Origin of the sequence: uncultured Acinetobacter sp. (assembly GCF_947624825.1) — a bacterium.
Lineage (GTDB): Bacteria > Pseudomonadota > Gammaproteobacteria > Pseudomonadales > Moraxellaceae > Acinetobacter.
The window spans coordinates 1-41,244 of sequence record NZ_CANQLZ010000023.1 but is presented as its reverse complement, the minus strand read 5'-3'; the positions used below and the strand labels follow the sequence as shown (position 1 = coordinate 41,244).

39 protein-coding genes, 1 tRNA gene and 1 other RNA gene are annotated in these 41,244 nt (G+C 42.4%); 20 read left to right on the top strand and 21 right to left on the bottom strand.

Translation table 11 applies throughout. The annotated features are described in order from the left end of the window. The first annotated feature begins 112 nt into the window (after positions 1-112). Positions 113-188, top strand: a tRNA-Glu gene (locus Q0017_RS07155). Between the two features lie 109 nt (positions 189-297). Here the strand turns inward: Q0017_RS07155 and Q0017_RS07150 are convergent. From Q0017_RS07150 to Q0017_RS07130, 5 genes are read right to left on the bottom strand one after another with little or no spacing between them, the layout of a single operon-like run. Beyond that, positions 298-1,875 carry an ABC transporter ATP-binding protein gene (locus Q0017_RS07150; protein ID WP_298144618.1) on the bottom strand — a complete coding sequence of 526 codons (1,578 nt, stop codon included), beginning with the start codon at positions 1,873-1,875 and terminating at the stop codon, positions 298-300. Beyond that, entirely contained in the window at positions 1,856-2,869 is a 1,014-nt protein-coding gene (locus tag Q0017_RS07145; protein ID WP_298144616.1) for an ABC transporter permease, read from the bottom strand. Before Q0017_RS07145 ends, Q0017_RS07150 begins: the two co-directional genes overlap by 20 nt. After that, a complete protein-coding gene (locus tag Q0017_RS07140) occupies positions 2,869-3,936 on the bottom strand; it encodes a microcin C ABC transporter permease YejB (protein WP_298144612.1) in 1,068 nt (355 codons plus the stop codon). The genes Q0017_RS07145 and Q0017_RS07140 overlap by 1 nt, the downstream gene beginning before the upstream one ends. 16 nt (positions 3,937-3,952) lie before the next feature. After that, positions 3,953-5,770, bottom strand: coding sequence for an extracellular solute-binding protein (locus Q0017_RS07135; protein ID WP_298144610.1), 1,818 nt, complete (start codon positions 5,768-5,770; stop codon positions 3,953-3,955). Positions 5,771-5,779: 9 nt separating this feature from the next. Next, positions 5,780-8,959: a LysM peptidoglycan-binding domain-containing protein gene (locus Q0017_RS07130; RefSeq protein ID WP_298144607.1), complete on the bottom strand. Its 3,180-nt coding sequence runs from the start codon at positions 8,957-8,959 to the stop codon at positions 5,780-5,782. 221 nt (positions 8,960-9,180) lie between these two features. Between Q0017_RS07130 and dnaQ the strand changes: the two genes are divergently transcribed. The 3 genes from dnaQ to nudC all read left to right on the top strand — a co-directional run bounded on the left by dnaQ (position 9,181) and on the right by nudC (position 13,065). Beyond that, positions 9,181-10,536 carry a DNA polymerase III subunit epsilon gene (dnaQ, locus tag Q0017_RS07125; protein WP_298144604.1) on the top strand — a complete coding sequence of 452 codons (1,356 nt, stop codon included), beginning with the start codon at positions 9,181-9,183 and terminating at the stop codon, positions 10,534-10,536. Positions 10,537-10,660: 124 nt separating this feature from the next. Beyond that, positions 10,661-12,301, top strand: coding sequence for a chemotaxis protein (locus Q0017_RS07120; RefSeq protein WP_298144601.1), 1,641 nt, complete (start codon positions 10,661-10,663; stop codon positions 12,299-12,301). Further along, positions 12,301-13,065 (top strand): NAD(+) diphosphatase, encoded by a 765-nt coding sequence (gene nudC / locus Q0017_RS07115; RefSeq protein ID WP_298144598.1) that lies wholly within the window; start codon positions 12,301-12,303, stop codon positions 13,063-13,065. The genes Q0017_RS07120 and nudC overlap by 1 nt, the downstream gene beginning before the upstream one ends. Here the strand turns inward: nudC and Q0017_RS07110 are convergent. Genes Q0017_RS07110 through Q0017_RS07100 form a run of 3 tightly spaced genes read right to left on the bottom strand, consistent with a single transcriptional unit; the run spans position 13,062 to position 15,060 of the window. Beyond that, a complete protein-coding gene (locus Q0017_RS07110) occupies positions 13,062-13,937 on the bottom strand; it encodes an alpha/beta hydrolase (protein WP_298144596.1) in 876 nt (291 codons plus the stop codon). The two genes, nudC and Q0017_RS07110, sit on opposite strands and share 4 nt — an antisense overlap. Further along, on the bottom strand, positions 13,927-14,601 hold the full coding sequence (locus Q0017_RS07105) for a BON domain-containing protein (RefSeq protein WP_298144594.1): 675 nt from the start codon (positions 14,599-14,601) through the stop codon (positions 13,927-13,929). Before Q0017_RS07105 ends, Q0017_RS07110 begins: the two co-directional genes overlap by 11 nt. A gap of 39 nt (positions 14,602-14,640) precedes the next feature. After that, positions 14,641-15,060: a YraN family protein gene (locus Q0017_RS07100; protein ID WP_298144592.1), complete on the bottom strand. Its 420-nt coding sequence runs from the start codon at positions 15,058-15,060 to the stop codon at positions 14,641-14,643. A 112-nt stretch (positions 15,061-15,172) separates the two neighbouring features. Between Q0017_RS07100 and rsmI the strand changes: the two genes are divergently transcribed. Beyond that, positions 15,173-16,012, top strand: a complete 840-nt coding sequence (gene rsmI, locus Q0017_RS07095) for a 16S rRNA (cytidine(1402)-2'-O)-methyltransferase (RefSeq protein WP_298144589.1) — start codon at positions 15,173-15,175, stop codon at positions 16,010-16,012. 30 nt (positions 16,013-16,042) lie between these two features. Here the strand turns inward: rsmI and Q0017_RS07090 are convergent, their stop codons facing one another. The 5 genes from Q0017_RS07090 to Q0017_RS07070 form a co-directional block, all read right to left on the bottom strand. After that, on the bottom strand, positions 16,043-16,291 hold the full coding sequence (locus tag Q0017_RS07090; RefSeq protein ID WP_298144586.1) for a hypothetical protein: 249 nt from the start codon (positions 16,289-16,291) through the stop codon (positions 16,043-16,045). A 152-nt stretch (positions 16,292-16,443) separates the two neighbouring features. Beyond that, positions 16,444-17,682: an FAD-dependent monooxygenase gene (locus Q0017_RS07085; RefSeq protein WP_298144583.1), complete on the bottom strand. Its 1,239-nt coding sequence runs from the start codon at positions 17,680-17,682 to the stop codon at positions 16,444-16,446. Beyond that, a complete protein-coding gene (locus Q0017_RS07080) occupies positions 17,679-18,887 on the bottom strand; it encodes an FAD-dependent oxidoreductase (RefSeq protein WP_298144614.1) in 1,209 nt (402 codons plus the stop codon). Before Q0017_RS07080 ends, Q0017_RS07085 begins: the two co-directional genes overlap by 4 nt. 32 nt (positions 18,888-18,919) lie before the next feature. After that, positions 18,920-20,245, bottom strand: a complete 1,326-nt coding sequence (pepP, locus tag Q0017_RS07075; protein WP_298144580.1) for a Xaa-Pro aminopeptidase — start codon at positions 20,243-20,245, stop codon at positions 18,920-18,922. Between the two features lie 32 nt (positions 20,246-20,277). Then, on the bottom strand, positions 20,278-20,916 hold the full coding sequence (locus Q0017_RS07070; RefSeq protein WP_298144577.1) for a UPF0149 family protein: 639 nt from the start codon (positions 20,914-20,916) through the stop codon (positions 20,278-20,280). A 64-nt stretch (positions 20,917-20,980) separates the two neighbouring features. Between Q0017_RS07070 and Q0017_RS07065 the strand changes: the two genes are divergently transcribed. From Q0017_RS07065 to ssrS, 3 genes are all read left to right on the top strand, one after another. After that, positions 20,981-21,526 carry a hypothetical protein gene (locus tag Q0017_RS07065; protein WP_298144574.1) on the top strand — a complete coding sequence of 182 codons (546 nt, stop codon included), beginning with the start codon at positions 20,981-20,983 and terminating at the stop codon, positions 21,524-21,526. Continuing rightward, positions 21,527-21,841 carry a cell division protein ZapA gene (locus Q0017_RS07060; RefSeq protein ID WP_298144571.1) on the top strand — a complete coding sequence of 105 codons (315 nt, stop codon included), beginning with the start codon at positions 21,527-21,529 and terminating at the stop codon, positions 21,839-21,841. It abuts the gene before it with no gap. Between the two features lie 88 nt (positions 21,842-21,929). Further along, a non-coding RNA gene (ssrS, locus tag Q0017_RS07055) (6S RNA) lies at positions 21,930-22,114 on the top strand. A 40-nt stretch (positions 22,115-22,154) separates the two neighbouring features. On the opposite strand, the gene Q0017_RS07050 is transcribed toward ssrS, so the two are convergent. Next, positions 22,155-22,277 (bottom strand): hypothetical protein, encoded by a 123-nt coding sequence (locus Q0017_RS07050; protein WP_298144568.1) that lies wholly within the window; start codon positions 22,275-22,277, stop codon positions 22,155-22,157. A 315-nt stretch (positions 22,278-22,592) separates the two neighbouring features. Here Q0017_RS07050 and Q0017_RS07045 point away from each other — a divergent pair, with 315 nt between their 5' ends. From Q0017_RS07045 to lon, 3 genes are all read left to right on the top strand, one after another. Continuing rightward, on the top strand, positions 22,593-23,111 hold the full coding sequence (locus Q0017_RS07045; RefSeq protein ID WP_298144565.1) for an OmpA family protein: 519 nt from the start codon (positions 22,593-22,595) through the stop codon (positions 23,109-23,111). A gap of 93 nt (positions 23,112-23,204) precedes the next feature. After that, positions 23,205-23,792, top strand: coding sequence for a 5-formyltetrahydrofolate cyclo-ligase (locus tag Q0017_RS07040; protein WP_298144562.1), 588 nt, complete (start codon positions 23,205-23,207; stop codon positions 23,790-23,792). A gap of 121 nt (positions 23,793-23,913) precedes the next feature. Then, entirely contained in the window at positions 23,914-26,340 is a 2,427-nt protein-coding gene (gene lon / locus Q0017_RS07035; protein WP_298144559.1) for an endopeptidase La, read from the top strand. 195 nt (positions 26,341-26,535) lie between these two features. Here lon and Q0017_RS07030 read toward each other — a convergent pair whose 3' ends face one another. Continuing rightward, complete coding sequence (locus Q0017_RS07030) at positions 26,536-27,462, bottom strand: M28 family peptidase (protein WP_298144556.1); 927 nt, start codon at positions 27,460-27,462, stop codon at positions 26,536-26,538. Positions 27,463-27,601: 139 nt separating this feature from the next. Between Q0017_RS07030 and rlmH the strand changes: the two genes are divergently transcribed. The 3 genes from rlmH to Q0017_RS07015 all read left to right on the top strand — a co-directional run bounded on the left by rlmH (position 27,602) and on the right by Q0017_RS07015 (position 29,821). After that, positions 27,602-28,084, top strand: a complete 483-nt coding sequence (rlmH, locus tag Q0017_RS07025; protein ID WP_297427069.1) for a 23S rRNA (pseudouridine(1915)-N(3))-methyltransferase RlmH — start codon at positions 27,602-27,604, stop codon at positions 28,082-28,084. 97 nt (positions 28,085-28,181) lie between these two features. Next, positions 28,182-28,958: a dioxygenase gene (locus tag Q0017_RS07020; RefSeq protein WP_298144551.1), complete on the top strand. Its 777-nt coding sequence runs from the start codon at positions 28,182-28,184 to the stop codon at positions 28,956-28,958. 104 nt (positions 28,959-29,062) lie between these two features. Beyond that, complete coding sequence (locus tag Q0017_RS07015) at positions 29,063-29,821, top strand: DUF4377 domain-containing protein (RefSeq protein WP_298144548.1); 759 nt, start codon at positions 29,063-29,065, stop codon at positions 29,819-29,821. 58 nt (positions 29,822-29,879) lie between these two features. Here the strand turns inward: Q0017_RS07015 and gdhA are convergent, their stop codons facing one another. Beyond that, positions 29,880-31,223, bottom strand: a complete 1,344-nt coding sequence (gdhA, locus tag Q0017_RS07010; RefSeq protein WP_298144545.1) for an NADP-specific glutamate dehydrogenase — start codon at positions 31,221-31,223, stop codon at positions 29,880-29,882. Positions 31,224-31,562: 339 nt separating this feature from the next. Here gdhA and Q0017_RS07005 point away from each other — a divergent pair, with 339 nt between their 5' ends. Both Q0017_RS07005 and nth read left to right on the top strand, forming a co-directional pair. Continuing rightward, the gene (locus Q0017_RS07005; RefSeq protein WP_298144541.1) at positions 31,563-32,354 is read left to right on the top strand and encodes an RnfABCDGE type electron transport complex subunit B; all 792 of its coding nucleotides are present in this window, start codon (positions 31,563-31,565) and stop codon (positions 32,352-32,354) included. Position 32,355: 1 nt separating this feature from the next. After that, positions 32,356-33,063, top strand: a complete 708-nt coding sequence (nth, locus tag Q0017_RS07000; protein WP_298144538.1) for an endonuclease III — start codon at positions 32,356-32,358, stop codon at positions 33,061-33,063. Positions 33,064-33,088: 25 nt separating this feature from the next. On the opposite strand, the gene Q0017_RS06995 is transcribed toward nth, so the two are convergent. The 3 genes from Q0017_RS06995 to Q0017_RS06985 form a co-directional block, all read right to left on the bottom strand. After that, positions 33,089-33,274: a hypothetical protein gene (locus Q0017_RS06995; protein ID WP_298144535.1), complete on the bottom strand. Its 186-nt coding sequence runs from the start codon at positions 33,272-33,274 to the stop codon at positions 33,089-33,091. 75 nt (positions 33,275-33,349) lie between these two features. After that, positions 33,350-34,009 (bottom strand): adenylate kinase, encoded by a 660-nt coding sequence (gene adk, locus Q0017_RS06990; RefSeq protein ID WP_297427084.1) that lies wholly within the window; start codon positions 34,007-34,009, stop codon positions 33,350-33,352. Positions 34,010-34,075: 66 nt separating this feature from the next. Continuing rightward, positions 34,076-35,392, bottom strand: coding sequence for a hypothetical protein (locus tag Q0017_RS06985; protein ID WP_298144532.1), 1,317 nt, complete (start codon positions 35,390-35,392; stop codon positions 34,076-34,078). Between the two features lie 283 nt (positions 35,393-35,675). Here Q0017_RS06985 and mrdA point away from each other — a divergent pair, with 283 nt between their 5' ends. The 3 genes from mrdA to Q0017_RS06970 all read left to right on the top strand — a co-directional run bounded on the left by mrdA (position 35,676) and on the right by Q0017_RS06970 (position 38,824). Further along, positions 35,676-37,655, top strand: a complete 1,980-nt coding sequence (gene mrdA / locus Q0017_RS06980; RefSeq protein ID WP_298144529.1) for a penicillin-binding protein 2 — start codon at positions 35,676-35,678, stop codon at positions 37,653-37,655. Positions 37,656-37,657: 2 nt separating this feature from the next. Continuing rightward, positions 37,658-38,215 (top strand): 16S rRNA (guanine(966)-N(2))-methyltransferase RsmD, encoded by a 558-nt coding sequence (gene rsmD, locus Q0017_RS06975; RefSeq protein WP_298144526.1) that lies wholly within the window; start codon positions 37,658-37,660, stop codon positions 38,213-38,215. Between the two features lie 330 nt (positions 38,216-38,545). After that, positions 38,546-38,824, top strand: coding sequence for a hypothetical protein (locus Q0017_RS06970; RefSeq protein WP_298144524.1), 279 nt, complete (start codon positions 38,546-38,548; stop codon positions 38,822-38,824). A gap of 27 nt (positions 38,825-38,851) precedes the next feature. Here the strand turns inward: Q0017_RS06970 and Q0017_RS06965 are convergent, their stop codons facing one another. Next, complete coding sequence (locus Q0017_RS06965) at positions 38,852-39,430, bottom strand: 1-acyl-sn-glycerol-3-phosphate acyltransferase (protein ID WP_298144521.1); 579 nt, start codon at positions 39,428-39,430, stop codon at positions 38,852-38,854. A 201-nt stretch (positions 39,431-39,631) separates the two neighbouring features. Between Q0017_RS06965 and Q0017_RS06960 the strand changes: the two genes are divergently transcribed. After that, positions 39,632-40,087: a copper resistance protein NlpE gene (locus Q0017_RS06960; RefSeq protein ID WP_298144518.1), complete on the top strand. Its 456-nt coding sequence runs from the start codon at positions 39,632-39,634 to the stop codon at positions 40,085-40,087. A gap of 59 nt (positions 40,088-40,146) precedes the next feature. Here the strand turns inward: Q0017_RS06960 and Q0017_RS06955 are convergent. Next, positions 40,147-41,244 (bottom strand): isocitrate lyase (locus tag Q0017_RS06955; protein WP_298144515.1); only part of this gene is annotated, 1,098 nt, incomplete at its 5' end.

The window sequence follows — 41,244 nt, the reverse complement described above, 5'->3', positions numbered from 1 at the left end:
TCCCTATCGTCTAGAGGCCTAGGACATCGCCCTTTCACGGCGGTAACCGGGGTTCGAATCCCCGTAGGGACGCCATAAAATTCTTGGTTTAAAATAGCTTACTTCACACGACGTCCCTATCGTCTAGAGGCCTAGGACATCGCCCTTTCACGGCGGTAACCGGGGTTCGAATCCCCGTAGGGACGCCATATTCGAGTGTTAAACTCTACAAAAAGCCCAAGCATTTAAGACTTGGGCTTTTTTATGTCTGTATGATTCAAACCTGAGATTTGAATCATCACATCACCCACTCATACTTTAATCTGCGTATTGACTCGCTTGAATCAAAGCTTGGGTATAGGCGGTTTTTGGCTTTAAAAATAAATCTTCTGTATCTTGCAGTTCCATCACTTTGGCATGCTGCAATACCAAGACCTGCTGACATAGCGCACGTACCACATGTAGATCATGACTAATAAACACATACGTCATGGCATATTCATGTTGTAAGCGTCTGAGCAATGCCACAATCGCGCGCTGCGTGCTTCGATCAAGTGCGGAGGTCGGTTCATCTAAAATGATCAGTTTTGGCTGTAGCACCAAAGCACGCGCCAAGGACACGCGCTGACGCTGTCCTCCTGAGAGTTCATGCGGATAGCGTTGTTTAAACTCAAGCGGCAATTCCACTTGTATTAAAGCCTGTTCAACGCGTTGTTTAATCTCGGTGGCGGCAAGTTTTTGTACCTGTAAACCTTCAGCAATAATTTGCTCAATGCTTAAACGTGGATTTAAGCTACTCAATGGATCTTGAAAGACAATTTGCAAATCACGACGTAAAGGGCGTAATTGTTTTTCGTCATAAGCGTTTAAATCTTGCCCCAACAAGACAATTTTACCTGCGCTTGGAATTAAGCGCGCGATGGCTAATGCAAGTGAGCTTTTACCTGAACCACTTTCCCCGACAATGCCAAGCGATCTGCCTTGTTGTAGCTGTACGTCTAAAGGTTCAACTGCCACCACATAATCTTTTACCCGATTGAGCAGCCCTTGTTTAATTGGGAACTTGACTGCCACTTGCCGCAAATCTAGCAACACCTGTTGTGCTGGCACATGTAAAGCTTGGCCAAAATCATGATTGAGTAAATTTTGGGTATAGGTATGTTTGGGCTGAGCAAAAACATCTTGCACCAAACCTTGCTCCACCACATGACCGTGTTGCATCACAATCACTTGATTGGCATAGCGCCTGACTAAATTTAAATCATGACTGATTAAAATCATGGCCATATTACGCTGCTGCTGTAGATTTTGAAGCAAATCTAAAATCTGCGCCTGTAAAGTGACATCTAACGCGGTGGTCGGTTCATCGGCAATTAAAATCTCGGGGTCTTGCGCTAAAGCCATGGCAATCATCACACGCTGCCTTTGTCCGCCTGAGAGCTCGTGTGGATAGCGTCTAAGCTTATCTTTGGGTTGTGGGATACCCACATCCTGTAATAAGGCAATCACGCGCTCACGGGTCTTAGGCTTGCTTAAACCTTGTAGCCTTAAACTCTCGCCAATCAGTTTTTCTACCCGATGCAGCGGGTTAAGTGCAGTCATGGGTTCTTGAAAAATCATGGCAATTTTTTGACCACGAATAAAACCTAATTGCGCGGGCGCTAATTGCAATAAATCTTGCTGTTGTAATATGGCTTGGCCGGACACCTGCAAGGTACTAGGCAACAAACCCAGTAAAGCCAAACTGCTGATGGATTTACCCGAACCACTTTCCCCCACAATGGCTAAAGTTTGCCCTTCTTTAAGCTCAAAACTTAAATCGTGCAGCAAGGTTTGGCTGTGGGTTTGAATGTTTAAGCCACGTACATCAAGTAATTTATTGACGTCTTGGGTCAAATGCGTCACGGGTCGCCTCGCCAATATAAATTAGTAGAGATAGCACAATCGCCAAAGTAAAAAAGCCGGATAACGCCAGCCACGGTGCATTCAGATTGTTTTTACCTTGTAATAATAATTCACCTAAAGAGGCTGCATCTGGTGGCAAACCATAACCTAAAAAGTCAAGTGCGGTTAGCGCAGTGATATTGGCGGTCAGCATAAACGGTAACTGCGACAAGCTTGAGCTCATGGCATTGGGTAAAATATGCCGAAGGATAATGTTATGATCAGCTACCCCTAAGCTCCGTGCAGCACGTACATAATCGAGATGACGGGCACGTAAAAATTCAGCACGCACCAAACCCACTAACGTTGGCCAACCAAACAACAGCATAATAAAAAACAGCCAATAGACATTAGGGGTAAACATACTCACCAAAATCATGACCATAAATAACATGGGTAAACCGCCCCATACTTCTAAAATGCGTTGCCCAATCAAATCAATCCAACCACCATAATAGCCTTGGATGGCACCCACCATCATCCCTAATACAGCAGAAGCTAGAGTTAAAGCAAAGCCAAACAATAACGACACACGTAACCCATATAAAATGCGTGCTAAAACATCACGGCCTTGATCATCGGTACCCAACCAATTATCTGAGGTGGGTTGCGATGGCACCGGTACGGTTAAATCTAAATTTGGAGTTTGATAAGCATAGCGAATGATCGGCCACACAGCCCAACCATGTTCTTGAATCAGCGCGTGTACAGCAGGGTCTTGATAATCGGCTTCGGTTTCAAATACCCCACCAAAGGTGGTTTCAGGATAGGCTTTAAAGACTGGTAAATAAAGTTGTTGCTTATAACTGACCAATAAAGGTTTATCGTTGGCAATCAATTCTGCCGCCAGTGACAAGACAAAAATCATGCTAAAGATGATCAAGCAGCCAAAACCTAAGCGATTGGCTTTAAAGCGTTGTAAACGCGCCTGCATAATGGGCGACATCATTTGCCCCCTCGTGCATCAAAGTTAATACGTGGATCAATCACTTGATACAAAACATCGCTGACTAAACGTAACAATAAACCAAGTAGGGTAAATAAAAATAGGCTGCCAAAAATTACCGGATAATCACGCTGCACAATGGCTTCAAAGCCAAGTAAACCCAAACCATCTAAGTTAAAGATAATCTCAATAAACAAATTACCGACAAAGAAAATCCCCACCAAAGCTTCAGGCAAACCGGCAATCACAATTAACATGGCATTACGAAACACATGCCCATACAACACGCGTGACTCGCTTAAGCCTTTGGCGCGTGCTGCAAGTACATATTGTTTGGACAACTCTTCCATAAAGGAATATTTGGTCAGATAAGTTAACCCGGCAAAGCCGCCAATGACCATGGCAAGTAAAGGCAAGCTCATATGCCAAACATAATCTTTGATTTTGCCAAGCAAAGTTAAATCAGCAAAATTTTCCGAGACCAAACCTTGTAATGGAAACCATTGTAAGTAGCTGCCACCGGCAAAAAATACAATCAGTAAAATGGCAAATACAAAAGCCGGAATGGCATAACCAATGGCCAATAACATCGACGTAGATTGATCAAAAACACTGCCATGCTGACGGGCTTTTTTAATCCCCAATGGAATCGAGATCAAATAAATCAGCAAAGTGCTCCACAAACCTAAAGACAAAGACACCGGCATTTTTTCTAAAAGCAAGGTGGTGACCGGTTTATCTTTAAAAAAACTCGTACCAAAATCTAAGCTTAAGTAACTTTTAAGCATATCCCAAAAACGTAGATGCATGGGTTGATCAAAGCCATATTGGGCTTCAATTTTGGCCACCATCTCATCACTTAAGCCTTGAGCACCTTGATAAGCATTGGAAGTTGCTGCTGTTTCGCCACCACTGACATGGCCAAGTCCTGCAAAGCTTTGCGCTTGTTGAATGGCTTGTTCGACCGGTCCGCCAGGTGCAATTTGAATCACCACAAAGTTAATCAATAAAATAAAAAACAAAGTGGGAATGATCAACAGCAAGCGTTTTAAAATATAAGTGCCCATGCCACTCCTGTGTGGATTATTTTTGTCCTAAATATTGGCGGACTTTAGCGGCTTGCTTGGCATCGCTCCACCAATAATCAATTCCTGTTGATAATTTAGGTTTTTGTTTGGGTTGCTGATACATGTTCCAATAGGCCAACCAATGTTCACCTTTGCCATAGGTTGGAATTTGGTAATAACCGGCACGCAATAAACGATCTAACACTTGGGTACGCAGCACCAATGCTTGACGGTTTGGCGCACGAATCAGCTGTTGAATGGCATCATCAATCACCGGATTTTGGATACCAGCATAGTTATAATTGCCCGGTTGATTGGCCGACTGAGAACTCCACAGTTGTGCTTGCTCATTGCCCGGGGTTAATGATTGTGGCATCACACTAGTGGTCATATCAAAATCGCTACGCCGCATACGCTCTATATATTGCGGCACATCCACATGACGAATTTTGACCTGAATGCCTAGACGTTTTAAGTTACGTACAAAGGGCATCAATGTACGTTGCAAGCCATCTTGATGAATCAAAAATTCTAAAACAATCGGCTGATCTTTGCTATCTAGCAATTGACCTTGCTTAAAACGATAACCTGCTTTTAACAACAATTGACGCGCTTTGAGTAAATTACTGCGGTTAAAACCACTCCCGTCTGAAACAGGATAACGCCAATCGAGCAACACAGCTTGACGCTGAATGAGATCAAGTTGGCTTAAATAGGGTTTGAGTATCGCCATCTCGGCTGCACTGGGGCGGCCTTTGGCTTGTAATTCACTGTTGCTAAAATAACTTTGTAAACGTTGATATTGTCCATAAAACAAGGCTTTATTTTGCCACTCAAAATCATAAGCCAAGGTAATGGCTTGACGAAAGGCAATGTCTTGCATGGCTTTTCTGCGTGTATTAAACACAAAACTTTGCGTTGGAATTGGGTTTTGATGTTTAAAGCGATATTTCACCACCATACCTTGCTGCATGGCAGGAAAATCATATTCCGTTACCCACTTACGCGCCGTATATTCTTCGTGCAACGTATATTGACCGGACTTAAAGCCTTCAAAGGCAACCTCTAAATTACGGTAATACATATATTTAATGCGATCAAAATTATAACGCCCTCGATTGACCGCTAAATCTTTTCCCCAATACTGTGGATTACGCTGATAGGTAATACTACGTCCGGCATCAATTTTTTCAATCCGATAAGGCCCTGAACCTAAAATGGGCTGCAAAGTGACTCGGCTAAAATCACGCGATTGCCAATCTTTGGCCGAATAAATCGGCAATTGCGCCAAAATGAGTGGCATTTCAGTGTTATTTTTGGATTTTAAATGCATACGTACTGTATGCCGTGCCAATACTTCGGTGCGCGCCAAATCTGATAAATACATTTGTAGGCCAGGATTGGCTTTGCTGAGATAGGCATCAAAGGTAAATTTAACATCTTGGGCTGTCACAGCCGAACCATCGCTAAATTTGGCTTGAGGATTTAACTCAAAAGTGACCGTGGTTAAGTTTTTGGGATCAAAACTGACCCGCTCGGCCAAAAGTGGATACATCACCCCCGGTTCATCTAAGGATGAGCTCATTAAACTATCAAATAAGTAATTGACACCATCGACTGCGGTGCCTTTGCCATTCATGCTGTTTAAATTGTCAAAAGTCCCATTGGCGGCGCTAGTGATATAGCCGCCTTTGGGTGCAGATGGGTTGGCATATGGCATATAACCACGTGCGCTATATTGCGGCTGACCGTGCAGCGCAATATAAGAGGTGGTTTGCATTGCCGCGTGCACAGGTGCTGCGATCAATACTGCCAAAGCGGCCAACAGACGCATGATCAATCCTTAAAGATTTGGCACTTGAATCACTTGCCCAATGCGCAATTGAGTATTTGGGGTCAAATCATTCAATTCAGCCAAAGCATTTTGCGCTAAGCCATAACGACTTGCCAAACCAATTAAAGTATCACCGCTTTTCACTCGATAATCGGTAAATTTCTTTGGAATGTGAATGCTTTGCCCCACACGTAAACTGGCGTTGCTGCTTAAGTTATTTAAGCTTGCCAATTCAGATGACGACATCTCTAAACGCTTGGCAATGGCATATAAAGATTCACCAGATTTTACTGTATAGGTTTCGGTACGGCTGTTTTTAATGACCGTTTTATTGCTTATTGGCGCAGCTGTTTTTTCAACTTTTTGCTCAGCTTTGGCTTCAAGCTCACCATCAAGTTTTAAACGTTGCCCGACGCGTACAATGCTGCTAGTTAAGTCATTAAGTTGCATTAAATAGCTCACTTGCAAGTGGTATTTGGCTGCAATACTAGTTAAGTTGTCACCACTTTTCACCACATATACTTCAGGCATTTTTGAGGTGTTATTGGTCTTAGCTTTAGCAGGAGCAACAGGCGTACTTTTTTCTGCTTCAGGGCTTAAACTCAGACGCTGGCCTGCACGTAAACCACTATTGCGCCCCAGACCATTCCAGTTGGCAATCTCATCCATGCTTAAATCATAACGATTGGCAATGCCCGTTAAAGTATCGCCGGCTTGTACTGTATATTGCTCAGGCACTTGATAACCTAATGGCACTTGTAAAGTTTGCCCTGCGTATAAACTTTGATTGGCTGCCATGTCATTCAGTGCTGCAAGTTCAGCCACACTGAGTTTGGCTTGACTGGCAATGCTATATAAACTATCGCCGCGTTTTACTGTATAGGCTTCAAGTTTGATATTCGGTTTGAGCGCTTTGCTGTCAACTTTGTCTTGAGCCACGCTTGGTGTGGTATTGGCCACAGCTTCAGTTAAAGGCACATTAATTTTTTGACCTGCCATGAGTTGACTATTTGCCGTCAAACCTACAGTTAAATCTGCCAATGCTTGATTAGATAAAGCATAACGATCTGCCAAAACTGCTAAGTATTCACCACGTTGTACGGTATAGCTTTTTGTCTTGATCTTACTAGCACTTGGTTGTTCAACTTCAACTTTTTTAGCTTGTGGGTTGTCTTTTAGCTGCAGTTTTTGTCCTGAAAAAATCCCACTCGTCACGGTTAAATTATTGTAATCTGCCAATTGTTTAAGGCTTAGCCCATATTCAGCCGCAATACCGCTTAAGGTATCGTTGGCACGTACCGTGTATACATAAGGTACACTTTTAGGTTTCACTGCTTCAGGCGTTGCTGCAACTGGCTTGGCATCATATAAATAAATCGTAGTGCCTACATACAGTACTGCATTTGGATCAATTTGGTTCCAATTGGCAACATCGCGCCAGTTCACGCCATTTTTCATGGCGATCATTTGCAGATTGTCACCTGGCATCACCACATAAGTACTGCGTTTGCCTTTTGGTGGTACCACCACAATGTCTGATGCAGTACGAATGACATTTTTGCCCTGATTTAACTTGGCTTCTTCTGAAGTTGGACTGGTGTTATCAGCCACACCTTTTGGATAAGAGAAGCCTTTTTTAAGCTCTTGACCGCTTTGCTCTGCAATGGATTGACTGGTTTGTAAGGCGGTAAGCTTAATTTTACCATCCACTGGATCAACAATTTCAGTGCCCTGTGGCGTGATTTGTTTTAACTCAGCCACAACTTGAGCTTGCTCAGCTTGCGAGGCAACGGGCTGCGAAGCTGCCGCAACTTGAGCTTGTTCTTCTAAAGCAAGCGCAGCTAAAACTTTTTCACGTTCTGCCGCACTTAAAGCTGGTTCAGTACGTACTGGCTGCACATTTGCCGCGGGGGTAACCGCCACTGGAATACGTGGTGCACTTGGCACATCCATATTGCTGGCAAAAGCTGCCAAGGCTGCTGAACCTTTTGGTGTGGTCGCGCTTGGTCGAGTAGTGGTTGTGCTTTGAGTCACTGTTTGACTGCTGGTAATAATCGGAGGTGGTGCCGCTTTAGTTGGTGTTACAGGTTTAAACGAACCGCTTGGCGTGGTACTTGGGGCGCTTGCCACCAAATTAGCCTGCCCCCCATGTAAGGTTTTTAAACGCGCATCAATGGTTGGGCTTAAATCTGCAGGAATTAAAATACGCATTGGGCTGCTTGCATCTACATATTCCCCACGATGCCCAGGGTTAAGTTGATACAACTCAGCACGACTTAAACCAGTAATACGCGCAATGTCATTGAGCGCCACAGGACCGACTTGAATTTCACGAAAATGCGGACGATTGGCAATAGATGGCAAGGTCACATTATAAGCACTTGGATTTTTAATAATTTGTGCCACAGCAAGAAAACGCGGTACATAGTACATGGTTTCTTGTGGTAATTTCAGTGACCAATAATCGGTTGGCAAGCCTGCTGCTTTATTACGGTTAATGGCTTGTTGAATACGCCCAGGACCCGCATTGTAAGATGCCAATGCCAATTCCCATGAGCCAAATTGATTATATAAACTGCCTAAAAATTCATATGCCGCACGGGTCGATTCCACCACATCACGGCGCCCATCGTATTGACTGGTTTGCTTTAAACCATAAATTTTACCGGTGCTTGGAATAAACTGCCAAAGCCCCGCAGCTGCTGCTGAACTGGTTGCTGCAGGGTCATAAGAGCTTTCAATAATCGGCAGTAATGCCAATTCAGTTGGTAAACCACGGCGCTCGGCTTCTTTGACCGTATGATACAAATAACGCGAAGCACGCGCACTTAAACGATCAATATACGGTTGACGAGAAATAAACCAACCACGCTGCGCTTCAATACGTGAATCACGGCGGCTTAAATCCATATCAAAACCGACCAACATACGTTTCCATACATCGCCATGTTTGAGTACCAATAGACGATCACCTTCTACTGCACGCATGTCGGTGGCAGAGAGTAAATCTTCTAAGCCATCCATGCCGTTGGCGCCCAACATTTGAGTTTGTTGTATTTTTTGGCTGGACGATGACGACGGTGTAGATGAACAACCACTAATCCCCAAAGCAACGAATGCTGAACCCAATACGGTCAGTTTAAATAAAGGCCCTTTTGACTGCCACAGGTGCGTGGTTGCTTTATACATACACAAGAATCCAAAAACTACGACTAAAAATTATTGTTGAGCGTGGTCATTGTAGAGGAGCATGCCCTAGACTCAAGGGGATAATTTAGCGCGATTTGAGGATTAATGTTACAAGAATTTAAAAAAAAGCCGCTTCGAGTCGGCTAAGCGTAACATCGGTCACTTTTTCAGTTTACAATGTTGAACTTGCACTTTTCCTGTTGTGGACTACGGATTACATTATGACTGAAACAATCACCCTATATGTAGATGGCGCTTGCCGTGGCAATCCTGGCCTAGGCGGTTGGGGTGCGTATCTCATTTATGCTGATCAGTCTGAGCAAAAATATTGCGGTGGCGAATTTGACACCACCAACAACCGTATGGAACTCACCGCCGCCATTGAAGGGATTCGCGCATGTCCTGCCCATGCCAAACTCATTATTTGGACAGATTCCACCTATGTGCAAAAAGGCATTACCGAATGGATTGTGGGGTGGAAAAAGAAAAATTGGAAAAACGTTAAAAATCCAGATCTTTGGCAAGCTTTAGATCAGATTACTCAAGGACGTGATATAGATTGGCGTTGGGTCAAAGGTCATGCCGGCAATCCAGGCAACGAAATGGCGGATCAATTGGCCAATTTAGGTGCCGATCAAACGGCGCGTGGCAAAAGCACACCTCAACCTAACAACGAACCTGATTGGCTCTTAGATGACCCTTTTGGTTTTGATCTGGTTGATGATCATTTAGATGAAACCGAAACCGAAACCGAAACCGAAACCGAAACCGAAACCGAAACCGAAACCGAAACCGAAACCGAAACCGAAACCGAAACCGAGTCTAAATTAACCTCGTCAGTACATCCACAGATTGTGATGACTGAGGCTAAATTACAGTTACATGGCCCGCGCCAATTTATTTTAGATACCGAAACCACCGGTTTTTATTTCCAAGATGGTGACCGAATTGTCGAAGTCGGCGCCATTGAAATGATCAACCGTAAACTCACCGGTCGCTCAATCCATATTTATATTAATCCTGAAAAGCCAGTCGGTGAATCTGAAAACATCCACGGTATTTCCGATGAATTTTTAAAAGATAAGCCTAAATACGCCCAAATTTCCGACGTCTTATATGAATACTTAAAAGGCGCCGAAATCATTGCTCATAACGCCACCTTTGATATGAACTTCTTAGATATGGAGTTTGAACGGGTGGGTTTAGGTAAACTCTCTGCGGTGTGTAGCGTCACCGATACCTTGGCAATGGCCAAAGCTAAACATCCGGGGCAGAAAAACTCACTTGATGCTTTAGCACGGCGCTATGAAATTAAAGAGCGTGATCGTACTTTCCACGGTGCTTTACTCGATGCTGAAATTTTAGCAGATGTTTATTTGGCCATGACCGGTGGTCAGGTGGCTTTTGACATCGAAGCTTTATCGCACAGCGAAGAATACAATGCCGGCGGCGGACGCGTGGTAGAAGGTGATGGCTTATTGGTGGTTTTACCATCGCCCCAAGAACTTGAGCAACATGAGAACTGGGTCAAACAATATTTTGAAAAACATGGCGAAAATTGCCTTTTCGCCAAATAAAAGCTTAATTTTTGTCACTCTTTTGTATTTAATTATAAAAGAGTTACGTTATAGTGAAACACATAAACATTCTGTGTGCTTGAGCACACCTTACGGATAAAACTTTTAGGATAGGTGCAGATCTATGTCTTACCAAACCTCTATTCATTTCGACCCAACAGCGCTACTAATAATAAAAAATGAAGTAGACAGCTCCATTGATTTGGTTGAAGCAGCCGTTAACAGCTTGGTTGAAGATCAAAGCCTGCCTTTTGGCATTGAAGATGCATTAAATCAATTTGATCAATGCGCGCAAGTTTTGGCTTTAATTGACATGCAAAGCGTGGCAAAAGTGGCGCAATACTGTGCCGACTTAATGCGTCATATCATGCAAGCACCGCACAACATTCATCTACCAGATGTGGTGGCGTTAAGTGATGGTACAAGTTTACTTAAACGCTATATTGAGTTTATTTGTTTGCGTGAAGTACAAGTGCCACAATTTTTACTCAGTACACTCAACAAACTGGAATTGGCTTTAGGGCGTCCTTTGACCCAAGATGGTCATCAAATTGAATATTTATTGGCGTGCATGCAACCGAATTTTAATTTACCACTCGCACCTGATTTAGAAAAATCAAACTTTGTACATCGTCTATATAAATTGTCTTTGGTCAATATCCTCACCCAACAGCACAATGATTTAGATTTGCAAGCTTTAAAAATTGTGGGCGCCTATATGGCCTCTATGAGCACTGATACGCCAAGTCAACAATATTGGCAATTGGTGCTTTTAGCATTTGAACATATGGATCAGATTCGTCTGTCACAGCCTCGTTTGCGTAGCTTAATTCAAATTGAACGTCACATTGCCGCGTTTGTACAACAACCGCAGGCTTATAGCGCAACTGTGCCAAGCCTTGCCAATGTATTAAGTTTATGTATTAGCCAAGACAATGACACTGCACAGCAAATTCGTGAGCAATTAGGTGCCAGTGAAGACTTACTCACCGACACTCAATTACAGGTGTTTAGTCGCCATTTATATGGCCCAGATTTTGATACTATTCATACCATTAGCGAATTATTGCGCCAAGAAATTAGCCAATTACGCAATGATATTGAATATAATTTCCAAAACATGCCACCAGAAAAAGCCCAAGAATTAGTTAATAAATTTGAAGAGTTGGCCAATGTATTGGTGGTACTTGATTTAAAAGATGCAGCGCAAGATTTACGTCGTCAAGCGCAAGCTTTTAATCCTGCCAATCTCAAAGATCCAAGTTTTGCTGAACAAGTCATGGGTTGCATTCAATCTGCCATGAACTCAATTGGTATTTTAGAGCGTCAACATACCTCAAGTCGTTTGCAATTAAGTGTACATAATCTCAATATCTCTTTGGATCGTTTGGATGATGCCCATGCGGTATTGCTCAGTGAAACCAAAGCTTTAATTGAGTTGTCTAGCCAAACATTGGTGCAATATGTACATGATCAAGACCTTGCATCACTTGAAGCGATTCCTTCACAATTGCGTGAAATTGGTGGCGCGTTGTTATTCTTAAATGCCGATCAAGGTCAACGCTCTTTGTCACTTGCCGCAGACTTTGTACAGGCACGTTTCAATGCATCACAAACCATTGCGGCCCATGAAATGGATGCGGTACTTGAACCTTTGGCCAGCGCCGATTTGTTTGTAGATAATCTTAAAAACAAACAACCTGTTCTCCACAGCATGTTTGATGTAGCATTGCAAAATAGTCAAAAACTGAAGAATGCCGCCTAATGTCTATCGCTTATATCTTTCATCAACAACAACTGTTGGTCGATCAAAACTTTCAATTGCCTGAGGTTGAACGATTAAGCGATGATTTGGACTTAAATAGCAACAATGATGTCATTGCCCGTGATTTAAGTCCCAATGACGTGATTCCTGAAGGCTTTCAATTGGTGCCCATTCGGCAGTTATTGACCCTTTGGAGTAAAAAACAATTTGAAGATGCTAGCCGTGCCGTGCAACTGTTAGAGTGGCGCCGCAATCATCGTTTTTGTAGCCATTGTGGCGAAAAAACCCAAGTCCATACGCATGAATTTGCCATGGTCTGCCCAAGTTGCCAGTATCATCAGTATCCACGGGTACAGCCTTGCGTGATTACCATTATTACCCGTGGCGACAACGAAGTCTTATTGGCTAAAAATGCGCGCAACCCTCGCCCAGTCTATGGCCTCATTGCAGGTTTTGTGGAAGTTGGTGAAACACTCGAAGAAGCGGTACGTCGTGAAACTTTAGAAGAGGTGGGTATTGACGTGAAAAACTTACAATACTTAGCCAGCCAACCTTGGCCATTTCCAAGCAATCTGATGCTCGCCTTTCGTGCTGAATATGCAGGCGGTGATTTAGTCCTGCAAGAAGATGAAATTAGCGATGCCGCCTTTTTTAAATTTGATCAACTGCCTGAGATTCCATTTGCAGGCAGTATTGCGCATGCCATGATTATGCATGTGACCCAAGGACATGCCGTGGCGGATGACACCAAAGCATGGCTTTAAGTCAAAGCGCGTTCTAAAGCGGCTAAAATCTGCTTTTTAGTGGAAAAATAGCGGCTAAACAAACGCGCCACCGAACCCATTAAACTAATATGCCCAGTACGTGGTATGTTGATGATTTCACAGTGATTGCCTATAGCTTTCAGTGCTCGGTCAAAATCAAGGGCATTGTTAGGATGCACAATTTTATCATTAGCAGCCACAAACAAATAATGGCGCACCGCATTTTTTTCTACAAAATAATAAGGCATGACATGAGCGTAATGCAATTGTTGATCAAATGCATCTGCGCATAAAGGATCATCTTTATAATCAAAATGATAAGGGCCTGCTAAACCAATTACGCCACGAATCTGTTCACGACATGTCAAATCATAAGCTTGAGCACTATATAGCACCGACATCACGTTAAATGCCCCTGCTGAATGCCCCATCAAAATAATATTTTCAGTGGCAATCTCAAGTTGCTGTTGCTTGGCATGTAAATAATTCAGCGCAATAGCCAAATCATCAATAGAGGTCGGGAAAATATGTGTTGGGGCTAAATGATAATTGATAATAGCCACATCATAGCCCTCACAAGCAAATGCTTCACCGACAAAGCGATAGTCTTGTTTATGCCCATGCGACCATGCCCCGCCATGTACAAACACAATCAAAGGCCGACCCTGACGCGGCTGATCACTTAAATATAGATCTAAATGCTGACGTAATGCCTCTCCGTAAGCAATATGCGTTTTCACCCGATAGCCGGTTTGGGCAATAAAACGATTCACCGCATAAGTGCCCACGTCATAAGGACGAAAATCTTGATACATCGCGCGTGCTAAAGCCACTTTTTCCTTAACACGGCGCATAGGCAACTCAAAGCCCATAGCTTGGCTCTTGTTGATTCGGATCAATGGCAAGTGGCGTAGCCACAGCAGGTTGTAGCAACGGATTGGCTAAAGGATTTTGAGCGGCGGGCTGTTGAATATTATCCACTAAAGTAACAATTTTGCTGACATTACCCACTTGCTGTAAAACAGCATTTAAATCTTGAATTTCTGCAGCGTTTAAGCGCCCCATCACATACAACACACCATTTTCGGTATGAATACGCACTTTAGAATCTGCAACCACAGGCGCTTTCATTAATAAACCACGGGTATTGGCGGTCACGGTGGTGTCTTGCATAATGGTGCTATAACCAATTTGAGCACCCACAGTAATAAAGTTATGTACCGTTTTCACATCCGTCATGGCACGGACATTGTCTTCTGCCAATTGTTTTAAATGCTGATCTGGCACTTGACCGGTGAGTAATACATTGCCGTGAAAACTTTCAAAATTAACTCGCGATTGGTTAAAGCGAGTATCAAGTTTATATAAATTAATTTTGGCTGTACGCTCAATAGAGGAGTCAATAAATACTTGACCAAGCGAACGCGCACCGCTATCTACACCCACAGGCGCAGTTCCTGTACCTTGAGAAATAAAACTGGCACAACCAGATAAACTAGCAATACATAATACAGTTACAGCAATACGGCTAAACACGCAATCGGTCTCCTCATCCACTTGTTATTGTTAACTGTTTTAAAGCCTAATCAAGTTTGCATCAAAAGTAAAAGCATTTTCGATCCAAGCCAAATCATAATCGTGGCTTGAAAATCCTTGCTGTGGTATTTTTGCAATTGGTTGTAAAAAATCGATACAAATCACATCAAAACGCACAGCATATGACTCATATTGTGGAGATTGCTGCAAAAATAACAAAGCCGTGTGCATAATCTTGCGCTGTTTGGCTAAAGTGATCACTTCACAGGCACGGCCCCACTGTGTGGGTTGGCGAGCTTTAACTTCAACAAAAATTAATTCGTGGTCTTTTGCAACAATTAAATCAATTTCCCCAAAACGACTATAAAAGTTACGCAGCAGCAAGGTAAAACCATGCTGTTGTAAATAGTGTTGGGCGCGCTGTTCGGCCCATTGTCCCAACTGTTGTGATAAACGCATCGCTCACCTCGCTCAATCAAATTATGATTTCAAGCTATAGTTGCCCTTTGCTGCCACAATTTCAGGTAAAATAGCCGATTGCTGTTATTTTTTATTGTTGAGGAGAGTTCAAATGAGTGCTCAGTTATTTGTGGTCGCTACGCCAATTGGGCATTTAGATGACATCACCTACCGCGCGATTGAAGTACTAAAATCAGTCAGTGTGATTGCAGCCGAAGACACGCGTACCTCAGCGCAATTGCTCAAACATTTTAATATTAACACACCCCTCACTGCTTGCCATGAGCACAATGAAAGTAACAAAATTGATCAGTTAATTGAGCGCCTAAGCAATGGCGAAAATATGGCATTGATTAGTGATGCAGGCACGCCATTGATTAGTGATCCGGGCTTTAAATTGGTCCGTGCAGCACAAGCCAAAGGCATTCGTGTGATTCCTGTACCGGGTGCTTGTGCAGCAATTGCAGCCTTAAGTGCCGTGGGCTTACCGAGTGATCGTTTTAGTTTTGAAGGTTTTTTACCTTCTCGACAATCACAACGCTTGTTACATCTCAATCGCTTAAAAGATGAAACTCAAACCTTAATTATCTATGAAGCACCACATCGTATTTTAGACTGTGTGCAAGATATGGCTGATGTATTTGGTGCAGATCGTGCAGTTGGCTTTGCCCGTGAAATTACTAAAACCTTTGAAACCATTCAAAAAATGACTTTGGGTGAATTGGTTGAATTTGTTAAAAATGACCACAATCAACAAAAAGGCGAAATTGTTTTAGTTGTTGGCGGTGCCACGGTTGAAAAAGATTTAGAACAAGAAAAGCTTGATCAATTACTCACACGTTTGTTGCAAGATTTATCTGTAAAAGCCGCCTCTCAATTGGCAGCAGATTTAACCGGCATTAAGAAAAAAATTGCTTATCAACGTGCCTTAGAACTCACCGATAAAGCTTAAAAAAAAGGCCTCGCAATTGCGAGGCTTTTTTTAGTCACGAATGCTGTCGTCGCTTGGCACTTCAGTGATTTGACCACCACGTGCTAAGAACGCTGCCACCTCATCTTCAAGCGCTTGGCGCTGTTTGAGTTTGGCTGTTACGGTTAAGGTTTCTGCCTCAGCAACATCGGTATCGCTCGGTTTATCTTCGCTTACAGCTGCGCCTTTTTCAGCAGCTTTAGCTTCATCTTCATCTACTTCAATTTCATCAACTTCGTCATAATCATTTGCGTCAGTCATCGCGATCTCCCCAGAAATGACATCTTGTCTAAATTATGATGAAATTTAGCAAGCTATTGCTGTTTCGCATAGTACTCTGAGTAAAGAAATTGTGCTTTTTTTAATCAAAATCGTAACTCATTCTCGATGACTGCACAAAAAACGAGTGCCCCTTACAAAATTGCGTAGCGGGTATTTTTTAAACCACTTATTCCGGCGGCTTGTTGCATAAATAAATCTTTGGCTGTAGCGGATTGATCAACCTGTTTAAGCCCAAAATTACGTACCCAAATGATCGGGGTGAGTGCTGTGGTTTCAAGCCAACCTAACAACGACATACTGTGCATCATGGCTTCATTTTGCCCTTTACGTATATGCTCATAGCGTCTTAAAGTTTGGCGATGTGCCCATACCCCACGACTTAAATCGTGTAACAAGGCATCACATAGCACAGCCGCATCGAGGCAGCCAATATTCACCCCTTGCCCAGCTAACGGATGAATGACATGCGCTGCATCTCCCAATAACACCAAGCCATCGCGCACATAAGTTTTGGCTGCACGAGCTTTTAATGGAAATCTGGCGCGTGGCGTTGCCTCAAGCACTTCACCCAACATATGTTGGCTTTGTGCACTGAGCAAGCGACAAAACTCAGCATCATTGAGTTGTGCATATTCCTCGGCATAGTCATCCGGTAAGGTCCATACAATTGACTGCCAATAACCATTTTGGCACGGTTCTAGACTTGCCATCGGCAAATACGCCAAGGGACCGGTGTCTAAAAAGATTTGTCGTGCCACATGCTGATGTGGCTTTTGGGTACGAATAGCACAACTTAAGCCAGCTTGTTGGTAATCTAGTACATCTGTATCAATAAAGGCCTGTTCACGCACAAATGAATTTGCGCCATCTGCCCCAATCACCAGCTTGGTCTTTAACGTTGTACCATCAGCCAAATGAATCCACCACAGAGCATTGCCTTGCTCAACTCGGATAACTTTAACTTGAGTACGATAATCTTGCACTAGACTTTGCATTTGATCTTGAATGGCTAAGTTTAAAATACTTGGCTCAACCATTGCCCCTAAGATCTGCTCTTGCCACGGCGTGTTTAAACTTAGCTGACCAAACATAATGTCGCCATAGCCATTTTTATTCCACACTTGCATACCGCTATATGGCATATAGCGCGCAAGATGTGACCAGACCCCAACAGTTTTAAGCAAATGTATACTCGCCTGACTTAAGGCCAACACCCGTGCATTGCTCTGTGCCAACACTTTATTGCGGTCTAATAAGGGTGCTGCATCAAGTACAGTGGTTTGTATGCCACCTTGCGCCAATAATAAAGCCGTTAAACCACCGACCAGACCACCACCAATAATGACGGCATCTAAGACAGCCTCGGTCATGCTTTAAGTCCCATCGCGTAGTTGGCCACCAAAGGCTTAAATCCGGGAATGGTTTCAAATGCCAATAAACCAGTATTACGAATCAATTTTAAAATAATATTCTGGTTACTAAAACCACGCACCACCAAATCGCAAAAACGAATCACACGTTGTTGATCTTTTAAACGGGCTTGCTCATAGGCTTTGAGCATATTCGGCTCACCAATATCTTGCTTTTGTGCCAATTGCTCAGTTAAGAAACGCAATAACACATAGGCATCACGTAAGCACAAGTTAAAACCTTGCCCTGCTACAGGATGAATAGTATGCGCAGCATTGCCCATTAATACCACACGACCAACCGCTTGTTTTTCAGCTAGTACTTGTGACAATGGATAACTAAAACGCTTACCGGTTTTTTCAAATTTACCCGCACGATCACCATAGGTTTTTTGTAAGGCATCTAAAAAATGTTGATCATTTTCTTCACCTAACCATTCATGCTCAGTGCCTTTTTTAACCGGCCATACCACCGAACGACGATATTCCCCCGGCACCGGCAACAACGCCAATGGCCCTAAAGCACTAAAGCGTTCAAAACCAATATGGGCATGCGGTTTTGAGGTTTGTACCGTGGTCACAATCGCCACTTGATCATATTCATGCGTTGAAAAACCAATACCTAAGGCTTTACGACAAAATGAATCACGACCATCAGCTGCAATCACCAAAGGCGCTTCAATAGTTAAAACTTCATCACCGCGTTTGGCTTCAATATAGGCTAAGTGTTCATCTTGTGTCAGTTGAGTCACTTGCACTCCATCAATGAGCTCGATGTTGTGATGCTCACGAACTTGGGTTAATAAAATCCGACCCAACCATGCATTTTCAATCACTTGACCAAAACTTTCGACTTTTTCTTTTTCGGCAATTAAACGTGCCTTACCAAAGCTGCCTTGCTCGGTAATATCGACCTGTAAAATTGGCGTGGCATATTGTTGCAACACATCCCATAAACCCAACTCTTGGTAAATTTGCACGCTACGACGAGAAAGTGCGGTATTACGAGCATCAAAACTTGAATGGTACGGGGCTAAATTGGCATCCTCATAATTAGGATAAGAAATGGCTTCTAACAGTTTGACCTGAATATTGGCTTTGGCCAACATCAAGGCCAAGCTCAAACCGACCATTCCACCACCGACGATGACAACCTGTTGTTGCAACATATCTATTCCCTAAATCTTTAATGAATTGGTTAAGCCTGCGCCATGAGGGCTTCAATCTCTTCGACTGTTTTGACCACAGCCTGTGTTAATACCAAAGGACCATTGGCTGTGACGACTACATCATCTTCAATGCGAATGCCGATGCCACGCCATTTTTCATCTACGCTTTGGTCATCTGGTGCAATATAAAGTCCCGGCTCAACGGTGACCACCATCCCTTCTTGGTAGTTACGCCACTCATCATTGACTTTATAGCGCCCCACGTCATGCACATCCATACCTAACCAATGGCCTGTACCATGCATGTAAAATTGACGATAGCTTTCTTGGGCAATAATTTTTTCTTTATCACCTTGCATAATGCCTAAATCAAGCAAGCCTTGAACTAAAATATCTACGGCAACATGGTGAGGGTCTTTATACGAACGCCCCACTCTTACTGCATCAATCGCAGCAAGTTGAGCATCTAAAACAATGTTATACAGCGCTTTTTGTTCAGGACTAAAGTGACCATTGACTGGGAAAGTGCGGGTAATATCTGAAGCATACAACTCATATTCACAAGCAGCATCAATCAAGACTAAATCGCCATCTTTAAGAACTTGATTATTTTCTACATAATGTAAGATACAGGCGTTTTCACCACCACCGACAATACTGTTATAAGACGGCACACAGCCATGCTGACCAAACACATAATTGAGTTCTGCTTCAAGCTGATACTCCATCATGCCGGGTTTGACCGTCTGCATAGCACGCGTATGCGCTTTTGCTGAAATATCAGAGGCAATTTGCATCAAGGCAATTTCTTGTGCGTCTTTATGTAAACGCATTTCATCTAATACAGCATCTAATTGCAGCATTTGATCAGGTGCATGTGTGCCACGGCGTGATTCGCCATTGGCATTGGCGAGCCATTTGGCCACGCGCGCATCAAATGCTGCATTTTGCCCAACACGGTAATACAAGCGATCTTTATCAAGTAACTTCTCAATGATTTCTTCATCAAGCAGATCTATGGCATAGGCTTCATCGGCATCAAAGTCGTCAATTGCACCATCAACACCAGCACGATAACCGTTCCAAATTTCCATGTCACGGTCACGTTCACGGCAGAACAAACTGTAGCTATAGCCTTCTTCTAAATCATCAAAGGTTTCAATCACAGCGACTGCTTCAGGTTCAGCAAATCCGGTTAAGTAAAAAAAACTACTGTCGGCACGGAATTTGTAATCTGCATCGCGGTTACGCATATACACTTGATTGGTGGCAATAATCGCAATACTACGCGGTCCCATCTGCTCGGCTAAGCGATCACGACGGGCTTGAAAATCAGCTTGAGTGAGTTTTGTCATGGAGAAGTTCTTCTAAAAAAGTGGCGCTTGCCTTAGCTTGGACGGTCCGGTGTAAACATTTCTACCACATCTTGTGCAGTTTCAGCATTCATCGCAGCAGCAATCTTAGACTTTGCTTGGTAGTTTTGTAACAAAGAACTCTCAGCAACAGCCACTTTGTCACGCCCCATCGACAAGCTAATTGGAATTAAACGAATAAACTCATATAACTCTTGATAGCTTTGCTCGCCTTCTTCGTCATTGTCTGATTCGTCAAATTCAACCGCAGCCACATCTTGTAAATGCTCAATCAGCTCGAGCTCATCGGCACGAATATGCCCCGATGCCAAACCAAAACCAAGTACAACACCCGCAGCCCAATCAGCCAAGGCTTGTACGCGCTCTGCTAAAGCATGCTCATCATCTGGCAATAATGGCAGATAGTCGAGTTCATCTTCTGATAAGGCATGTGCAATATCTTCAGCTTCTTGTGCCAACATCTGTAAACCTTCATCGTCTAAAGGTGGCACATTTAAGGTCGCTAAAATTTGCTGCCATTCACTTGCCGTTGGCGCTTCGGCCACACACACAATACCGGTAACTAAACCGTGTAATTCACTTGGGCTTGAAATTTCTTCAATCTCGGCAAAATTGCCTTCCCACTCTGTCCAACCTGAAATATCGTCTTGCATTCGCTTATCCAATCTCTATACTTCGTATATATTACCTTTGTTTGCAATACTGTGCGACTCCGTTATGTTAGAAGAATTACAGCGTCTTCAGGCGCATATTGCTGCCCTAAAAGCACAAGTTGAACACTACGAGCAACAAAACCAGTTGCTCTATACCACTCAAACTCATGAAGCTGAGCGTTATCAGGCTGAGATTGAGCAAAAAACTGCCACAATTTCACAAAAGCAGCAAGAAATTGAGCGCTTAACTGAAAAAGCCACTCAAACCAACAAGCAACTTAAGCAGGTAACGCACGATGCTGCAGCGCTTGCTGATCGTTATAATCGTTTAGAAAAAAGTTGTAACGATCTTAAAAGCCGCTTTCAAGAACTGTTAGCGGAGCGCAATGAGTTACGTGTTGCACAGGAAAATCTACATCATCAACAGCAACAAAGCCAACTACAAATTGAAGCTTTGCAACAAGAACGTGGGCGCTTATTGCAAAAAAATGAACTTGCTCAAGCCAAAGTTGAAGCCATTATTCAACATTTAAGCGTGCTTGGTGGTGCTGAAGATCCGCACATTGATGACATTCATCAGATTGCTCAACTCAAACAAGAGGATGTGTAAATGAGCGAACAAATTCCTGTTGATTTGCGTGTCTTAGGGCATAGCTTTCGCCTTGCTACAACTGTTGAAAAACAACCTGAGCTTGAACGTGCAGTTGACTTACTCAATGAAAAGTATGAAGAGTTTCGCCGTAAAGCTCCGCGTATGGAGCCAAGTAAACTCATTATTATGGTGGCTTTAGAATTAACCCAAGAGGTGTTATCGCTTAATAAAAGTGTACAAGAATATGAGCACTGTCAAATTTTGATGAGCAATCTACTTAACGAGCTTGATCAATACAGTGTAGAACATCCAAGTCCACTCAAAACCGAATAAGCGTACAAACTGTAGACAACTGCAATGCAACTTTACACGCAATGCTATGACAAAAGTTGCCAAGCGCCACAGTTAGGTTATACTTACCCTACATCTGAGGTGTTCGCCAGCGGGTCTATTCCCCTGAGCCGATACTTAAACTTACGGATTGTGTTCTGCATATTTAGAGCGTATGCCCACCTTGAGTGGGAAACCCGGCAAGTATGCGTCGCGTCCACCTTGAACTCTTCGGGTTCAAGGGTAATGACATGCAGCGGCACCGTCGGATAAAAAAATTCTATAAAAAATCCCAGCACTAGAGGCTGGGATTTTTTTATGCGCCTAACATACGGTAATGCTCGGCTTCGCTTTGACGTAACTCATCATAATGCGTTGGATTAAAAGCACAGGCACTCATTACATTTACAAGCAATACAGCACATACGACCTTAAACATGAAGACACCTATTGTTTAAATACGGGAGAAAAAAATTGCATGGATGCACTATAGACAAGATCACCCAATAGTTAAAACTGTTAAATTTAATTATTTCCATCTAAAAAATAGATTGATTTTTTGCTACATTTTTCCCACTGTAATCGCGTTATGAATCGCTTTAAAATAGTTGCATCTTGAGTAAAAAAGAGAATTTGCTTGGCAAGGACTGTCTACATTTTCATAAAACAACAATCAAACGCTCAAATCTTATGATTGCATTCTTATTCTTAAAACGCTTTGAGCGCTATTGATGAAAACCGTATAGGTGAATCTATGTGCAACTATAAAGCAGTACTATTGGCCGCATCTGTAGTGGCGTTGGTGGGTTGTCATAAGCAAGCCAAACCACCATCATATGTTGAAGTACCTCCTATTCAAACCATTCCACAAGCGGTGGAACACATTAACCTAACCTCAGACACTTTATTTAAATTTAATACTGCGCATATGGCAGCTTTAACACCTACGGGTCGCGCCAAACTTGACGAAGTTGTCACTGCCTTAAACAAAGGCTATATCAGTTTACAATCGGTTGAGTTGATCGGACATACCGACCGTTTAGGCAAAGCGGATTACAACTATAATTTAGGTATGCAGCGCGCGAAAACCGTACACAACTATTTAGTTTCACGCGGTATACCTGCCAACGTAATCTCGTACAAAAGTGCCGGTGAAAATCAACCCGTCACCAATGGCTGCGCCCAAGTCACCCCACGTGCCAAGTTAATCCAATGTTTACAGCCCGACCGACGTGTCACTGTTACAGTGCGTGGTATGAAAAATGCCAATTAATCTCAAAATCCTGAGCTAACAAGCTCAGGATTTTGCTTTTTAATGATCTGCATTTTAGTATGAGCTAAAATTAAAGCTTGATTTTCACTTTTTATGTCCGCTTCACTGATCACCTTAAGACGACAATTACGCCAACAACGGCGTAGTATTGGTCGTTACACACAACGTCAAGCCCAATATCGGGTGTGCACGCAATTGTTTAAAGCACCCTGCTTTGCCCATAGCCAACATATTGGTGTGTATTTAAATGCTTTTGGTGAAGTTTATACTCGCCACATCATTTTGGAATGTTTCCGCCTTAAAAAATCTGTATATTTACCCATGATTTGCAGTATGAATCAGCATTTGGTTTGGGTAAAAATTTCAAAACAGCAGTACTTGACCCGACGTTTTGCTATGCATCCTTTAGGCATGCAACAAGCGATGCAAGGTCGCGGGCGCATGGTCAAGTGCCTTGATTTGGTTATTATGCCCTTATTGGCCTGCGATTACAGGGGTACACGCTTAGGTATGGGCGGTGGTTTTTACGATAAAACCCTATCTCGTGCGCCACAAAAACCGTATCGTTTGGGTTTGGCACACGATTTTCAATTACTTGAACAAACCTTAATACGCCAAGTGTGGGATCAACCGCTTGATGCCTTACTGACACCGCAACATTTTTTAAAATTTCAGCGTTAATTTAGGTATAAGTACTCAATTTTTCTAGTTTTCATAGAAATTATTACATTTTACCCTTGTATTTTTAAAATTACCCATCACTATTAAATCATGGCAACACCGTTGTCACTTAGGAGTGCCCATGTCTGAAATTACGATGAATGAAGAAACCTTAGCACTACAGGTGCCAAGCATACTACCCCTTTTAGCGCTACGTGATGTTGTGGTGTATCCACACATGCAAATTGCGCTGTTTGTTGGTCGTGAAAAATCGATCAGTGCAGTTGATGTGGCTCGTGACAGTGACAATCTTGTATTTGTAGTTGCACAAAAAGATTCGCTTACAGAAGAAATTGACCACGATAATTTATATCAATACGGTACTGTCGCGAAGATTGTGCAAGTTGTAAATCACGAAAATGATGAAAACTGTATTAAGGTCCTGATAGAAGGCCTGTATCGTGCCAAACTTGAACGCATTATTGATCAAGACAGCCACTTAACTGCCGAGCACAGTTTAAGCCCTATGAGCGTAAGCCTTGAGCCTGAAACTCAAGCCACCCGCCTGCTTGAATTGCGTGCCTTATTTGCACAATACGCCGAGACCAAGTTACGTAATGCCCGTGAACTGATTGCTGCTGCCAATAAGATTGATGACGTGTTGCAATTACTATTCTTTGTGGCCACACGTATTCCGCTCAATATTGATGTTAAGCAAAAATTTTTAGAACACGATGAATTTGAAGCACATTTAACTGAACTCATGAGCTATTTGCTGCAACAGTCTGAAGAACAACAGATTGAGCAAACCTTGCATGAATCAGTTAAACGCCAAATGGAAAAAAATCAGCGCGAATACTTTTTAAATGAAAAAATGAAAGTCATTCAGCGCGAACTTTCTGACATGAATGGCGGTGCTGAAGATGATGTGGCAGAAATTGAGCGTCGTTTAAGCGAAGCCGATTTACCTGAGCATGTGCGCAAAAAAGCTGAAAATGAGTTTCGTAAATTAAAAGCCATGCAACCTGCTTCAAGTGAAGCGGCGGTGGTACGTAATTATTTAGAAGTGATTTTGGATACGCCTTGGAATAAAGCCAGCAAAGTCAGCATCAACTTAAATAAAGCGCAAGAAATCCTAGATAGTGATCATTATGGTCTAGATGATGTTAAAGACCGTATTGTTGAATATCTTGCTGTTCAGTCGCGTGTGAAAAAACTGCGTGGTCCAATTTTATGCTTGGTCGGTCCTCCAGGGGTAGGTAAAACCTCACTTGGTGAATCAGTTGCCAAAGCCACAGGACGTGAATTTGTACGTATGGCCTTAGGTGGCGTGCGTGACGAAGCAGAAATTCGTGGTCACCGTCGTACTTATATTGGTGCGATGCCGGGTAAAATCGTGCAGTCTTTAAGCAAAGTTGGGGTTAAAAACCCACTATTCTTGCTCGATGAAATCGATAAGATGGCACAAGATTATCGTGGTGATCCTGCTTCTGCGCTACTTGAAGTGCTTGATCCATCTCAAAACAGTAAATTCAATGATCATTATTTAGATCTTGATTTGGATTTATCGGAAGTGATGTTTATTTGTACTGCTAACAGTATGAATATTCCTGAAGCTCTACTTGACCGTATGGAAGTGATTCGTCTACCGGGTTATACCGAAGATGAAAAAGTCAATATTGCTGAGCGCTATCTTGTACCCAAAGCGATTAAGAACAATGGTTTACGCGCTAAAGAATTGACTGTACACGAAGAGGCAATCCGTGACATCGTACAACGCTATACGCGTGAAGCCGGTGTGCGTAGTCTTGAGCGTGAAGTGTCAAAGATTGCCCGTAAAGTAGTTAAAGAAGCGGTGAGCAAAAAAGCCAAGAATCTGCAAATTGAAGTCAATTCAAATAATTTGCCAGAGTACTTAGGACCGCATAAATTTGACTTTGGTATGGCAGAAGAAGAAGCTCAAGTGGGTCGTGTCAATGGCTTGGCTTGGACTTCTGTAGGTGGTGAGTTACTGACCATTGAAGTGGCTGCTGTACCAGGTAAAGGCAAATTTATTACCACCGGTTCGTTAGGCGATGTCATGAAAGAGTCCATTACTGCGGCAATGACTGTGGTACGGACTCGCGCAGACGAGCTCGGTATTGAAGCATCTCGCTTTGAAGAAACTGATGTGCATGTACATTTACCAGAAGGTGCAACACCAAAAGATGGTCCATCTGCAGGTTTAGCTTTAACCTTAGCGCTTGTATCTGCATTCACTAAAATTGCGATTCGTGCTGATATTGCTATGACAGGTGAAACCAGTCTAAGTGGTCGTGCAATGCGTATTGGCGGTTTAAAAGAGAAGCTATTAGCAGCCCATCGTGGTGGCATCAAACTTGTATTTATCCCACAAGATAACGTACGTGACTTGGCTGAAATTCCAGACAATGTAAAAGAAGGTCTTGAAATCAAAGCGGTTAAATCAATTGATGAAATTTTAGCAATCGGTTTAGTTCAACAACCTAAACCTTTGGTGAAAAAGCCATTAGTAAAAAGCAGCAGCGATGAACAAGTGGCACGTCACTAAGTGTTAAACTGCCAAAAGAGCGCTACGGCGCTCTTTTTTTATGTAAATTTTTATATCTATAACTTGCAATCAACTCGATTTAACCGCACTTTAAAACACATATGCAATACATTTAGGTATTGGTTTTGGTCATCTGTGTCTCCAGACGGATGATCTTTATAATCGCAGTCCTTTGGCTTTTAAGGACTGCTTTTTTTATGGTGCTACCTCTAAACTTGTCACAACACCATCTACTACAGCCGCCATTTTGGTATAGTCTAAACGCTTTAATTCTACCTCGGCCCGGTATTGATTTTTATTACGATACTGCCCTGTATCGGTAATTAATACAGCGGGTAAATCATAATGCCAATAACTTTGATGATCGCTATCTTCAAAAACATTCATGAAAGGCAAACTAAAGCGTTCACATTGTAATTGATTCAAGTTTTGCATAGCTTCACAGTAATTCTGCGCCAATTGACGCGATTTTAAATTACTCACTGCTGCAATAAAATTTCCATGGCTTGGATAAATCCATTGAAGACCTGCTGGGTAATCTTGCACTGAATCGGCATCATAAAAGCCGATTTGATCAAAGATATAAACACCATGTATGCTGTCTTTTACCGCGCTTAAACTTTTGGCATGCCGTAAACTCCCCATCGCTTCTGTTTGGGTATAAGGTGCGGTTGCTAGACTATAAAATACAAAATCTACATTATGTTTTAAATTGGTTTTTCTTTGGCTTAAAACATGTGCAGCTTCTAATACCGCAGCCACGCCTGAGGCATTTCCATTAATACCATGACTGTCAATTTTGGTATCATAATGCGCTCCTAAGATCACCTTATCAGGACGCCCGACATTTAAACTACACACCACATTACGATACTGTTTATGATTAAGATGGACATTTTGGTACTGACAAGGAATTGAAAATAAACGCATTTGTTCATTTAGCCATGCTGCCGTGCGATTAAGCTCATCGGGATATTTGCCATGTCTTGGATATTGCATAGGACCTAAAACTTGGCTGACAAAGAGTTTTAAGTTTTCAGGCTGTGCTTGAGGTAACCCTGCCTCAGCAAAACTTGTGAGCAGTGTGCCACCTGCCAACAAACCACATTTGATTAAGCGCATTTATTTTTATTCCTAGTCGCGATGAGTGCTGCTTTTTCTTTCTATAAAACATGAATCTTGCCTTGTTTTCAAGTGACTTGCGCCTAAAGTCAGGCCTGCGGTATATACTATTAAGCTGTTTTAGTGGCAAGTATTGACTATGAAAATTCGTATTTTAACCATTGGGCAAAAAATGCCTGCTTGGGTATTGACTGGTTTTGAAGATTATTTCAAACGTATTCAACCATTTGTACAAACACAAATTGTTGAATTACCTATGGCTAAGCGTGGTAAAAATGACTCTGAAGCCGATATTTTAAAATACCGTAATATTGAAGGCGATAGTATTTTAAATGCCATGAAAGGCAACGAAGTGTTAATTGCTTTAGAAGTTGGCGGACGTGAATTAAGTACCGAAAAATTAGCCGACACCATGAAAGCTTGGATGCTTGAAGGTCAAGATATTGTTTTAGCTATTGGTGGTCCAGATGGTCATTCAGAAGCGGTGCGTAAAGCGGCAGCTTGGCATTGGTCATTGTCTAAACTGACCCTGCCGCATCCATTGGTTCGTGTGATGCTGATTGAACAGCTGTACCGTGCCATGAGTATTAATCACAACCATCCTTACCATCGGGCTGGATGACGTTTCATATTTGCAACAATACGTTGAAAAAATCCAAATTACATAGAACGCTGACTTTTGGCACAATCCTTCTCATGATTGAACTTGGTATACCGATATGGACTTAAAAACTCTTCCTGGCTTATTTATTTCTCATGGCTCTCCAATGCTTGCGCTTCACCCTGAGCAAGTGGGTCCAGCTTTAGCACGTTTAGGCCTAAATTTACCTAAACCTCAGGCGATTGTGGTCATGTCAGCGCACTGGGAAAGTCAGGCTTTAGAGGTCAGCACAGCGACTCGTCCTGACACTTGGCATGATTTTGGTGGCTTTCCACGTGAGTTGTATGAAATTCGCTACCCGGCTCCTGGGGCACCTGAGCTTGCTGAGCGCATTTTGGCCGATTTAGCTGCAGCAGGCTTCACCGCCCATGCCAATAGCAGCCGCGCACGCGACCACGGCGTTTGGATGCCACTGTTACATATGTACGCCGATGCAGACATTCCTGTCATCTCCATTTCATTACCAATGCACATGAGCAGTGATGAAATTTACCAAATTGGAAAGACCCTGAGCGTATTGCGTCAAGAACAAATTTTATTGATTGGTTCAGGCAGCATTACCCATAACTTATATGCTTTGGTTAGAGATGGTCGTACACAAGATGTGCCTGTATGGGCATCAAGCTTCCGCAATTATGTGGTGAGTAAATTACAGCATGGGGATATAGAAGCGGTATTGGATTGGAAAAATATTCCATATGTGCAGCAAAACCATCCCACTATTGAGCACTTTGCCCCATTATTTTTTGCGATGGGTACAGGATCACGCTTTAGTATTGTACATAGCAGCTTTACGATGGGCTCACTAGGCATGGACCTTTATCGCTTTGACTAAATGCTGTATGACCAAACGGATACATTTTGCTAACTAAATCTTGCAAAGTATCCGTTTATTTTTGATTATATTAAAAACTATCTCACCATAATCTAAATAATCTTATGCGCTTTTCTTATTTTGCCTTAGCTTTATTGCCTTTGACTTTAGCCGCTTGCCAATCGAATGACATTCAACGAGTACAAGACCAAGCCATGCACATCATTCAAAAGCAAAACCCAAGCAAAACCTTAACTGCTTATACATGGCACGCCGACACAGGCGCCAAAAAACCCATGGTACTGAGTTTTATGGATGGTCGTTTGAGTATTCAAACCACATGTAATAGCTTAGGTTCAACATGGCGTGTTGACAATAATACCCTGATCATGGGCAACACCATGATGACCCAAATGGCCTGTTCACCTGCCGATACACGCCAAGAAACCCTTGCCATTAAACTGCTCGATCAACCTGCTGTGCCTTTTGTCCTTGATTTGACCGACCGTCAACGCCCAACTTTAACGCTCATGGATGCCACAGGTCAGCGTTATGTGTTCACGGGTCATATGACACCTGAAACCTTGTATCAAGGTGAAGCTCAAGTGATGTTTTATGAAATCCACCCAAACACCAAAAATTGTACTGGTGTTGTGGCACAACAATGTTTGCAAGTCAAAGAAATTCGCTATGACCAACAAGGTTTAAAAACCTATCAAGATGCCAATTGGAGTCTATTTTATGACGCTATCCAAGGTTATCAACATAGTCCCAACGAACGCCAAGTCATTCGAGTGAAACGCTATAGCATTAAAAATCCTGCCGCAGATCAATCTAAGTATGTTTATATTCATGATATGACGGTTGAACGTGGTCGCATTTAAATCACGTCATAAAAAAACCGCTCAATTGAGCGGTTTTTTTTGCTTTACCAATTAAAAATTAGTAAACACCTTGTGCAAGCATGGCATCAGCCACTTTTACAAAGCCTGCAATGTTCGCGCCATCTACGTAGTTAACAGTACCATCTTCTTTAGTACCAAACTTCACGCAGTTACGGTGAATTTCTTTCATGATTGCGTGTAAACGCTCGTCTACTTCTTCAAATGTCCAACCTAAACGCAATGCATTTTGTGACATTTCAAGACCCGAAGTGGCTACACCACCTGCGTTAGATGCTTTACCTGGTGCATATAGAATTTTCGCTTCTACGAATTTCTCAACAGCAGCTAAAGTAGATGGCATATTTGCGCCTTCAGCAACGCACATCACACCGTTGGCAAGAAGTTGATCAGCATCATCTGCAGCTAATTCATTTTGCGTAGCACATGGAAGCGCGATATCACATTTGATTGACCAAGGACGTTGACCCGCTAGGTATTCAAAACCATGCTTTTGGGCAAATTCTGAGATACGACCGCGTTTTACGTTCTTCAAATCCATCACTTCTTGCAGAAGTTCTTCAGTGAAACCATCTTTTACATAGACTGTACCGTTAGAGTCAGACAATGACACCACTTTGGCACCTAAGTATATGGCTTTTTCAGCTGCATATTGTGCAACGTTACCTGAACCTGAAATGGTAACAACTTTATCTTTAAAGCTCTCGCCACGAGTTTTGAGCATTTCTTCAGCAAAGTAAACAGTACCAAAGCCAGTTGCTTCAGGACGTGCTAAAGAACCACCAAAAGTTAAACCTTTACCTGTAAATACGCATGAAGTGTCATTGCTGAGCTTCTTCATCATACCTGCCATATAACCCACTTCACGGCCACCTACACCAATATCGCCCGCTGGGATATCTGTGTTTGAACCTAAGTGACGGTACAATTCGATCATTAACGCTTGGCAAAAACGCATGATTTCGCCTTCAGACTTACCCTTAGGATCAAAGTCTGAACCGCCTTTACCACCGCCCATTGGCAATGTGGTTAAAGCATTTTTAAAGGTTTGTTCAAAACCTAAGAATTTTAAGATTGAAAGGTTTACAGATGGATGGAAACGCATACCACCTTTATACGGACCAATCGCTGAGTTGTACTGAACACGGAACGCACGGTTAACGTGAGTTTGACCTTGGTCATCGACCCAAGAAACGCGGAATTGAATCGCACGCTCAGGTTCTACTAAACGCTCAAGCAAACCATGGGCTGCGTATTGAGGGTTCTTTTCAATAAATGGCCAAAGACTGGTCATAACTTCTTCAACGGCTTGAAGAAACTCTGGTTGATATGCATCACGTGTTTTAACGTAATCTAGGAACTCGTTAAGGCTGTTGTATTTCAACGCTTAATCCTCAGCAGAAAGTGGATCAAAATTGGTCAAAATTTCAATCAATGATATATTTTGGCGCAGACAATTTAATATCTTTTGTTAACAATCAGCAACAGTTTTTTGAAAAAAACTTTTTTTTAGATTTAATAACAACCATTTAAATTAATTTATGCAACTTTTTTTCATGAATTTTAAAACAATTTATTATTGATAAAAATCAACTCAATCGCGCTGTTTTGCACAAATTATGAGCTGTTTTTATCCAACAGATTTTGTGCTTAAAACATGTTAATATTCCGCTTTTATCTGCTTGTTTTCTTGTTGCCCTTCGACTTACAAGATTTTTAACTTATGAACGCTCAAATCTCTCTCATTCAACAAATTGATCATCTGTTGCCGCAAACTCAATGTGGTCTATGTGGCCATCGTGATGGCTGTTTACCGTATGCCAAGGCTATTACTGAGGGAGAAGCTGCCAATAAATGTGTACCCGGTGGTCAACCTGTTGCAAATGCGCTTGCAAGGCTGCTCAAGCGCCCTCAACTTGAGGCTGAGCCGAGTGCATGGCCTATCCAAGTGGATGGCCGTCCGCAGCAAATGAAGGCGGTTATACGTGAAGATGAATGTATTGGCTGCACCAAATGCATCAGCGCCTGCCCTGTAGATGCCATTTTGGGTGCAGGTAAACTCATGCATAGCGTGTTATCAGATTTATGTACAGGTTGCGAGTTATGTATCGCACCTTGCCCTGTTGATTGCATTGATTTAATTCCAGACCCCGATCCCTTGCCGTCCGAAGACATCCGTATTGCCCAGCAAAATGATTTGCGTGCCCGATATTACGCCCATATCCAACGCGAAGAAAAACGTCAGCTTGACCGTAAAGGACCTGTAGTACGTGCTGAAATTAATACCCAACTTTTTGCACAATTAACACAAAATGACGTGCACACACCGCATATTGAAGTTGCACAGAAAAAGCGTGACTTATTGGCAACCTTGGACACAAAGAGCACCATTGAGCTTGCCAAATTACGCACGCAAATTAAAAAATTAGAAAAACAATTAACTGTACGTGATGATGCCAGCAAACGTGCCTTATTGCAGGATTTACAGCAACAGTTACATGCATTAGGAGCTTAAGATGTTAAATGCTCGTGCTCAACCTGTAAAAAACATGACCAAAAAGCAAGTACAGATTTTTTTTGAACGTTTACGTGAACAACGTCCACATCCACAAACTGAACTGAACTTTTCGAGTCCTTTTGAACTGTTGGTTGCCGTCACTTTATCAGCACAAGCCACCGATGTCAGTGTCAATAAAGCCACCGATAAGTTATTTCCAGTAGCCAATACACCCGAAGCCATTTATGCCTTGGGCGTTGAAGGTTTAAAACATTATATTAAAACCATTGGGCTCTATAATTCTAAGGCTGAAAATGTGATTAAGGCCTGCAAAATGTTGATAAATTTGCATAACAGCCAAGTGCCAAGTAATCGTAAAGATTTAGAAGCCCTACCCGGTGTTGGGCGTAAAACTGCCAATGTGGTGCTTAACACAGCATTTGGGCAACCCACGATGGCGGTCGATACGCATATTTTTCGTTTAGGCAATCGCACAGGATTAGCTTTAGGTAAAGATGTACTTGAAGTTGAGCAACGTCTACTTAAAGTAATTCCCAAAGAATTTATGCTCGATGCGCACCATTGGCTGATTTTACATGGGCGTTATTGCTGCATTGCCCGTAAACCCAAATGCCATGAATGCGTGGTCAGCGATGTCTGCAATTGGCCAGATCGTTTTGATTTTGGCGCCAGTAAACCCATTATGGTCAAAAATATCGATGCTTAAGCCATCGATATTTTTTTAGGTTTGGTTATTTGTCTTGCTGCTGTTTATCGCGCTGTTGTTGCAATTTAGGATGAATTTTATATTGCTTTGAGCTGCCCACATCACGCTGTTGCTGTTGGGTTTGACGTAACATTTTAAAACTGATGTAAATCAGGCCGAATAATAGAATTAAACCGACGACGACTAACACAATCGCACCAACTTTTAGCACACCTAACTCTCAACACAATAAAAAAGAGCCCTAATATGACTTAGGACTCTTTTAATGTCAAAACAAGTCAAAAACTTATTTTGCATCACCTAAAATGGCAAAAAGATCAGTTTGTACGTCATCAATTGGACGTAAACCGTTTAATTTGTCATAGGTCGGTGCATTTTCACCTGATGCAGCACGGCTTTGATAGAAGCCAACAAGCTGTTCAGTTTCAGCGTGGTATGAACCTAAACGCTTGCGAATGGTTTCTTCTTGGTCATCGGCACGTTGTACCAAGTCTTCACCTGTTTCATCATCTTTACCTTCCACTTTTGGTGGGTTATAAACGATGTGATACACACGACCCGACGCAGGGTGCTGACGGCGGCCTGATAGGCGTTGTACGATTTCTTCATCTGGTACATCAATTTCAATCACGTGATCAATATTGATGCCTTCTTTTTCTAAAGCTTCAGCTTGCGGAATGGTACGTGGGAAACCATCAAAGATACAGCCATTAACACAATCTGGCTGTGCAATACGTTCTTTGACTAAACCAATAATCAGCTCGTCTGAAACTAAGCCACCACTTTCCATGACGCTTTTAGCTTTTAGACCAAGTTCTGTTCCTTCACGAATTGCAGCACGGAGCATATCACCGGTTGAAATTTGTGGGACATTGTAGCGCTTACAGATCAACTGAGCTTGTGTACCTTTACCTGCTCCAGGTGGTCCGAGTAAGATAATGCGCATAATAAAAACATCCTCATGTTTAACATGTATATGACACTTCAAGCGATTGGCCTGTCAGCATCGATTTTATAAGAAAGCCACAAACAAATGTATTAAGCCGGCTAAGAATCCGGTTACCCCCCCCAATACAATCAAAATCCATTCGTCTTCTTGAAATGCAGGACGTAACAAATTCTGAAACTCTTGTGGCGTTAGGTCTCGAATACGTTCACGGAACATTTGATAGATTTTCTGTGCACGGCTCGCATTAAAGGCTGGGTCGCATACAGGCACCATCGTAATTTCAATTGAACGATCAATCAAGTCTGTCTTGAGCTTTGCATACTCTTTTGGGCCCAAAGACAGCTGTAAAGTGGTCCGCACCAATGGCGTATCCATAATTTGGTTGATATGTCGCTTGACGATGCGACGTGTACGATCTTTACGACTACCATACATCATTTCAGTCATAATGGTTTTTAAAGTAATGAGCTCTTCGGTCACGATCTTGGCAAATACAGTAGACACTTCATCTTGACGCTTCATAAACGCGCCTTGAATGTTGTAAGTGCCCATACGCGGCACAATCGGTTTGATCCAAGGAAATTGATGATCTTGGGTACGGGTAAAAAATTGCGGATAACGTACCGGATGTGGCAGCATGGGATTAAACACCATCCAAATGGCAATCCAGTTGGTGAGTAAACCCCAAATTGCCGCCCAAATAGGCACTGTCCAATGCCATGGCACCACAAACCAAATCACCATTTGGATCAGACCAAACACCACCCCAATCAATGCACTGATATGCCAAATGAAGTTAATTTCTTTTTGACCGACCGTTAAAAACATACGCACCATTAAACGACGGTCACCTTCCATACGACGCACAATCATTTCACGCATATCAACCAAATTTTCCACGTTCAGGGTCAATTCGGTAACCAATTCTTTTAAAATGTTGGGCAGTTGTTTATGAGCTTGCGCAAAAATTCGGCGTTTAATGGCATAAGGTACGTTTTCCCATAAAATGGGATTACGCTCAAGCATGACCTCTTCAATTAAGGTTTCTAAGTCGGCATCAATTTGCATACCAATGATGTCTGCCATTTCGTCAGGGTCCATGGCATGTAAAAATTCTTGTAAGGACCCTAATTTTGACAAGGCATTGTCGGTAATCACCCCTGAGATATGCCCCGCTTTGCGTGGCACAATCCCCTGCCAACCCACAGGAATAGGACCGATATGAAAGCCCCAAAAATTAACTGGGAAAAATACCATTTTGAGTGCCATCCATACATGCGCCCATGTCACAAATGCAGTGACAGGTACAATACTCATTACACCCCAAAAATCAGGTCGATTTAAAAATGCAAGCCATAGTTCATGGATGTACTCAAGCATGTAAGGATTCCAAAGCAGGTTGGGTGACGTAACAGCTAAAATTACAGTTCATTAAGCTGCTCTATCATAACCATTTTTTGAATCAGGCGTCACTTAACTGTGTTAAGAAAATGTATTACTACACTTAATATAAAGCAGATATCTTTCATTTAAACTGCAAAGCCTAGAGCTTGATTTTTTATCAACTTCATTATGAAAAGATTTGATCAAGTCACGCAAAATTGCAGCATATGCGCTAGAATAGTGCTCTTCGTTTTTCGCCTCATTTAAAAGCCGATTGTGTATGAAACAGCACTTGCCCCTTAAAAATGTCCAACAGGAAAAGCGCATTTTTCGCAATCGTGTCTTTATTGCCATGGGGATTGTGGCGTTTTTTTTATTGCTGTTGGTGTCTCGCTATGCCTATTTGCAAATTGTCAGTTATGAAGAATTTCATACTGCCTCTGATAAAAACCGCATTCGCTTGCAACCGCTCGCCCCTGCACGTGGTTATATTTATGACCGTAATGGCGTGTTATTGGCCGATAATTATCCAGTATTTTCAGCAACGCTCAGCCGCGCTGATGTTGACGACATTGAGGCTACTTTAGCGCGCTTAACACCAGTTTTAGCGTTAAGCGAAGAGGATATTAAAGGTTTTCAAAGCCGTATTAAAACCTCTCGAAAAACTGAACGTGTGGCGATTAAGCTCAATTTAACTGAACAAGACATTGCCAGATTTAGCGAAATTAAATATCAATTTCCCGGTGTAAATATTGAAACGCAAATGACGCGCTATTACCCACATGGTGATTTATTTGCCCATGTGATTGGCTATGTGGGGCGTATTAACGATAAAGAACTCAAAAAAATTGATAAAGATGCGTATGCCGGCACCAACTTAATTGGCAAGATTGGGGTTGAAAAATCATATGAAGATTTATTGCATGGCGTACCGGGCAATGAATCGGTCGAGGCCGATGCTTTTGGTAACGTATTGCGCCATTTAGGGCGTAAAGATCCCATTCGGGGGAATGATTTATTTTTATCGCTTGACTATGGTTTACAAGTGGTGGCTTCACAACAATTGGCAGGTCGCCGTGGTGCCATTGTGGCCATGGACCCCAATACAGGCGAAATTTTAGCTTTAGTGTCTAGCCCAAGTTTTAACCCTAACTTATTTGTGACCGGTATTAGCCATAAAGATTATTCAGCACTACGCGACAACCTTGATCAGCCCTTATATAACCGTGCAGTACAAGGGGTTTATCCACCCGGCTCTACCATTAAACCGATGTTTGGTTTAGGCGGCATTCATTATGGTTATGTCAATTGGCAAACGGCCATTTCAGACCCAGGTTACTTTACTTTACCGGGCGACAGCCACCGTTTCCGTGACCATAAAAAATCAGGTCATGGCACTGTCAATATGCATAAAGCCCAAGTGGTGTCTTGTGATACCTACTTTTATGTCTTGTCTTATCGTATGGGCATTGAAAAAATGGATGCATGGATGCGTCAGTTCGGATTTGGTGAAAAAACCGGTGTGGATTTGCCGAGTGAAAGTTCCGGTTTGTATCCTAACCCTGCTTGGAAGCTGCGCACCCGTGATGCCAAATGGCTTAAAGGTGAAACCATTTCGGTGAGTATTGGACAAGGTGCCTTTACCTCCACTCCCCTACAATTGGCGATGGCCACTGCCATTACTGCCAATCAAGGCTTAAAAGTTACCCCTCATGTGCTACGTGAAAGCCGTGGCGCCAAAAACTTTAAAGTCCATAATGGTACCAATGGCAGCATTGACTTTAATGGCAAAGCTGAAGATTGGATCAAAATGCGTGATGCCATGGTTGACGTGATTCAGTCAGGTACAGGTAAAGGCATTAAAAGTGGGTTGCAATATCAAATTGCCGGTAAAACTGGTACAGCACAGGTTAAAAGTATTGCACAAGGCAAACGCTATAACGAAGCCTTACTCAATGAACGTCAACTTGACCATGGTTTATTTGTAGGCTTTGCCCCTGCTGAAAAACCGCAAATTGCCATTGCAGTCATTTTAGAAAATGGCCGTGGTGGTAGTGCGGCAACTGCACTTGCACGTCCTATTTTTGACTATTGGCTACTTAAACGTGATGAGCAACCGATTCGTCCTGATGCCGCTCAAGTAAGCGGTGGCCTAATGACCGCCGGCTTAAAGCCAAGTGAACTCCCAAGTGGCAACAATGTATTACAAGCCGACCAAGCGGCTGTACCCAATACCACCACGCCTACTAACCGAGATTAAACATGAAAAACCAATTACGTATTATTGGTGGCGAATGGAAACGTCGCCAACTACCCTTTGCCAGCATTGAGGGTTTACGTCCAACACCTGACCGTGTGCGTGAAACCTTATTTAATTGGTTAATGTGGGATGTTCAAAATGCGCAGGTTTTAGATCTGTGTACCGGTTCAGGCGCGTTGAGTTTTGAAGCATTATCGCGTGGTGCTAGCAATGTAGTCATGATTGAACCCAACGTTGAACAAGCCAATTTTTTAAGAAAGAATTTAGAGCTGCTTAAAATTACCAATCAGCGCGCCCAGTTAAAAGTTGCCACGGCACAGCAAGCCATTTCAAGCTTAAAGCAATCTTTTGACTTAGTGTTTTTAGACCCGCCGTACAGTTTAAATTTATGGCAAGAATTGGCTCAATTGGCTGATCCTTTAATTGCCAACCAAGCCTTTATTTATGTTGAAGCAGATCGTGATTTAAGCCAATTGGTTTTACCCAACACATGGCATTTGGTTAAAAATACCAAGGCCGGTACGGTACGTGCAGGCTTATACCAAAAGCAAAATCCATAGTGGCTTGGTTTAAATAGCGCTCAACGTTCAACCCTGACTTTTAAATTGATTAAGCTTAAAACCATGTTGATTTAAACAAATTATGACGACTCATCATTTTTGTGCTCTGCTACTGCGCTTATTGAGTATGTCAGATAAGTAAACAAAACTTGATCACTGCTAAGGCTTTTGTCATATTTTATGTGAATGCGGTTGCTATTTATTGACCAAACAATCAAAAGCCGAACATTATTTTCATAATTATTTATACAATAGCAGCATCTTATTGTTTAAATCATTGTTATGCGACTTGGTTTTATCATCAGCAGTCTATTGCTGTTTAGTGGCTGCATGTTTGGTGCATCCCAAGAAATTCAACGTGCTGAAGCACTGTTGGCACAGTTTCAATGTCTGAATGTCGAAAGCCACCATATTGCACATAGTGCCATGACCAGCTATCACCAACAAAGTTTAGCCAACAGTCGTGAAAAAGCCGAAGCCTATCTAAACCGTTATAAAGCCGGTGACTATGATTTACATTTGCCATTGTCTGAAATGATTGAGGAACAATATCAAAAGTACCATACAGCCTGTCAGTCGCTTGGTGGTTTACCTATAGATCGACCTTAAGCAAACAGGGCTTACGCCCTGTTTTTTTTATAAATAACGGCGATCTAGACTAAACTGATCTGGAAATTTTGGACTAATATTGGCATAAAATTCCATAATTTCACGCATATCTTGCTGCATATCACCACTTGGATAAATGATTTTACCCACACCAGTTTTTTGCTTGGCATAATCCATATAAGCCAGTGCAATTGGTACACCCGCATTTAAAGCAATATGGTAAAAGCCGGTTTTCCATTGTTCTTGTTTACTCCGCGTACCTTCAGGGGTGACCAACATCACCAATTTTGGATGCGTATTAAATAAATCACTCATCACCTGAACCATACTTGGACGCGCTTCACCCGGTTGCTTAGGGTTACGATTAATTCCAATACCCCCCATTGCACGTACAAATGGACCAAAAGGTAACTTCATATAGCTATCTTTAATGGTGATACGAACATTCACACCTAACGCTTTAAGTGCCAAACGCGCGTATAAGGCATCCCAATTACTGGTATGCGGCGCTGCAATCATGACACACTGGTCAAGATCTAATGGCCAATGGTTATCCACCTGCCAACCTAAAGCATTCAAGCTACGTTCTGCTAACTTCTCAAACACACGACTGTCTCAAATTTTATCTAAGGCTTAGTTTAGCAAGCTTCATGCTAAAGATCAGTGGCTTTCAAAAAATAGCAGTTGCTGGCTGTTTAAAGGAGGTCTTGGTTGTAGAAAAAGTACATGATTTGCACAAAAAAAGCACAATAGACACGCCAAATTTTGACCAAAATTCATGTGATCTACCTTAAAAATCGAGTCAACATGAAAAATATCCTACTGTGTATGTGTATCGCGAGTGCTGTTGCGCTCAGTGCTTGTTCTAAACCGAACGAAACCCCTTCAACCACTGCACCAAACACCAATAGCCAAACAGACATGAATACCCATCAAACGCCAACTGTAAACAATTTAAACTGGGTCGGTGATTACAAGGGTGTATTGCCTTGTGCAGATTGTAATGGTATTGAAACTGAGCTTGAGTTAAATGCTGATAATAGCTATGAATTGTCAGAAGAATATTTGGGCAAAAACACTCAAGAGGCCAAATACAAAGGTCAGTTTACTTTTGATTCAAACAACAATGTGATTACTTTGGATAGCCAAGGACAAAATCGTAAGTTCTTTGTAGGCGACAATTTTATTGAACTCAGAGATATGCACACTGGTGAGGCGTTTGATAGCCAACTCAATTATAAATTGGTAAAAGAATTAAATTAATACTTAAGAAAAAACCCAGCCGAAGCTGGGTTTTTTAGGCTCCATCAAAGCTTAAGAAATTAAGCTGAGAATTGGTTCATGGTGTTTTTAGCATCATCATGTGCTTTAAGTGCATTGTCACCAGAGAAGATTTCTTTGTGATCATCACCGATATCAGAACCCGCCATTGCTTGGTGTTTAACACAAGCGATTGAACCACGGATTTCTTTACGTTGTACGCCAGCAACATAAGCCAACATACCTTCAGAACCGAAGTAACCTTGAGCAAGCTCATGTGTAGACAAAGCAGCTGTGTGGTAAGTCGGAAGTGTGATCAAGTGATGGAACACACCCGCTTCACGAGAAGCATCCGCTTGGAATGTACGTACTTTCTCATCAGCATCAGCAGCAAGTTCAGTTGCATCGTACTCAGCGCTCATTAACTTAGCACGGTCGTAAGCCGATACGTCTTTACCTTCAGCAACCCAACGGTCATACGCTTGTTGACGGAAGTTTAAAGTCCAGTTGAACGAAGGCGAGTTGTTATAAACAAGTTTCGCATTTGGCACTGTTTCACGTACACGGTTTACCATGTGAGCGATTTCGTCAACGTTTGGCGTTGCAGTTTCGATCCAAAGAAGGTCAGCACCGTTTTGTAAGCTAGACACACAGTCAAGTACAACGCGGTCAATTTGCGTGCCTTCACGGAACTGATAAAGACCAGAAGCAAGACGCTTAGGACGGTGTAATTTACCATCACGCTTGATTAAGATTTCGTCTTCTTGAGCATCAGCGATGTCAATTTCAGAAGTTTCTAAGTAGCTGATGTATTGAGAAGCGATGTCGCCTGGCTCTTTAACCACAGGGATTTTTTGAGTCAAGTCAGCGCCTTCAGAGTCAGTACGCGCAACGATGATACCGTCATCAAGACCCATTTCTAAGAATGCATAACGTAATGCATGGATTTTAGCGATGAAATCTTCATGTGGAACAGTAACTTTACCTGCTTGGTGACCACATTGTTTCGCATCAGAAACTTGGTTTTCGATTTGTAGGGCACACGCACCCGCTTCGATCATTTTCTTAGCAAGTAAGTAAGTTGCTTCTTCGTTACCAAAACCTGCATCGATGTCGGCAATAATTGGCACAACGTGAGTTTGGAAACCGTCGATTTGAGC

Coding starts and splice junctions, on each gene's coding strand:
- Q0017_RS07110 (WP_298144596.1), bottom strand. CDS start 13,937: ATGGGCTTTGAGTTGCCTATGCGCCGTGTTAAGGAAAAAGTGGCTTTA.
- Q0017_RS07085 (WP_298144583.1), bottom strand. CDS start 17,682: ATGACCGAGGCTGTCTTAGATGCCGTCATTATTGGTGGTGGTCTGGTC.
- Q0017_RS07005 (WP_298144541.1), top strand. CDS start 31,563: ATGAACGCTCAAATCTCTCTCATTCAACAAATTGATCATCTGTTGCCG.
- lon (WP_298144559.1), top strand. CDS start 23,914: ATGTCTGAAATTACGATGAATGAAGAAACCTTAGCACTACAGGTGCCA.
- Q0017_RS07060 (WP_298144571.1), top strand. CDS start 21,527: ATGAGCGAACAAATTCCTGTTGATTTGCGTGTCTTAGGGCATAGCTTT.
- rlmH (WP_297427069.1), top strand. CDS start 27,602: ATGAAAATTCGTATTTTAACCATTGGGCAAAAAATGCCTGCTTGGGTA.
- Q0017_RS07015 (WP_298144548.1), top strand. CDS start 29,063: ATGCGCTTTTCTTATTTTGCCTTAGCTTTATTGCCTTTGACTTTAGCC.
- Q0017_RS07070 (WP_298144577.1), bottom strand. CDS start 20,916: ATGCAAGACGATATTTCAGGTTGGACAGAGTGGGAAGGCAATTTTGCC.
- Q0017_RS06960 (WP_298144518.1), top strand. CDS start 39,632: ATGAAAAATATCCTACTGTGTATGTGTATCGCGAGTGCTGTTGCGCTC.
- Q0017_RS07135 (WP_298144610.1), bottom strand. CDS start 5,770: ATGCGTCTGTTGGCCGCTTTGGCAGTATTGATCGCAGCACCTGTGCAC.
- nth (WP_298144538.1), top strand. CDS start 32,356: ATGTTAAATGCTCGTGCTCAACCTGTAAAAAACATGACCAAAAAGCAA.
- nudC (WP_298144598.1), top strand. CDS start 12,301: ATGTCTATCGCTTATATCTTTCATCAACAACAACTGTTGGTCGATCAA.
- Q0017_RS07050 (WP_298144568.1), bottom strand. CDS start 22,277: ATGTTTAAGGTCGTATGTGCTGTATTGCTTGTAAATGTAATGAGTGCC.
- rsmI (WP_298144589.1), top strand. CDS start 15,173: ATGAGTGCTCAGTTATTTGTGGTCGCTACGCCAATTGGGCATTTAGAT.
- Q0017_RS07045 (WP_298144565.1), top strand. CDS start 22,593: ATGTGCAACTATAAAGCAGTACTATTGGCCGCATCTGTAGTGGCGTTG.
- Q0017_RS07130 (WP_298144607.1), bottom strand. CDS start 8,959: ATGTATAAAGCAACCACGCACCTGTGGCAGTCAAAAGGGCCTTTATTT.
- Q0017_RS07040 (WP_298144562.1), top strand. CDS start 23,205: ATGTCCGCTTCACTGATCACCTTAAGACGACAATTACGCCAACAACGG.
- Q0017_RS07020 (WP_298144551.1), top strand. CDS start 28,182: ATGGACTTAAAAACTCTTCCTGGCTTATTTATTTCTCATGGCTCTCCA.
- adk (WP_297427084.1), bottom strand. CDS start 34,009: ATGCGCATTATCTTACTCGGACCACCTGGAGCAGGTAAAGGTACACAA.
- dnaQ (WP_298144604.1), top strand. CDS start 9,181: ATGACTGAAACAATCACCCTATATGTAGATGGCGCTTGCCGTGGCAAT.
- Q0017_RS07120 (WP_298144601.1), top strand. CDS start 10,661: ATGTCTTACCAAACCTCTATTCATTTCGACCCAACAGCGCTACTAATA.
- Q0017_RS07030 (WP_298144556.1), bottom strand. CDS start 27,462: ATGCGCTTAATCAAATGTGGTTTGTTGGCAGGTGGCACACTGCTCACA.
- Q0017_RS07145 (WP_298144616.1), bottom strand. CDS start 2,869: ATGTCGCCCATTATGCAGGCGCGTTTACAACGCTTTAAAGCCAATCGC.
- pepP (WP_298144580.1), bottom strand. CDS start 20,245: ATGACAAAACTCACTCAAGCTGATTTTCAAGCCCGTCGTGATCGCTTA.
- Q0017_RS07065 (WP_298144574.1), top strand. CDS start 20,981: ATGTTAGAAGAATTACAGCGTCTTCAGGCGCATATTGCTGCCCTAAAA.
- Q0017_RS06985 (WP_298144532.1), bottom strand. CDS start 35,392: ATGCTTGAGTACATCCATGAACTATGGCTTGCATTTTTAAATCGACCT.
- Q0017_RS07140 (WP_298144612.1), bottom strand. CDS start 3,936: ATGGGCACTTATATTTTAAAACGCTTGCTGTTGATCATTCCCACTTTG.
- mrdA (WP_298144529.1), top strand. CDS start 35,676: ATGAAACAGCACTTGCCCCTTAAAAATGTCCAACAGGAAAAGCGCATT.
- Q0017_RS06970 (WP_298144524.1), top strand. CDS start 38,546: ATGTTTGGTGCATCCCAAGAAATTCAACGTGCTGAAGCACTGTTGGCA.
- Q0017_RS07090 (WP_298144586.1), bottom strand. CDS start 16,291: ATGACTGACGCAAATGATTATGACGAAGTTGATGAAATTGAAGTAGAT.
- Q0017_RS07100 (WP_298144592.1), bottom strand. CDS start 15,060: ATGCGTTTATCACAACAGTTGGGACAATGGGCCGAACAGCGCGCCCAA.
- rsmD (WP_298144526.1), top strand. CDS start 37,658: ATGAAAAACCAATTACGTATTATTGGTGGCGAATGGAAACGTCGCCAA.